This window comes from Lactobacillus kefiranofaciens (genome assembly GCF_014656585.1).
GTDB lineage: Bacteria > Bacillota > Bacilli > Lactobacillales > Lactobacillaceae > Lactobacillus > Lactobacillus kefiranofaciens.
Map to the genome: position 1 here is coordinate 2,018,503 of NZ_CP061341.1, position 57,671 is coordinate 2,076,173.

General features: G+C 36.9%; 47 protein-coding genes, 6 pseudogenes and 1 other annotated feature (2 of these 54 only partly in view). Of the genes and pseudogenes, 20 read left to right on the forward strand and 33 right to left on the reverse strand.

Features of this window, described 5'->3' with window-relative positions:
* The 8 genes from dltD to ICI50_RS09970 all read right to left on the reverse strand — a co-directional run.
* On the reverse strand, positions 1–1,081 hold the 5' portion of the coding sequence (gene dltD / locus ICI50_RS09935) for a D-alanyl-lipoteichoic acid biosynthesis protein DltD (protein ID WP_013855041.1). Its footprint begins 206 nt before the window's first position; 1,081 of the gene's 1,287 nt are visible here — the first part of the coding sequence; the start codon lies at positions 1,079–1,081; its stop codon lies off the left edge, out of view.
* Positions 1,074–1,313, reverse strand: coding sequence for a D-alanine--poly(phosphoribitol) ligase subunit DltC (dltC, locus tag ICI50_RS09940; protein ID WP_054640447.1), 240 nt, complete (start codon positions 1,311–1,313; stop codon positions 1,074–1,076). The genes dltD and dltC overlap by 8 nt, the downstream gene beginning before the upstream one ends.
* 55 nt (positions 1,314–1,368) lie before the next feature.
* Positions 1,369–2,607 (reverse strand): D-alanyl-lipoteichoic acid biosynthesis protein DltB, encoded by a 1,239-nt coding sequence (dltB, locus tag ICI50_RS09945; protein ID WP_188891632.1) that lies wholly within the window; start codon positions 2,605–2,607, stop codon positions 1,369–1,371.
* On the reverse strand, positions 2,607–4,121 hold the full coding sequence (gene dltA / locus ICI50_RS09950) for a D-alanine--poly(phosphoribitol) ligase subunit DltA (protein ID WP_188891634.1): 1,515 nt from the start codon (positions 4,119–4,121) through the stop codon (positions 2,607–2,609). Before dltA ends, dltB begins: the two co-directional genes overlap by 1 nt.
* 15 nt (positions 4,122–4,136) lie before the next feature.
* A complete protein-coding gene (locus ICI50_RS09955) occupies positions 4,137–4,289 on the reverse strand; it encodes a teichoic acid D-Ala incorporation-associated protein DltX (protein ID WP_013855037.1) in 153 nt (50 codons plus the stop codon).
* A gap of 140 nt (positions 4,290–4,429) precedes the next feature.
* Positions 4,430–4,645: a hypothetical protein gene (locus tag ICI50_RS09960; RefSeq protein ID WP_188892129.1), complete on the reverse strand. Its 216-nt coding sequence runs from the start codon at positions 4,643–4,645 to the stop codon at positions 4,430–4,432.
* A 112-nt stretch (positions 4,646–4,757) separates the two neighbouring features.
* Positions 4,758–6,029 (reverse strand): RNA-guided endonuclease InsQ/TnpB family protein, encoded by a 1,272-nt coding sequence (locus ICI50_RS09965; protein ID WP_188891636.1) that lies wholly within the window; start codon positions 6,027–6,029, stop codon positions 4,758–4,760.
* Between the two features lie 347 nt (positions 6,030–6,376).
* A complete protein-coding gene (locus tag ICI50_RS09970; protein WP_013855035.1) occupies positions 6,377–7,513 on the reverse strand; it encodes a YncE family protein in 1,137 nt (378 codons plus the stop codon).
* A gap of 606 nt (positions 7,514–8,119) precedes the next feature.
* On the opposite strand from ICI50_RS09970, the gene cbpB reads away from it, so the two are divergent.
* From cbpB to ICI50_RS09990, 4 genes are all read left to right on the forward strand, one after another.
* The gene (gene cbpB / locus ICI50_RS09975; RefSeq protein ID WP_188891638.1) at positions 8,120–8,590 is read left to right on the forward strand and encodes a cyclic-di-AMP-binding protein CbpB; all 471 of its coding nucleotides are present in this window, start codon (positions 8,120–8,122) and stop codon (positions 8,588–8,590) included.
* Between the two features lie 131 nt (positions 8,591–8,721).
* Positions 8,722–10,584: a heavy metal translocating P-type ATPase gene (locus ICI50_RS09980; protein WP_424991498.1), complete on the forward strand. Its 1,863-nt coding sequence runs from the start codon at positions 8,722–8,724 to the stop codon at positions 10,582–10,584.
* 102 nt (positions 10,585–10,686) lie between these two features.
* Positions 10,687–11,103, forward strand: a complete 417-nt coding sequence (locus ICI50_RS09985) for a hypothetical protein (RefSeq protein ID WP_025084188.1) — start codon at positions 10,687–10,689, stop codon at positions 11,101–11,103.
* A 73-nt stretch (positions 11,104–11,176) separates the two neighbouring features.
* Positions 11,177–11,233: a sequence feature (sodium ion sensor (DUF1646 type); this cis-regulatory element may regulate processes involved in with the transportation of sodium ions), on the forward strand.
* Positions 11,234–11,271: 38 nt separating this feature from the next.
* Positions 11,272–12,441 (forward strand): cation:proton antiporter, encoded by a 1,170-nt coding sequence (locus ICI50_RS09990; protein ID WP_056940769.1) that lies wholly within the window; start codon positions 11,272–11,274, stop codon positions 12,439–12,441.
* 133 nt (positions 12,442–12,574) lie between these two features.
* Here the strand turns inward: ICI50_RS09990 and ICI50_RS09995 are convergent, their stop codons facing one another.
* Positions 12,575–14,149, reverse strand: a complete 1,575-nt coding sequence (locus ICI50_RS09995; protein WP_056940770.1) for an ATP-binding cassette domain-containing protein — start codon at positions 14,147–14,149, stop codon at positions 12,575–12,577.
* 92 nt (positions 14,150–14,241) lie between these two features.
* Between ICI50_RS09995 and ICI50_RS10895 the strand changes: the two genes are divergently transcribed.
* Genes ICI50_RS10895 through ICI50_RS10005 form a run of 3 tightly spaced genes read left to right on the forward strand, consistent with a single transcriptional unit; the run spans position 14,242 to position 15,375 of the window.
* Entirely contained in the window at positions 14,242–14,472 is a 231-nt protein-coding gene (locus ICI50_RS10895; protein ID WP_236694765.1) for a helix-turn-helix domain-containing protein, read from the forward strand.
* Positions 14,473–14,504: 32 nt separating this feature from the next.
* Positions 14,505–15,101, forward strand: coding sequence for an Rgg family transcriptional regulator (locus ICI50_RS10000; protein WP_236694766.1), 597 nt, complete (start codon positions 14,505–14,507; stop codon positions 15,099–15,101).
* The gene (locus ICI50_RS10005; protein WP_013855026.1) at positions 15,094–15,375 is read left to right on the forward strand and encodes a hypothetical protein; all 282 of its coding nucleotides are present in this window, start codon (positions 15,094–15,096) and stop codon (positions 15,373–15,375) included. The genes ICI50_RS10000 and ICI50_RS10005 overlap by 8 nt, the downstream gene beginning before the upstream one ends.
* Positions 15,376–16,082: 707 nt before the next feature.
* Here the strand turns inward: ICI50_RS10005 and ICI50_RS10010 are convergent.
* A complete protein-coding gene (locus tag ICI50_RS10010) occupies positions 16,083–17,354 on the reverse strand; it encodes an MFS transporter (protein ID WP_056940771.1) in 1,272 nt (423 codons plus the stop codon).
* Positions 17,355–17,462: 108 nt separating this feature from the next.
* Here ICI50_RS10010 and ICI50_RS10015 point away from each other — a divergent pair, with 108 nt between their 5' ends.
* Positions 17,463–18,350 (forward strand): helix-turn-helix domain-containing protein, encoded by an 888-nt coding sequence (locus tag ICI50_RS10015; protein WP_054640589.1) that lies wholly within the window; start codon positions 17,463–17,465, stop codon positions 18,348–18,350.
* A 96-nt stretch (positions 18,351–18,446) separates the two neighbouring features.
* Here ICI50_RS10015 and ICI50_RS10020 read toward each other — a convergent pair.
* Positions 18,447–18,800 (reverse strand): annotated as a pseudogene (locus ICI50_RS10020) (hypothetical protein).
* Positions 18,801–19,062: 262 nt separating this feature from the next.
* On the reverse strand, positions 19,063–19,713 hold the full coding sequence (locus ICI50_RS10025; protein WP_013855022.1) for a type II CAAX endopeptidase family protein: 651 nt from the start codon (positions 19,711–19,713) through the stop codon (positions 19,063–19,065).
* Between the two features lie 88 nt (positions 19,714–19,801).
* Between ICI50_RS10025 and ICI50_RS10030 the strand changes: the two genes are divergently transcribed.
* Both ICI50_RS10030 and ICI50_RS10035 read left to right on the forward strand, forming a co-directional pair.
* Positions 19,802–20,905 (forward strand): YdcF family protein, encoded by a 1,104-nt coding sequence (locus tag ICI50_RS10030; protein WP_188891639.1) that lies wholly within the window; start codon positions 19,802–19,804, stop codon positions 20,903–20,905.
* A 15-nt stretch (positions 20,906–20,920) separates the two neighbouring features.
* On the forward strand, positions 20,921–23,260 hold the full coding sequence (locus ICI50_RS10035; protein ID WP_056941116.1) for an ABC transporter ATP-binding protein/permease: 2,340 nt from the start codon (positions 20,921–20,923) through the stop codon (positions 23,258–23,260).
* Between the two features lie 37 nt (positions 23,261–23,297).
* Here ICI50_RS10035 and ICI50_RS10040 read toward each other — a convergent pair whose 3' ends face one another.
* The 3 genes and pseudogenes from ICI50_RS10040 to ICI50_RS10050 all read right to left on the reverse strand — a co-directional run bounded on the left by ICI50_RS10040 (position 23,298) and on the right by ICI50_RS10050 (position 26,415).
* On the reverse strand, positions 23,298–23,903 hold the full coding sequence (locus ICI50_RS10040) for an ECF transporter S component (RefSeq protein WP_188891641.1): 606 nt from the start codon (positions 23,901–23,903) through the stop codon (positions 23,298–23,300).
* A 169-nt stretch (positions 23,904–24,072) separates the two neighbouring features.
* The gene (locus tag ICI50_RS10045; protein ID WP_013855019.1) at positions 24,073–24,900 is read right to left on the reverse strand and encodes an aldo/keto reductase; all 828 of its coding nucleotides are present in this window, start codon (positions 24,898–24,900) and stop codon (positions 24,073–24,075) included.
* A gap of 122 nt (positions 24,901–25,022) precedes the next feature.
* Positions 25,023–26,415, reverse strand: a pseudogene (locus ICI50_RS10050) (ISLre2 family transposase).
* Between the two features lie 178 nt (positions 26,416–26,593).
* On the opposite strand from ICI50_RS10050, the gene ICI50_RS10055 reads away from it, so the two are divergent.
* Positions 26,594–26,806 (forward strand): hypothetical protein, encoded by a 213-nt coding sequence (locus tag ICI50_RS10055; RefSeq protein WP_054640709.1) that lies wholly within the window; start codon positions 26,594–26,596, stop codon positions 26,804–26,806.
* Between the two features lie 120 nt (positions 26,807–26,926).
* Here the strand turns inward: ICI50_RS10055 and ICI50_RS10060 are convergent, their stop codons facing one another.
* Complete coding sequence (locus tag ICI50_RS10060; RefSeq protein WP_244040352.1) at positions 26,927–27,331, reverse strand: HIRAN domain-containing protein; 405 nt, start codon at positions 27,329–27,331, stop codon at positions 26,927–26,929.
* A gap of 15 nt (positions 27,332–27,346) precedes the next feature.
* Positions 27,347–28,273, reverse strand: a pseudogene (locus tag ICI50_RS10065) (ABC transporter substrate-binding protein); the annotation flags it as partial.
* Between the two features lie 112 nt (positions 28,274–28,385).
* Between ICI50_RS10065 and ICI50_RS10070 the strand changes: the two are divergent.
* Both ICI50_RS10070 and ICI50_RS10075 read left to right on the forward strand, forming a co-directional pair.
* Positions 28,386–29,021: an NAD(P)H-binding protein gene (locus ICI50_RS10070; protein ID WP_188891645.1), complete on the forward strand. Its 636-nt coding sequence runs from the start codon at positions 28,386–28,388 to the stop codon at positions 29,019–29,021.
* Positions 29,022–29,332: 311 nt separating this feature from the next.
* Entirely contained in the window at positions 29,333–29,653 is a 321-nt protein-coding gene (locus ICI50_RS10075) for a hypothetical protein (protein WP_056941200.1), read from the forward strand.
* An 87-nt stretch (positions 29,654–29,740) separates the two neighbouring features.
* On the opposite strand, the gene ICI50_RS10080 is transcribed toward ICI50_RS10075, so the two are convergent.
* The 13 genes and pseudogenes from ICI50_RS10080 to ICI50_RS10140 form a co-directional block, all read right to left on the reverse strand.
* Positions 29,741–30,043 (reverse strand): helix-turn-helix domain-containing protein, encoded by a 303-nt coding sequence (locus ICI50_RS10080; RefSeq protein WP_341783215.1) that lies wholly within the window; start codon positions 30,041–30,043, stop codon positions 29,741–29,743.
* Positions 30,044–30,256: 213 nt separating this feature from the next.
* Positions 30,257–30,445, reverse strand: coding sequence for a hypothetical protein (locus tag ICI50_RS10085; RefSeq protein ID WP_082599038.1), 189 nt, complete (start codon positions 30,443–30,445; stop codon positions 30,257–30,259).
* Positions 30,446–30,758: 313 nt separating this feature from the next.
* Positions 30,759–31,711 (reverse strand): annotated as a pseudogene (locus tag ICI50_RS10090) (DUF3644 domain-containing protein).
* On the reverse strand, positions 31,659–32,612 hold the full coding sequence (locus tag ICI50_RS10095) for a restriction endonuclease (RefSeq protein ID WP_188891647.1): 954 nt from the start codon (positions 32,610–32,612) through the stop codon (positions 31,659–31,661). Before ICI50_RS10095 ends, ICI50_RS10090 begins: the two are co-directional and overlap by 53 nt.
* Positions 32,609–34,909, reverse strand: a complete 2,301-nt coding sequence (locus ICI50_RS10100) for a hypothetical protein (protein WP_188891649.1) — start codon at positions 34,907–34,909, stop codon at positions 32,609–32,611. Before ICI50_RS10100 ends, ICI50_RS10095 begins: the two co-directional genes overlap by 4 nt.
* Positions 34,910–34,970: 61 nt before the next feature.
* The gene (locus tag ICI50_RS10105) at positions 34,971–36,452 is read right to left on the reverse strand and encodes a restriction endonuclease subunit S (RefSeq protein WP_188891651.1); all 1,482 of its coding nucleotides are present in this window, start codon (positions 36,450–36,452) and stop codon (positions 34,971–34,973) included.
* A complete protein-coding gene (locus ICI50_RS10110; protein ID WP_188892123.1) occupies positions 36,439–37,893 on the reverse strand; it encodes a class I SAM-dependent DNA methyltransferase in 1,455 nt (484 codons plus the stop codon). Before ICI50_RS10110 ends, ICI50_RS10105 begins: the two co-directional genes overlap by 14 nt.
* Positions 37,894–37,913: 20 nt before the next feature.
* Entirely contained in the window at positions 37,914–41,126 is a 3,213-nt protein-coding gene (gene hsdR / locus ICI50_RS10115) for a type I restriction-modification system endonuclease (RefSeq protein ID WP_188891653.1), read from the reverse strand.
* Positions 41,127–41,256: 130 nt separating this feature from the next.
* Positions 41,257–42,708: a TcaA 3rd/4th domain-containing protein gene (locus ICI50_RS10120; RefSeq protein WP_188891655.1), complete on the reverse strand. Its 1,452-nt coding sequence runs from the start codon at positions 42,706–42,708 to the stop codon at positions 41,257–41,259.
* Positions 42,709–42,958: 250 nt separating this feature from the next.
* Positions 42,959–43,114 (reverse strand): hypothetical protein, encoded by a 156-nt coding sequence (locus ICI50_RS10125; RefSeq protein WP_158306208.1) that lies wholly within the window; start codon positions 43,112–43,114, stop codon positions 42,959–42,961.
* Between the two features lie 19 nt (positions 43,115–43,133).
* The gene (locus tag ICI50_RS10130; RefSeq protein WP_188891656.1) at positions 43,134–43,838 is read right to left on the reverse strand and encodes an MgtC/SapB family protein; all 705 of its coding nucleotides are present in this window, start codon (positions 43,836–43,838) and stop codon (positions 43,134–43,136) included.
* 58 nt (positions 43,839–43,896) lie between these two features.
* Positions 43,897–44,667 carry a PTS system mannose/fructose/sorbose family transporter subunit IID gene (locus ICI50_RS10135; RefSeq protein ID WP_188891658.1) on the reverse strand — a complete coding sequence of 257 codons (771 nt, stop codon included), beginning with the start codon at positions 44,665–44,667 and terminating at the stop codon, positions 43,897–43,899.
* Positions 44,664–45,416: pseudogene (locus ICI50_RS10140) on the reverse strand (PTS mannose/fructose/sorbose/N-acetylgalactosamine transporter subunit IIC); the annotation flags it as partial. The pseudogene ICI50_RS10140 and the gene ICI50_RS10135, both read right to left, overlap by 4 nt.
* A gap of 220 nt (positions 45,417–45,636) precedes the next feature.
* On the opposite strand from ICI50_RS10140, the gene ICI50_RS10145 reads away from it, so the two are divergent.
* The 5 genes from ICI50_RS10145 (at position 45,637) to ICI50_RS10165 (ending at position 51,874) form a co-directional block, all read left to right on the forward strand.
* Positions 45,637–46,722 (forward strand): BMP family lipoprotein, encoded by a 1,086-nt coding sequence (locus ICI50_RS10145; RefSeq protein WP_188891660.1) that lies wholly within the window; start codon positions 45,637–45,639, stop codon positions 46,720–46,722.
* A gap of 68 nt (positions 46,723–46,790) precedes the next feature.
* Entirely contained in the window at positions 46,791–48,335 is a 1,545-nt protein-coding gene (locus ICI50_RS10150; RefSeq protein WP_056941193.1) for an ABC transporter ATP-binding protein, read from the forward strand.
* A complete protein-coding gene (locus ICI50_RS10155; protein WP_056941192.1) occupies positions 48,316–49,464 on the forward strand; it encodes an ABC transporter permease in 1,149 nt (382 codons plus the stop codon). The genes ICI50_RS10150 and ICI50_RS10155 overlap by 20 nt, the downstream gene beginning before the upstream one ends.
* Positions 49,465–49,469: 5 nt before the next feature.
* A complete protein-coding gene (locus ICI50_RS10160; RefSeq protein ID WP_054640535.1) occupies positions 49,470–50,426 on the forward strand; it encodes an ABC transporter permease in 957 nt (318 codons plus the stop codon).
* A gap of 176 nt (positions 50,427–50,602) precedes the next feature.
* Positions 50,603–51,874, forward strand: coding sequence for an RNA-guided endonuclease InsQ/TnpB family protein (locus ICI50_RS10165; RefSeq protein WP_188891662.1), 1,272 nt, complete (start codon positions 50,603–50,605; stop codon positions 51,872–51,874).
* 216 nt (positions 51,875–52,090) lie between these two features.
* Here ICI50_RS10165 and ICI50_RS10170 read toward each other — a convergent pair whose 3' ends face one another.
* Positions 52,091–52,930 carry a MurR/RpiR family transcriptional regulator gene (locus tag ICI50_RS10170; protein WP_188891664.1) on the reverse strand — a complete coding sequence of 280 codons (840 nt, stop codon included), beginning with the start codon at positions 52,928–52,930 and terminating at the stop codon, positions 52,091–52,093.
* Positions 52,931–53,158: 228 nt separating this feature from the next.
* On the opposite strand from ICI50_RS10170, the gene ICI50_RS10175 reads away from it, so the two are divergent.
* Positions 53,159–53,791: a ribose-5-phosphate isomerase A gene (locus ICI50_RS10175; protein WP_049776046.1), complete on the forward strand. Its 633-nt coding sequence runs from the start codon at positions 53,159–53,161 to the stop codon at positions 53,789–53,791.
* Positions 53,784–54,775: pseudogene (locus tag ICI50_RS10180) on the forward strand (Gfo/Idh/MocA family protein). Before ICI50_RS10175 ends, ICI50_RS10180 begins: the two are co-directional and overlap by 8 nt.
* 150 nt (positions 54,776–54,925) lie before the next feature.
* Here the strand turns inward: ICI50_RS10180 and purD are convergent.
* Together purD and purH are read right to left on the reverse strand one after the other, a co-directional pair.
* Complete coding sequence (gene purD / locus ICI50_RS10185) at positions 54,926–56,182, reverse strand: phosphoribosylamine--glycine ligase (protein WP_013854997.1); 1,257 nt, start codon at positions 56,180–56,182, stop codon at positions 54,926–54,928.
* Between the two features lie 12 nt (positions 56,183–56,194).
* Positions 56,195–57,671, reverse strand: the 3' portion of a protein-coding gene (gene purH / locus ICI50_RS10190; RefSeq protein ID WP_244040315.1) for a bifunctional phosphoribosylaminoimidazolecarboxamide formyltransferase/IMP cyclohydrolase. It continues 65 nt past the right edge of the window; 1,477 of the gene's 1,542 nt are visible here — the last part of the coding sequence; its start codon lies beyond the right edge, outside the window; the stop codon is at positions 56,195–56,197.

A 57,671-nucleotide genomic window follows, 5' to 3' on the forward strand; every position in this document is an offset into this window, starting at 1 on the left:
TGCCACGTCTTGAGAGATCGGCAATATTTTCGAAGCCTTGACTAGTTAATTGGTGCTCCATCTTGGCAACCGATTCTTGGTACATCTTGCTTGATAAACCAGTGTACTTCATCCACTTGCCATTAATTGGTGGAATAATGAACAACACGTTAGTATGCTGCTTAGCAAATTGTTCCAGCATCAATTGGAAGTCACCGTATTCAACGGAATGAACATAGTCAAAGTTGCGTTGACTGCCCTTTAGACGTTTCAATACCTTCTTAGACAAACGAGTTCTATAGAAAGTATTATCAATACCCAAATTATTAGAATTGGTATGCATCTCAGCTTGTTCCTTAGCGACTCTATTCAAAGCCTTAACAGAATAAGCACTTGGTAATATTTTGGCTCTTTGATGGATCTTATTGACCCGATCACGCAATTGGAATGAACTAAAGAAGTTATCCTCATTACGCAGCATTTGCCGACGATTTTCCAAATAGAACTTTTGGAAAGTAGTCAACTTCTTGCCCTCAGCAATTTGCTTGAAGCTGTTCTTGATCTCGCCTTTAACATCTGGCATTTCCAAGAAACGCTTAGCAGCATAACGATCAGCTACATTATTCTTGGCACTAAGCAAGAAATTACATGCTTGCAGTGGAGAATAATACAGTGCAAAAGCATTCGGGTCTTGGCCTCTCTTGGTAAACCATTGTGGTGAAATGATCACAACGGCTTTTTTATTCCTAAGCTGCTTAACTGTGCCTTGCATCCCCAAGAACTGCGCCAATGATTGACTACCTGGACCACCCAATAAGAATGGGCGGTAGTTTCGTTGATACTTCTCCGCAATGATGCTTGGGTGCAGTGGGTCAAATCTAGATAATTCACTTGAACCATAAAATGGCACATACCCTTCATCAAAAGCCTCTTGCTTCATCGTACTGCCCTTAAAAACAGTCGTATTCTGTGAAGCAGCTGCTTCATAGATCGTTTGCTTAGAAAAAGTTTTCTCCCAAGGAATCAGAAATACAACTAATAAAAGGATAAAAGCGCAAAGAACTGGGCCAAAGATTTGCCACAGCCGGCGTTTATTACTCATTTTCTAAGCTTTCCACCTTTGCCACAATCTTGTTAGGAGTGTCCCATTCAGCACGGTTGAATTCTGAAATAGGAACATCAATATCAAACTTTTCTTGTAAGCTCAAAAGCATTTGTACGCTTGCCATTGAGTCCATCAAACCATTTTCAAAGATGTTTTCATCCATTTGGTCTGATAAGTCTTCACCAGTTAAATCGTTTAAAATGTCTAATACGCCTTGTTTAGTGTCCATAATTACTACCTCTATTTTTAACTAATACTAAAAATTCTCATCACTATTATATAGCTTATTTCCAGCCAAACCATAGTTGACTAAGAAATCCTGAGAAAATCAGGAAACTGAAGCAAACTACGTTGAAAGTTAAGAAAATGGCGAGCCACTTAGTAAACTTGTTATGCGGAATCTGCTTCCTATGCTTTCTCTTAAATCTGAGCCACATGTCGTTGATACAGATTGCTGAAGCATGGAAAATACCATACACAATGTAGTACCAAGTAAGGCCATGCCAGAAGCCCATGATTAAGAAAAGCAAGAAGTAAGAAACTTGTGATAATCTAATGCGGTTTTTGAAAAGCTTCTTCTTCATTGCAAAGAAGGTAAATCGCATATAGATGTAATCACGGAACCAGAATGACAACGTCATGTGCCAACGGTTCCAGAAGTCCTTAATGTTCTTAGAAATAAATGGCATGTTGAAGTTCATTGGAGTATGGATACCCATGAAGTATGAGATTGATACAGCAAATAATGAGTACCCGGCAAAGTCGAAGAACAAGTACATGCTGTAGCAATACATGTAGGCTAATACCCACCATGATAACTTCAAGCCGCCATTGGCATTACCAACAGCTAACGCTGCGGCACTGATCTTCGGTAGCCAATAAGTACCAAAGAACCAGCCAATTACGAATTTATATAAGAATCCTTGGAACAAATATCTAACTGCATATTGCAAGTCAGTAATATAAGCATCCCTAGTAGGAACCTTATCATAGTCTTTCTTAAATCTGCGATACCGATCAATAGGGCCTGATGAAATAGTAGGGAAGAACAGCAAGAACCTAGCATAAGTTATAGGATCTACCTGCTTAATTGCCCCATCACGCATTTCCATAATTACCTGAACGGTCTTGAAGGTTACATAAGAAATACCTAGGAACCCAATTACAAAGCCAATGGAATTATCTGGAAAAGCGGTCAAATACTTAACTGCAACTAACGGAATAATTGCCAAAATTACAGCTAAGCAGAAGACCCAGGTCTTGTTCTTGCCATGATGACGATAATATTGATAGCCAAAGGTCAGCGCAAACTCGTAAACTAGCCAGATTAACAGGTTAACCCCTTGCTGCCAATGGCTGCCATCAAAGATTAAAAACAAGAAGACCAGTGAAAATACTGCTTCATAAGTCTTTAGACGATGACCAAAGTAAAGACCAACAATAATTGGAACTAACGCGATCATCAAGTAAATAAAGTATTGCGGATTCGAGTAAGGCTGTAAGTTAATGAAGTTAAAATTCACTACTTATTAACCTCCTTAATAACCGCCTTGATATCCACCTTGCCGTTTTGAGAAATTGGCAACTTGTCTTGGTAAACAAAACGCTGCGGAATCATGTATGGCATCACGTTCTTAGCTAGATCTTCACGAATTGCTTTAGTCAAAGCAGCTTCGGAGTGTTGACGCGCTACGTCATGTTTCAATTCGATCTCTGCTACGATCTGCTTAACGGTATGGTCTTTATTATACTTAGGAGCTGCAACGCCATAACGCACATACTCATTCTTAGACAAGTAGAAGTTAATCTCCTCAAGTTCGATTCTATAGCCATTGAATTTAATCTGGAAGTCAATTCTACCGCGATAAAAGAGCATATCGCCATCGAAGAAGCCGGCATCCCCACTGCGGTAGCTGCTTTGCGCTTCACCATCTTGGTGGAAGAAAGCAGCTTCGGTTTTTTCAGGATTATTCATGTAGCCCTTAGAAACGCTAGGACCACTAATAATAATCTCGCCTTCACCAGGCTTATCGCCCTTAGAAGTATCAATGGTGACCTTAGTGTCTTCCTTAACCTTGCCAATTGGCAAACGATCATACTTCTTAAGCACTTCATCAGTAATCTCAACTTGCGTTACGGCTACTGTTGTTTCAGTAGGACCGTAAGTGTTGAAAATATGACTATCTGGGAACTTCTTCTTAAGCATGTTAACTTCGCTATGTGGCAACTCTTCACCACAGAACAAGAAGTAACTTAAGTCTGGGTGATGCTTGCTATCAAAGGTTCTATCTAAGAAGCACATCTGTGCAAATGATGGTGTAGATACCCAAACGTTAAATTGCATCTTAGGCAAAGTCTGGAATAATTGACCAAAGTTTTGCGTAACATCATGTGGCAAAATAACCAGTTTACCAGCAGAAACAAGTGCCGGATAAAGACTCATGACTGACAAGTCAAATGAGTAAGGTGCTTGAGCCAAGAAACTTGGATTCTTTGGTAAGTTGAAATCTGACAATTCCCAATTTACGAAACTGAGCAAGTTATCATGGCTAATCTGTACGCCCTTAGGCTTGCCAGTAGTCCCTGAAGTAAAGATAATGTAGTAATTATCATCGCCTTCAACGAATTCTTCTTCGTTAACTTGATAATCACCGTCTTCAACTTCACTAGCCTTCAATACCTTAACACCTGATAAGTCAACATCTGGCAATGGATCAATTTCTAAAACTATTGGTGACTTAGAAACGTCTTGAATCATCGTTAAACGTTCCACGTTAGAGTAACTAGCAATTGGAATATAAGCATGTCCTGACTTTACGCAACCCAAAAAACTTGCGACCATTTCAAAAGTCTGACCGCCCCAAATCATAATTGGAGCCTTAGCCGGAATATCCATGCTAGCAATCTTATGAGCCCAGGCATTAGAGCGACGCTTGAGTTCACCATATGTATTAGTCTTACCAAGATAGTCATAAACAACACGATCTGGTTCTCTATCAGCTATCTCGTCAATTTTCTTAATAACATCTTGAATCATTATGACAGCACCACCTTAAAATTCATTGTAAATGAAGTGAACAGAGTTAAGTCCACTGTATTCATACAAATAAATTAATGCCATCAGGATTCCGAAATAAATAATTGTCTTCAAAACAAACATGCCAATGCGTTTGCCTCGAGAGTCAATTTTCGTATTCTTATTCATCATTTCTCCCTCAAGTAATATTATTGTAATATTTTCTTACTTGGACTTATATTACTACAAAAAATACTGTTTAAAACAGTACTAACTTATATTTTAACAAATTTAAACTTTTTCTTAATGAATGCTACTCTTTTATTGCATTATTGCGCTTTTTTACAATCACGATAAGCAAAATATAATGGAATGTCAATAATAATTGCTACAAAAATCAGGGCAAAGATCAGCAAGCGCATTACATTTTGGGGCTTTTTCCAACGATCAGTCTTAGCCGTCGTCAATGACTTACCACCCATCAAATAGATGGGTGGTCTCTTTATTAGAGCTTTTCTGCGAACAGCCTGACTTTTGCTCTTCATTCAAAAATGTCTGCTCAAATATGCTTAAGCTTTGTGGCTTTTTAATTCCCACCAGAGCATAGCGGTCGGCCTATCTTAGCAAGGCTTGGCCCAAGCCTTATCTGTTATTTTCTTAATTTATTGCCCTAGCCAAGATATTCTTGGCGGCATTTTCGTCTCGATCATGATCTGTTTGACAGTAGGGACAAGTCCAGTTTCTGACTGCTAGCCAGTCTCTAGTTTTCATGTGCGCAAACTGCGGATTCTTTCTGCCGCATGCCGAACAGATGCGGCTAGTGTACTGCGGCGCCACTACAATTAATTTCTTGCCATACCACTTGCATTTATACGCTAGCAATCTTCTGAACATTGCCCAAGAAGCATTGGCGATATTGTGCGCCAATTTGTGATTGCCCATGAGATTCTTGACTTTCAAATCCTCAATGGCAATCACATCGTAGCTTTTAACCAGTTCAGTGGTCACTTTCTGCAAGTAATCATATCTGATGTTTCTGATCTTCAGCTGGTACTTGCTTTTGGTCTTTCTCAGCTTCTGCCAATTAGAATAATCATACTTATCAATCTTAGTTTCATGCTCATGATTAAATCTAGCCACTCGCTTCTCAATCGCTGTGCGGTTACGGTCGCAATGACTTTGACGCCTGATCATTTCTTTTTCCAGCTCAAAGGTGTCAGGCACGTTAAAGCGGCGGCCATCACTGGTAACCAGCCATTCTTTGCCTAGCCCAACGTCAATACCGACCTTTTTGCCTGTCTTATTAGACTTAGCGCTGTATTGAGCCAACTGTCGCTTGTTTTTCACCACAGAAAAGCTGATATAGTAGCAGTTTAAGTCCTGCCGGTAGGAAATGACGGCTTTTTGGATGCTAACGTTTTTCAAAGTATTCAAAGAACTAGTTCTCAGCGTAATACCGTTATGCTTGCCGATTCTTAAATGATGAGGGCTAAGCACTTTAATCTGCGCTTGAGCGCCAGCTTTGGTTTGATATTTAACGTTTTTAATCGTTGCTGTCTGTAAATAATATTTACGGCTTTTAAACCTAGGCTTGCCTTGCTTGACCTGCTTTTTAGTTAAAAAGGCCCACATCGCATCGCTAAAGCGCTCGACCGCGAACTGCAAAGAAGTGCTGTTGATTTTCTTAAGCCAGGCATGCTCTTTGCGCATTAAAGGCAGCCAGCTCTTTAAGATTCCAATCTTGGGAAACTTAAGCTGAGGATTGGCCTCATAGCGTGCTTCAAAGGTGGCCACGAACTGATTCCAGACAAAACGATTAGCCCCAAACAGCTGCCAAATCCAGGCGATTTCTTCGCCCTCTGGATAAATCCGATATTGTCTAGTGCCAAGCTGAATTTCTTGTTCGGCCAGCTTGGTTTTAAAAGCCATAAATTTCATCTCCTTTTTTTGAAAATAACGACATTATTTGTATATTTAATTTTACCATTGAAAGAATAAATTTAGGCAAAAAAGAAAGCAGGAGAAAGACCAAATTCATCCCCTCATCAATAGATGGGGAGGTATTCTTTGTTCTTTCTCCTCACTGTTTGTTCTTATTGCATAAAAAAGCTGCGAACAGTACAATGACGATTACCTCTGCTAGACAAAACCATAAATTCGTCATCTTATAAATATATAAGTAGGTTGAAGCGGGGAATAAGCAAAACCAAGCCGCAAAGCGTAAAAGAAAAACTTCTTTTTGATAATAATCGATATTCATAAAATTCCTTCCATAACTAGTTGCCAAATAAGGCATTGATATTCATTGAGAGGATACGGTCCATTACTACAATATGAGGTTTAGCATAAATGCGAGATGCAGATTCAAAGACGCAGAGCAGCTGACCTTTATATGCTGTAATCTGCTCTAGATATGGCGGCATGTCGATCACTAATTCCGCGTTCTTTTCATCCAAAGCATTCAATGCCGAAGTTGGAAAAACATAGAGCTTAGAATCCCCACTACCGTAAGACTGGCTCAAAAAGATCTTATCCTGATAAATGGCGATTCCCTGAATCTGTTTGTCCATTGAGGTCTCACCAGTTGGATCTGACCACTGTAGCGTACCCGTTACGGATTTAACTTCATTATTAGTAATGGAGTCTTTATTCTTCCCACTGCGAGCAATTGTATAAGCTGCAACCTTACCGCGACCATACATGTTAAAAAAGCCGACAAATAATTGTCCATCATAGTAAGTGACAGTGGAGGCCTTTTCTACAGCAGAAATGGCAATTTGGTGATTATATTTAATTGGTAAGTGCTTAGCTTCATCGTACTGCTGCAATTTCTTAAGCGAAAAAGACGCTAAAGCAGATGACTTGCCCAATGAACCAGTTACCCAGATATTTTTAGCAACCGGATCATAGGCAATCCCACCTAAATGGGGCCTGCCCGCTACTTGAATTGTTTTAATATACTTGCCCGTTTTTTTGTTCAAGACATAAATCACGGAGGCATGTTGATGATCACCGTCATATGCCGTCAGCAAAATATACTTATCCGCAACCGCTATTCCTTGCGGAGTCATAGCCGTTGCCGTATTATATTTTTTTGCTTTAAAATCATAACTCTTAGTAGAGATTAGCCCTGGAATAACAGCATCCTTACCATCCCAAGTTCTAGGCGGTACATAATTGCTTACCTTATTAATGAAAGAATATTTCCCGCGCAATGCTTTTTGATAGTTAGCCAAATTATGCCAAGCAGCGCTAGTGTTAGTCCTGTCCTTAGCTGTAACCAGCTTAGGTCTTTCTTTGAGCATTTGCCTTTGTTCTAGCCACTGAAAGCCATAATAGCCGCCTACTCCAAGTCCGGTTAAAACAAGGAACATCAAAAACAAATGGAAGATAAATCTGCCTATTTTTTTCATGATCACTGCTCCTTTCTCTGTGGCAAATACTTATTGGGTACGGTTAACATTATAGCTAAAAATCCTCTTCTTTTCGTCAATCAGGCATCTAATTTGGCTGACTTAAGAAAAATATGTATTTTTCAAAAATAAAGTGTAGATCGTCACACTTTTTTCATAATTTAAGGTTATACTATGCAATGTAGTAAGCAAGAAAACGAAAATCTTACTACTACAACTCAACTTTTTTGTTTTTCATTCATACTCCTCCAAGTAAATAATGAAAATAAAAAGAATTGGCTTACTCCAATTAGTCAATTTCATATCTATCCCTTTCGGCTCACGTGTGTTGCGTGAGCTTTTCTTATACTCTGAAAAATCCCTTTAACTCTTCTCAAACAAATCTTTACCTTTTCATAAGAATTTGAACATTTTTAATTCACAATTGCTCTGTATTATATAAATCGTAGCGAGGCGGTAGAAACTTGCTACATACTCCCACTTTTTTATTTCATTCATTCTTACTCCTCCAAAGTAGATGAAACTAATAAGGTTCGCAAAAACTTGCGAGCCTTTTCCTTTTCTCCTCTTTTTCCTGTATATTGTAGGTAGAAAAGAGGCGCTTTCATGTTTTCCCCATCAATTAAGCATTTAATTCAAGAAAAATCAGGTTCGTTTTTAATTCCGGCTAGCCGAATTGCTTTTGTCGAAGAGGATAATCCACTTTATCACGCATTTTTGATTTTAACTAAGGTGAAGTATTCTAAGATTCCTGTGTTAGACAAGGACAGAAAAGTGGTCGGCTTGCTCAGTCTAGCCATGATTACGGATAAGATGCTCACGAATGAATCGATCACGACTGAACCGCTTGACAATTTAAAAGTTAAAGATGTCATGTGGACTAAGTTCGATAAAATAAATTTTGTGCAGACGACTCTGGAAACGCAGCTGCATTTATTGATCAACAACGCCTTTTTGCCAGTAATTGATGACCGCGGCGTTTTTCAAGGATTGCTGACTAGACGTGAATGGATCAAGGCCTTTAACTATGTCGTGCATACTTATGACAAGCACTATAAAGCTCAAAGAATAAAATAACCAACTTGCAGCCATAAGGCTGCTTTTTTTCTTATATAAGTTTAGCAAAGCAAAAGCGTGTCCAGACCAATAAAGAATGTTAGAATGTAGCGGTAGACAAATATAGATTGTATTTTTGGGAGGCAATCATTATGGAGAATATGAAGCGTCAATGGAAATTTATTGTCGTTTTGATTGCTGGTGCCTTTGGTTTGTTTAGTCAATTTGCACTGCACTCAAAGAGCCTCTTCTCAATCGGAAATCTTCAATTTCCAGTTCATGCCATCATTATCGATATCATTGGTATCTTGATGGCAATTTCTTTGTTAATGGAGATTTTTCACGATTGGAAGACTGGCCGTTACGGCGTAGATATCCTGGCTGTTATCGCTGTTGTTTCTACCATCTTAATCGGCGATGTCTGGGCTGAATGGATGATCTTAGTCATGATGACCGGTGGTGAAACGCTGGAAGATTACGCCACAGGCCAAGCCAATAAGGAATTACGGGCATTACTTGATAAAACGCCACGAATCGCTAACAAGTTAGTTGATGGCAAGATCACCGAAGTCAAGGTTGATGCCTTGCAAGTTGGCGATCACGTTTTAATTAAACCAGGCCAACAGGTTCCAGTTGACGGTAAAATCGTTAAGGGAACTTCTAGTTTTGACCAATCATCATTAACCGGTGAATCGGTTCCTGTATCAAAGAACCCAGGCGATGACTTAATGTCTGGATCAGTAAACGGCGATGTAGCGGTTGAAATGGAAGTAACTAAGGCAGCTAAGGACTCAGAATATCAGTCAATCGTTGCTTTAGTTAAATCAGCACAAGCTCAGCCAGCTAAGTTCGTTAAGATGGCCGACCGTTACGCTATTCCGTTCACCATTATTTCCTTAATCATTGGTGGTGCTGCTTGGATCGTTTCTGGAGACGCTACACGTTTTGCGGAAGTTATGGTAGTCGCTTCTCCATGTCCATTGTTGATTGCGGCTCCTGTTGCCTTGATATCAGGAATGAGTTCAATGTCAGCTCACCACATCATTGTTAAGTCTGGGCCAACGCTTGAAAAATTAGCTAAAGCTAAAACTTTTGCCTTCGATAAAACTGGTACTTTAACTGAAAATCAATTGATCGTTGACCAAATCGTAACGGCTGATGACTCAATCGACCAAAAAGAGTTGCAAAGCTTAGCTGCTAGCGTTGAACAGCAATCAAGCCACGTTATCGCTAGTTCTTTAGTTAAGGCCACTGATAAAAACTTAATTCATGCCGTTACCAACTTAAAGGAAACCACCGCTCAAGGGGTTGAAGGCGACGTTGACGGCAAGCACGTTAAGGTTGGTAAATTATCCTTTGTTGATCCAGGCCATGAAAAATTAGATATTACCTCAACTGCCATTTATATCTCAGTTGACGGTAAGTTTGCCGGTTACATTACCTTGAAAGACAAGATGCGTCCAGAAAGTCCTAAGACCATTGAACGTCTGCTTCGTCAAGGTGCTGAAGACATCATGATGCTAACGGGTGACCACAAGCAAGTCGCCAAAAAAGTTGCTAAAGAAGCTGGCATTACTGATGTGCGTTCCGAACTTTTACCATCACAAAAGATTCAAGCTATTAAAGACGTACCAAAGAACTTGCGTCCTGTTGTCATGACTGGTGATGGCGTTAACGACGCTCCAAGTTTGACTGCAGCTGACGTTGGTATCGCTATGGGTGCTAAAGGTGCCACTGCTGCTAGTGAAAGTGCTGACGCAGTTATTATGGTTAACGATATTTCTAAGGTTAACGACGCAGTAGCCATTTCTAAACACACCATGAAGGTTGCTAATATTGATGTTTTAACTGCTATTGGTGTTGTCATTATCATCGAATTAATTGCCTTCACTGGTGTTATCCCTGCCTTTTGGGGTGCCATCTTGCAGGAAGTTGTCGACATGATTACGATCAGCTTAGGTCTTCTTGCTAAGACTAAGCCAAGTGACAAGCAATTTGGGTTAGAAGAAAAGTAGATATTTAGATATAATATGCAGCTTCAGAATCAATTTGATTTTGGAGCTTTTTTTCTACTTTTTTATTATCATAGTGAAAGTTAAGAAAGAGACATTCTAAAAATGAAAAGCAAACATAAAATAGCATTAACCATAATTCTAATATTTCTTACTCCATTCATCCTTCTTTGTTTGCTTAACTCCGGCTATGAGTTATATGTGAATCATCAAGAAAATATTGCATACGCTAAAATGCAAAAAGCTGTAGATAAATACGGCTACAACGCTATCAACCTTGAACCTGTAAAAGCTCAGGTTAAGTTTTTCCATATTTATAAATTCAAAAGTTCGTTTTCCAATCAAAAAACTCTAAATAAGAATAGACAACTTTTTACTAAAGCTGGACATAAGATTGGTAAACATGACGATTTAGAGACTCCTTACAAATATTCAATTAGTGCTATTAAATCAAACTGGAAATGGAAAGTTTACATTAGAGAAATACCGTTCGGTAAAGAAAAGAGCTATCTAATAGATTAATCTAAATTATCGAGTAATTTGCATCAGATTTAAAAAAATATTAAAATTAACTCAACTGAATACATTATTTAGTGGTTGGGTTTTTATTACAATAAAAGCTTTCAAGATTTGCTTCTTTGGGTCAAGAAGCGACTTGAAAGTTTTTTCTTTTTCACGGAAGGGATAAATATGCATTTTCTAGGGGAATTAATTTTAATCCTATTAACTACTTTGCTATTAGGGCAACTTTTCGCCCGTCTTAACATGCCAGCAGTTATTGGGCAATTATTATCAGGAATTTTACTTGGACCAGCTATCTTAAACTGGGTTACACCGAATAATATCGTCAGTCTATTCTCCGAATTCGGCGTCATTCTATTAATGTTCTTAGCAGGTCTGGAAAGTGATTTAGACTTACTAAAGAAATACTTTAAATTAAGCTTTACAGTTGCCAGCGTCGGCGTTATTTTGCCGGTTATCTTTATGGGAGCTGCCAGCTACTTCTTTGGCATGAAGCCGCTCGAAGCACTCTTCATCGGGATCGTCTTTGCCGCTACTAGTGTTTCGATTTCCGTAGTTGTTTTGCAAGAAGCACACCAGTTGCATACGCGTGCCGGCACCGCTATCTTGGGCGCTGCTGTAGTTGATGATATCCTAGCGGTGGTAGTTTTAAGTTTATTCACTACCTTCAGTCACGAAGGCGGTAAAAGCGGCTTAACTAATAATTTTTTCGTCAATATTTTAATCGAGATTATTTACTTTGTAGCGGTCTGGATCATCTTTAAATTCATTGCGCCTTACTTTATGAAGATTTCTGAAAAAATCAGCGTTGATTATTCAGTCGTAATTGGATCACTAGTCTTAGCCCTAACCATGGCTTGGGCTGCTGACTTCGTTGGCCTGTCTGCCGTTGTAGGTGCGTTCTTTGGCGGCTTAGCAATTAGACAGACGCCGCAATACAAGGAAGTCCACTCCTCCGTTTCGGCAATCGGTTATTTGGTTTTCATCCCTGTATTCTTCGCTGATATCGGTCTATCAATGACCTTTGCCAGCTTCTTCAAGGATCTTTGGTTCATCATTGCGATGACTATTTTGGCCGTTTTGTCCAAGTTCTGGGCTGGTAAATATTCTAGTGAAGTCTTCGGCTTTACTAAAAATGAAGGCAATATCGTCGGTGCAGGGATGGTCTCGCGTGGTGAAGTTGCGTTGATTGTAGCCCAGATTGGGATTACGCATCACCTCTTCCCTGAGGATATCTATTCCAGCCTGATTTTGGTAATCATTGTAACGACGGTACTTTCACCATTTATTTTAAATTACTTTATTAAAAAGCAAAAAGATAGTAAGGAATTTATGTAAAAGAAAATCCTCGACAATGTGTCGGGGATTTTTTTGTGTTCGCTTGTGAACGTATATTTGAATTTGTCATTGCACTTATTGCATTAGTTGCGGAGTTGATCAAATTCTAGCAAGTTTAGACAGCTGCAACAATTTATTTAACTGAAAGTTGTTCTAAATCTATCACATGATCATACTTCTGCAATTCTTCAAGCTCATAATGGTGAATTACTTCCAAAAAGGTCAAATCAGATTTTAACAAATAATCGTGAATCTGATCTGAAGTCTTTTTATCGAGGGATGCGTTAATTTCATCAAGTAGAAGCACTGGACGAGCCATCAAAATAGCACGAGCTAATTCAATTCTGGCAAGTTGCCCGCCTGATAATTGGTCAGCATTATCGCCCAATGAGTAATCCCAACCCTTTTCTTTCACGATAGTATCTAAGCCTAACTTAAGGCAAACTTCTTTAACCATTTCCCGGGGAATATCTGTGCCAAGAGTTAAATTGAACCACAAATTATCTGCAAAAATCACCGGACTTTGGCTAGCATAAGAAAAAATATTAGCAAATGAACCAGCCTTAACTCGTTTATTATCCAAGATAATTTCTTTAGCTTGACCAAATTTACCTGTCATCAAAAACTGCAGCAGTGTCGATTTACCAGCACCAGATGGGCCAATAATTGCCACTTTTTGTCCCTTTTTAATTTCTAAGTTAAGGTGACGAGCTAACTGTTGATTTTGTCTAGTTAAAGTTAAATCATCTACGTTTAGTTTATCAAAGTCAGTCTTAGTAGACGTTTCACTTTCTTTACCTTGAGCAATATATTTCTCAGCCTTAGCAACAATCTTCTTAGTAGTTGATAACTTATTACGATCTGCTAAAATCGTCAAAATTGGGTTAACAAAAGAGTTAGACAGTTGCACGATTGCAAATAATGCGCCTAACGTAGTTTGCCCGTTGATTACCATGTAAATCCCTACTAAAAATGGCACTGTGAAAGTAAACAGATTAGCAATCAGACTGACCCAGGAAACGGTATCTAAATTCAAAAGATTCATCTTGCGTAACGCCATTTCCAGTTGATTAACAAAGACCCTATTCTTTTTAACGGCGTTATCCTGCTTACCATATAACTTAAGCGTTGAACTGCCAGCTAAAAAATTCTTGATATGGCTAACGTACTTGTCATTAGCATCAGTCCAATTTTCAGAAGCTACTTGAATTTTCTTTTGAAAAAGGTTAGATGCAATCATAGGTAAACATGATCCCACTAGAAAAAGCAGAGTTACTAACCAGTTGACGGACAATGCATATCCTAGTGCCAAAACAATCATGTAAGCTTGCATCATAATCTCAATTTCTGCATCAAAACGATTAGTTTCTAGCAATTTAAAATCTGTAGTTAAATAGCCTAAGCTAGCAGTATTTTCATCACTTGATTGCTTGAGCATTCCCTTTAAAATGCCAACTCGCAAAGTAGTATTTGTTTCTTGGATCGCACTTGTTTTTAAGCGGTTAAAAATTAGCGAAGCTATAAATGTGATTATCAAACCACTAATGGCAATTAGCAGGAATACTGGTAAATCACTAAATCTTTTTTGCGTACCAATATTCGTTAAGGTTTGCACCATGTAGGCCACAACAATCTGTTGCATGCTTGCAATTAAACCAAAGATAATCATGCTGATGAATTTAGAATGTGAAGAGTATTTGTTAATCATTTTTTATCCTCCGTAACTTGAATTGCTCTTAGTATCGCAGGATAATGAGCTTAAATGTCAAAATTTTGCAGATCTGCAAATTGAGGTGTGCTATGTTTAAATACGGTTCAGTGTACAAAGAATTACGCAAAGAACAGGAAGTTACCCAAACGCAAGCTTGCCAAGGAATTTGTTCAATTTCCAAGCTCTCTCGCTGGGAAAACAATCAGGTAGAGGTAGAATTTAGTACGGCAATTGCATTACTTAGGCGCATTAATATTACGCTAGATGAATTCACTACTCGTGCAGAGATTGCAACAGAATCTGAATTACCAAAAAAATAGTCATTGCTATTAGAGATGAAAATGTACCTTTATTGCGTAAATATGCACAAAAACATTTAGCAAAATATCATACCAGCAAGAATTTCCTAGAGCTAGAAAACATCCTGGTAGTATGTAATCAATTACTACTAATCGAAGGTAAAAACTATCTAAGTCCAGCAGATATTCAGAGAATTGGTTCTTATTTACTGCATAATACAGTGTGGTCTAAATACAACCTCAATTTATTTGCTAGTTCACCCTTTTTACTAAATTCTGAGCTTGGTTTTAAGATTGCCATGCGGATTGTTCATAATTTTGATCAAATTAGTGATCTAAGCGATAACCTGACCATTTTCATGGGTGGACTATCAGACACCGTAATTGCATTTATTCTCAAGAAAAAGCTGGATTACGCGCAAAAGCTTTTAAATGAACTCAAAAAGATTAATTTACCTTTTTACTTCATGTTCTTCAATATCGCATTAACTCTTTTACAAAAGATAATTGATTATTGTCATACGGGTGACGAACAGCCGGTCTTAGCAATCTTTGATAATTTGATACAATTGAACTGCTCAAAACAGGCGCAAAAATTATTAGAAGCCTTTAAGGATGTTAAAAAAGTTTGGGAGGACGAGAATGTCTAGTTCTGAGAAAATATACTTAGCTAAAAGGATCTCGGCTATTGTTGCAATTATTACCTGGGTAATAGCCCTTGTTTTGACAGCAATAACAATTTATAACTGGATACAAGCTCCACATATGCCTGTTATTCACGACCACTTCTTTGCATTAATAGGTTTCATCCCTATAGTCAGTGGCTTTCATCCTGGTATTTGGTGTTTTGATATTGCAGTCCTAGCTTCCATTGTTTGGCTGTTTTTGCATTCGTTTTATAGCAAAGAAAATCGTTGCCACTAATGTGAGAACGATTTTTTCATGTTCGCTATAGCTTGTTTCTAAAATTAAGTATCCTAGTCATTAAAAATTCTTTCAGTTAATTCTGATTAGAATTAAGGCATGAAGAAAAAAGAAGAGCAAAAAAATAGCCACTCAGCCGCCAAGCTCATTGTGGTTATTTTTTGGTTTAAAAAATAAATTATAACTGCTTTAGCTCTGGCAAGCTTGCAGTTATTTAGTATATCTTAAAAATATATTGGATAGCATCGCTGATGCTACTCTACACTAAGGGGTTGGCTCATTTGCCAGCCTCTTTTTCATTTCTTATTATAGCAAGTTTACGAACCCGCTACAATTAATTATAATGTCCAAAACAAAAAGCAAGAAAAGACTAAATTGAGCCCTTTCTTGCTCTCATAATATGAAGTAATTAGAAATTATATTACTAACTATGAAGAATATTAATCTTCGCTAACCCAGCCGTCTGATTCAAGCATTTCTTCAACACTGTTAATTGACAAATTCTTAACTGCAAAATGTAATTGGTTTTCGTTCATAGTGTTTACAATAGTTTCTAACATTTTAATTACCCCACATTTATTTAACTCGTAATTCTCTTTACACATATATAATAACACTTGTTATTATAATTACAAGTATTTTGTTAAGTAATGCAAAAAAGGCTCCACCTGGAGCCTTTTAACATGGAGTTAAACACCATTTTACAACTACTTAGTAACCACTGCCGTAGCGTTAACCGTCTTTTTCTCTCTAGTCTTCGCACCCATCTTAATTGCCACAAAGAAGATGATCACTTCAACCGCAATCAAAGCAAATAATGCATACTTAACGCTGGCAAAGCCAGAAATTGAGGTCAAAACCGTAGTAAAAATTGGTGCTACAGCCATCAAGATAGTGTTCAATAGCCCAACTGATGATGCTAAAATCTTATGTTCAATCGTGTTAACTAACCATTGCTGCATCTTGATTGACGCGATACTTGCAGTAGCTGCCAAGAAAAAGTAAGCAACTAAAATAGCATACATATTAGCAAAAACAGCAGCGATAATTGTCGCAAAACTCAAAATAATGGCAATAATCGTCATTGTAAATACTGAAGCTTTTTTAAATAATTGTGGTCCAAACATACTGCCTAAGATAGCGCCACAGCTTACAACCACGCCCATTACCGCAATGGTAAAGCTGTAGCTGGTAATAACCATCGTCGCCTTGTTTCCCGCAATTACAATTGGAATTAATGAACCAAGCGCGGTCAACATCCCATTAACTAAAGCGATAACGAAAATCACAGTCAATAAACCTTGAGCCTTCTTCATTTGCTTGTATGAAGATTTCATGGTAGCGAAAAACTTTTGATCATTAACTTCTTGCGCTTCAAGTGGCTTCTGATCTTTTCTATGCTTTAAGCCGACGCTTAAGAATAAAAGACCTGCAACTAAGAATGTCAAAGCATTGATAAAAGCTAAGTTAGCAAATGACAAGAACAGCAATAATCCAGAACCGACAAATTGAGCCACAGTATTGATTACTTCATTCATGCCGTTAGAAAAGCCTTCAGCTTCACCAAACTCTTTTTTACCGACAATATCAACGATCAACGGAGCGGTCAAACCACCTGAGTATGAACCGAAAGTATCAGACAAAAAGTTAATAATCACAACTGCGATAACCAAATTCCATTGCGAAACGTTGCTAATGAAAAGTAAGCCTACAATGCCGTAAAGAATGAATCTAACTACCGCCATTAAAAAGATATTTTGAAATTTCCTTTTAGTTTTATCAGCTAAGTAACCAGCAAAGATATCAAATAATCTCGGAATAGATTCTGAAATAGCAATTAGCGATAGAGCTAATGAGTAATTATGCAGTTTACTTGCGTAAGTCATAAATGCTAAGTAAAAAAGAATGTCACCAGCGGTAGATAAGAAACTAGCAATTGAAAATCTTCTGTAGTCTTTGTTTTTCAAAAATACATTCATAATGTTTAAACCCTTTTTCTTTGTCTCGTTTGTTGTTGCAATTATAATAAAGTGAAAATGAGATTAATTTGAAAAAGTGGCGTATTTGACATTTTCGAGGTAAAAAACATGACAATCGGTGAATTACTTAAGGATGAAAGACTAGCAAAAGCCAAGACCCAAAAGGAATGGGTTGGCGATATTATTAGCACCTCCTACTACGCTAAGGTAGAAAAGAACAAGCATCGAATTACTGCAGAAGACTTATTGGCACTCTTGCGTCGTAATCACATTGATAGTAGTGACTTTTTTCAGCGTCTAGAAAACAATCAAGATTTAATCCATGAACAAGAACAAACTTGGAGCCACATGGCAACAGATGCTGTCTATCACCATGACATCCCTACGCTAAAAAATATCGTCCAATCAATTAAAGACAGTGAATTACCTCAAGATAAAAAAGAAGAAGATGCACTAGAAGTTGAGGGAATGATCGAAACTCTTCGCATAGATTATGAAAAAGATTACCAGCCTAATTTAGAATTGCAGCAGAAGTTAAAGGAGAGAATTTTTAGCATCCCTAACTTCACAAAACTAAAATTACAACTCTATTGCGACTTTATGGGATTTTACGACTTGGATGCCAACAAACAGATTATTAAACAAATAATCAAAGAAACAGCCAACACGACTGATAACCAAATCATGTTAGCCGTTAGCGCGATTATTAATAATTTTATCAGTGCTTCAATGTCTGCAAACCATTATGATGGTTTAGATTATTACATTTCCATAGTTGAAAAGATGCCGCAAATTCCCGAGTTATATCTAATTAAAAGCAGTATCGCCGTTCACAAGTATTTGATAGAATATCATTTTGAAAAAGATGAAAAATACATTGATTATTGCCAGAAAATCGCCGAGAGCTATCAGCTTACAGGGATGAAAGATTTTGGCAAAAATGTGGCAGCTTTTATTGAACAAGAGAAGAAAAAGGCAGATATATCAAAGAAATAATATGAATAAGAAAAGACTGTGTAGTTTCATGCACAGCCTTTTTACAATATTCATTATGTAAGAATTGTTAATTGAATTTAAATTGATCTAGAAGAATTAGTCCTTGACAACGTCTTTAACGTTCAACCATTGGCTCTTGTTGATCTTAACGATCTTCTTGCCGTTGGTCTTCTTAACTGCCTTAGCAGTGAAGGTTGAACCCATTGAAACTTTCTTGTTGGTCTTCTTGCCGTTAGCGTTTAAAACGCTAACTTTTTAGTTCTTAGTGTCCTTAACAGTAACAAAGATCTTGTCGCCCTTTTTGATTGAAGGGTTAGTAGGAGCAACTTCTGAAACACCAAGCTTTGGAGCATTGAAACTGGCAGCTTGAGCAACTGAGCTGACACCTAACAAACTCATTGAAGCAACTGCAACTGAAACAACTTTAACTAATTTCTTTGAATCAAACATAATGAATACCTCGTTTTTTCTATATCGCTTTAATTGATTGGAACTTTTTGTTCCCTCATTCCTTACATCTTTATTGTATAACATATGTTATTATTTGCAAGGAAAAATTGAAACTTTTTTAAAAAGAATTCAAATGGCTCAAAGCCTTGCTATGATAACAAGTATGACGATTTTTAAGCAAAAATTATTTAAAAAATAAAAAACATTTTTTTGTAATTTAAATAAAAAAAGAACAGATCTCAATCCGTTCTTTCCTCATACTCTAGATAAATCCTAATGCGTTATAGCACATATGCACTAGCATTGAGTAACGCAAATCTTTAGTCGTCGTGTAAATCCAAGCAAGTACAATACCCAGCACCCAATAAATAAAGATATACTTACTAAGCATTGGATCATGCATGTATCCAAATACGAAGCCACTTGCTAAGATACCTAGCCATTTATTTGTCTTAGTCTCTTTAGTAAAGAAAATATTGAAGAACATACCTCTAAAGATAACTTCTTCACAAAACGGTGCAATAAACACCACCATGATTTTAAATAAATCGCCAGTTGATTGCTCAATCCTATCCAATCCCTGCTGGTTTTCTGAGATTCCGCCAGCAATATGCAACATCACAGCTGCTCCTAAGACCATCAAAATAAAGCCTAATATAGCAATTCCAATTCTACGCATATCCCAGTGCGGTTCTCGATTAAAGCCCCAATCGTTAGCTTCCTTTAACTGTTTTTTATATAGATAGAAGATTAAAAATAAAACAATTACCGTAACCAGCGCAGTCACGATTACCCTACTATGTCCTAGCTCTACTTTTCGCGGATAAAAATAAAGTATTTGCAATACCATATATAAAGCAAATGCTAAAATTATTCCTGCAATATTTCCCAGGTAATGCCAAAATTTGCTCATTTTTTCATTTACACCTTGATTCTTTCAACTTTTACTTATTGTTTCCATTATAATGGAAATAATACAAAATGACTAAGGAGGAGTCATCATGTGGAATGAGATCATCGCTTTTTTAGGAAGGCGTGGAGAATTTTTCTACGTTTCGGTTTTCATGTTGCTAATGTTCTTCATCTTTTTAACATCATGGCTAATCGAACCACGTCGATTAATTAATGGCGTATTCTTTACTATCTTTTGGGTCTCAGTAGTTATCTGGAGCACAATCATGGTTCATAAGAGCACCAGTCATGGCTTGCAGCGAGCATACGACTTATTAATAATGGTTGTTTTCTTTGCAACGATTGTACTACTGACCTTTGCTTGGCTATTTTTGTTCTGGAACGCCTACTTCGTTTGGAAATACGAGAGCCATACATTGCCTAACTTGTTAACCCTTATCTCAGGAGTATTAGCCTTAATTCTCAGCCTAATGTTCCTGCTCGGACCAGGCAAATACTTACCACATTGGCTCAGTGCGCTGCTTGCTTCGATTCCAGCGATTGCAATTTATCTTGGCTTAGTCTTGTACAATTTCTTAGTTAACCTAATCTTGTATCAAATTTATCCACGGCGTTATAAACAAGATTATCTCATCGTCTTAGGTGCTGGGTTAATTAACGGCGACCAAGTTTCTAAACTACTGGCTGCCCGGATCAACCGGGCAATTCAATATTCCAACCGTCAATATCAAAAAGGCAGACAGCGGCCGATCATTATCATGTCAGGCAGTCAAGGCCCCGATGAAAAAATCCCCGAAGCAGTTGCCATGGCAAAATTCGCCCAACATCGCGGTGTTTCTCCTGCCCGCATTTTAATTGAAGATAAGTCAAAAAACACCTATGAAAACATGCTCTTTTCAAAACAAATCGCGCTTAAGGACTGTGGCAATACCAAATTTAGATCCACTTTCTTTAGCAACAACTACCATATTTTTAGAGCGGCTTTGTTAGCTAAGGAAGTTGGCCTTAAAGCCAACGGTGTCGGTGCCTTCACGCGTTTTTACTACTTGCCTAATGCCGTAATTCGCGAATTCGCTGGTGTGTTTGTCATGCATAAACGCCGCCATTTCGTTATCATGGGATTATTAGTTTTATTCTTTATCCTGCAAGCTATCTTAGCTGCATTTGGCTGGGTAAGGTTTAACGTTATCTAACAAGAGAGGTGGCCTATGCTTAAACTAAAACATATTTTCAAATCCTACAAGGTGGGCGATAATGTTACACACGCCTTAGACGACGTAACGATCGCGTTTCGTGATCAGGAATTCGTTGCTATCTTAGGACCGAGTGGTTCTGGTAAAACAACTATGTTAAATGTCATCGGCGGTTTAGATCGTTATGACAAGGGTGATCTAGTTATTAACGGCAAGTCGACCAAGAACTTCAAGGAAGTTGATTGGGATGCTTACCGCAACAATAGCGTCGGTTTTATTTTTCAAAATTATAACCTGATCCCGCACCTATCGATTATTGCCAATGTCGAATTAGGGATGAACCTATCGGGCGTACCTAAGAAAGAACGTCACAATAAGGCTATCGCAGCTCTAACGCAAGTCGGCTTAAAAGAGCATATCAACAAGCGTCCTAACCAACTATCAGGTGGTCAAATGCAACGGGTAGCGATCGCCCGTGCCATTGCTAACGACCCTGACATTCTGCTCTGCGACGAACCGACTGGTGCCCTTGATACTGAAACCTCAGTGCAGATTATGGAATTAATCAAAAAGCTGTCTAAAGACCGTTTGATTATCATGGTTACGCATAATCCGGAATTAGCCGAGAAATACACTACGCGGATCGTTAACTTTCAAGATGGTAAGATTCGTCATGATTCTGCTCCATTTGAACCGGAAAAAGAAGATGACAACTTCAACTTAAAACGGACTAAGATGTCCTACTGGAACGCAATTAAGTTAAGTTTCACCAATATTATGACGAAGAAAGGGCGAACTATTTTAACCGCCTTTGCTTCTAGTATTGGTATTATCTCAATTGCTGTAGTACTCGCAATCTCCAACGGTTTTCAAAAGCAAATCAACACCACGATGAGCAAGGCGCTTGCCAAGTACCCCATCTCAATTACGCAGACCGCAACCGATATGACGGCGATGGACGAACGCAAGGAATCGGACAAGAACGTCAAGAATCGTGGCTATGTAACAGCGAAGAAGGATGAAGCTGAACAAGCACAACATACCAACAAAATTACGCAAAAATATGTTGACTACATTAAAAAGATTAACCCCAATTATGCTAACAACATTTCTTACCAAGGCAGCGTTAATTTGAATTTGTTGTCACTAGTAAAGGGCAAAGCTGAACGGGTGCAATTTTCTAACAACGATCCCGATCAATCAGCTTCCATGACGCAAATGCGTGCGCAAGCGATGAGTTCGATGGGAATTGGCTCTTCTGTTTTTCCAACTACTTTGAATAAAAATAAGGGTTCTTTCTTAAAGCAAAATTACCAAATGCTATCAGGTTCTTGGCCGACTAAGGCAACCGATTTAGTTTTAGTAACTGACAATAAAAATACGGTTAACATCAATGCTTTAAAGAATTTAGGCTTTGACATTGATGACAAAGCTCAAGTTAAATTTAATAAATTGGTTGGTAAAGAGTTCAGAGTAGTCGCTAATAATGACTACTATCAAGAATTGCCAACTGGCATGTTTGTTCCTAAAAAGATTAACAAGGCAATGTATAACGGTGCCAAAACTAAATTGAAACTAGTTGGCGTGATCCGTCCTAAGAATGAAGATTCAATGGCCTTGCTTTCAACCGGAATTGCTTACAGCGACAAGCTTTCACAACAGATTATTAAAGATAATAAAAATTCTGCTATCGTGAAAGCACAAAAGAAGAGCAATCATAGCGTCTTAACCAATCAAAAGTTAAATGCTAATGAGAAGAAGGCAACAATGCAAGCACTTGGCGGTACTGGCATTCCTTCCGGCATTATGATTTACCCTAACAGCTTCGATGATAAGGACAAGGTTCTAGATTACCTCGATAAATGGAACAAGGGCAAAAAGAAGGCCGACAAGATTGTCTACACTGATATGTCGAGTGCTGTAACCACAATGACTGGCGGATTGCTTAGCGGAATTACGACTATTCTGGTAGCCTTTGCCGCTATCTCACTGATCACTTCCATGATCATGATCGGCATTTTGACCTACACCTCTGTCTTGGAAAGAACCAAGGAAATCGGTGTCTTGAAGGCTTTGGGTGCACGCAAGAAAGACATTACCCGCGTATTCGATGCGGAAACTTTTATCCTAGGTATTTTCTCCGGGATATTAGGTGTCTTTATTGCTTATCTATTAACTTTCCCAATCAACAGTATCATTTACAAGTTAACCGATTTAGCAAACGTAGCTCAGCTTGATCCAATGGCTGCGATCATTCTAATTATTATTTCTACAATTTTAACTTTATTAGGTGGACATATTCCTGCACGCATGGCAGCTAAGAAAGATGCTGCTATCGCGCTTAGAAGTGAATAGGATATACAAAAAAGCTTGGAGAAATCCAAGCTTTTTTCTACGCTCTTTTCATGACTAAATTAAGTGGCGTTACAATCACTGGCACAACGATTGCCGTAAAGATTGCTTCTATTAACCCATTTACGCCTAGTGCCGTAACCAAAATCAAGATTAGTGGTGAATTTGCTGCATCATTGCCCAGATAATACACCAGTGTTGCGGGATCATGCATGAAAAATAAACTCGTCAGCAAGATTACCATCACCGTATTAGTCAAAGACGTTACTGCTCCACTAATAACATAGCCATATTTATCATATTTTGTTTTCTTAAATTGCTTGGCAATCAAGCCTGGGAAAAAGCCCGCTAAAATACTAGGCACTAATGAAATGGCAGGATTTTGAAATAGCATCAAGCTAACCATATCACCTGGCTGAGTGTAAGCCACAAACAATCTAGTAATTCCCCAGAACAGTCCAAACAGAAAACCAGCTTTAGGTCCCATCAAAACTGCATAAATCGCAATAGTTAACGGAATGGTGGTGACAGCTGGCAGAGTAGGAATGATTCTCACATAGCCAATATTGGACATGAACGTTTGCATCAGCAAAACAGCCACAAATACGGCGGTGATCGTCATTCGTTTTGTTTCTTCTCGTCTCATTTTTATCCCCAATTCATCAAAAAATTTACTTTTTAAATTAAACCATATTTGCTAATTTTTCTCACTAAAAAAGAGCTGTTTCACATGAAACAGTTCTCTTTTGCACATATGCACAGAGTTATCCACAAGATATTGTGCTTGCTGTGATTTTAAATACTATATCTTGATACTAAATAACCGCTAATGGAGTTTTTTCCGTAGGTATTGGAAAGTCACTATTAATTAAGCGCAATTCATCATCAGTTAGTTTAATATCCTGAGCAGCAATATTTTCTTTCATATGCTTAATGCTACTGGATTTAGGAATCGTTAAAACATTTCCATTACGCATCGTCCAAGCCAGCATAATCTGGTGCGGTGTCACATGATGATCACGAGCCACAATTTTCAAATTTTGCGTAATCCGGATTGTATCACCCTTACCAGAATTAAATGGAGAATAGCCAATAAAGCTAACGCCATGCTTTTCTTGCCAGTCCTGCAAGTTAAATTCGGTGCCACGTTCCTTGATATTGTACAAATCTTCATTGGCAAAACATTCCTTGCCGCCAGGCACTGTGAATAGTTCTTTCATATCACTAGTATCAAAGTTAGAAACACCCCAATGACGAATTAGGCCCTCTTTTTGCAGTGCCTCTAAACCACGGATAGTATCAGATAAACGATGACTTCCCCGCCAATGCAGCAAATACAGATCTAAATAATCCGTATCCATTCTCTTCAAACTAGCTGCTAAACTTTGACGTTCCAATTCTGGCGTTGCATGGTAAGGATAGAATTTTGAAATTAAGAATAATTTATTTCGATCATATCCCTTAATCGCTTCACCAATTAACTTTTCACTCTTACCATCACCATACATCTCAGCAGTATCAATAATATTCAGGCCATGATCCAAGCCATAGCGAATTGCAGCAATTTCATCCTTTTTCTTCTTATGGTTTTCACCTAATCCCCAGGTACCAATACCTAAACCAGTTAACTTTTCAAAATCCATCCGGGTTCACTTCCTTTATTCAAATTTTAACATAATTAGGGATTTTTCTTTTTACCAATTGACAAAAGTAAGTGTCAATATTTTTGCGGTAGGCTATTAACCATTAGTCTAACCTTAATTTCTTAAATATTTATTTGATTTATTTTTCTGCTAAAATCGTTTAAATAGCTATGTCCTGCTGTTAAGCTTTCAATGGTGCCGTGATGAATGCCCAGATGAGCTTCATGCGTCTTTCTTAGGCTGGCACGAACTGCGCCTTTCAATTCTTTTTGATCACCAATATCGAGCTGCCCACCTGCAAATTCACTGCTAAGCCAGTATTCCAGCTCTTTGTTTTTAATGCAAGTCAGCACACGCAAAATACCCTCAGCGCCATTCTCTGACCAGTATTTTCCTTGTCCTTTAACGCGATAAGTATACTTGCGGTGATTGCTTTCACAGCAACCAATTGCCTTAATTACGGACAAATGACGCATCTTAAACGGCTTAATATCCACCCAGCGACGATGAAGATAGCTGCGCAGGCGCCTTAAATTCTCATGATTTTCTGGCGTATTCAGCTCATCAATCAGATTGCTTTCAATCGTGTCTAAAATCACGTCAGTCAAGTGGCGATCATACTTGAACTCAACTGCACTGATCAATTTGCTTGGCATAGCCGGCATAAAGCCTAAACGGTCCTTGATCTTTTTGTTCAAGTGAAAGACATCCAAGAAGGGTTCGTGCTGCCGGCAATAGCCAACTATTTCATCAAAGTCTTTCTTGGCATAGCCAGCACCGCCATCGGCATTACTGATGATTAAAGTATTGCTTAAGTCATAGGGATTGGCTAAATAAGCTTTAATTTCTGGTAAAGCATCCAAGCGGCTTAAAGAAACAAACTCTTTTCCTGCGCGTTTTGCTTAAATTAATAATATCCTCGCAGACCTGATAGCGATGAAATTCCAGTCGCTTCTTGGTGCCCTTGATCACAACGCCATCGCCTTCAAGATAAAGCACTGGCACCTTTTTCTTTTGGGTAATGCCATCGTATCTTTCCTCAGACTGCTGCTGTGCTTTAATCTGTTTGCCTGCTTGCACAATCAGCTTGCCAACTTGACTATGGCTAATCTTGAAACAGGAGAGAGTATTAACAGCTAAAGCAGTATTGCGGTAAGTGGCCACGGCGCTAACCTGCAAAATATCCTTCACTGCCAAAACACTGTAACGCTTATATTTGTCATAGCCCATCAGCTTATCCAGTGGATATTTAGCCTTTTTGCCAGGACAAGCATATCTTCTGCGCCAATAGCTAATCTCACCAAAGGCAGTCACAACTGAGCGCTTATTTTTCTTTTCAATCTGATAGCCTTGCTTTTTAGTTTCTTCAACTAAGCCGGCATCAACTTCTTCTAGTGCTAATTTCATTAATTCTCTAATCAAACCAAAGAAGTAGCACATTAATGCCTTTTCACGGGCAATAACATTATTTTCAGACTTAATAATTTTCACGATATCAGCTATAATAGATTCCATAAAAGACCAGCTTCTAATGTGTTTTTTGTTCTTAACATCAGACTACTGGTCTTTTTGTTTGAGCTCAAGTCCAAATTCAAAGGACTTGAGCTTTTTTAATTAATTATTCAACTTACCGCAAAAAATTATACACTTAGCCAAGTTACTCGCAACTTCGACTAATAGAAAGGAAGATTTCATGAAATATCTATCAAGAAATCAAGCAGAACAATGGCTGAATCAACATACGCTTTATGGTAAAAAGAGAAAGATGTTTACCAACAAATTTATGAAGAGATTAAGCAAATCATATCGCTTAGTTCCTGATAAAAATACTTTGTTTGGCAAGAAGTATAGTTTATTGGAATTAAAAGAATATGCACACGATGTAAATCCTCGTTCATTTGCTTAATATCAAAAATATAAAACAAAAACTACTGATAATTTTCGTCAAAAACGTTGATCTATCAGTAGTTTTTATTTTTTATGCACGCATATAAACCTTTACAACCAGATATAAACTCTTACCATCCTAGTGAAAAGTTTTAGTTTTACCAAACAATAAATTTCCTTCATCCATCAAACGACTCAAGATGAGATTATTGTTTCTTGGCAAATAACCCAGCTTCAATCCACCTGTAGTATATACGCTAATCGCATGTTCATCATATTGGTTATTGGGCTCACGTATCAAAACTAATGGATCATCTTCATGGAGTTTTGGCACCACGTGATCTGCTAAATTAAGATATTGACTACCAGCCAATTCACAACCATACAGAAAAACATCCCGTGCATTGCTAGAATTGCTGTATTGCAGACGTTTGAGCTCATCTACTTGCGTTTGCAGTTTTTCTACTTGATCAAGTAAATCTTCGAAAATATCTTGTGGTGGAATGTGAATAGTTTCATCAGAATCATGAAATTGCATGATCATTAGTCCTTTCTAATTTTACTTAGCATACCCTACCTTGTACCAAAGACTATTAGCAGCAGATGGTTTAAGTGAGTAGTTCACAATCTTTTTATTAACTGCTTGAATTGAATATGAATTAGTCAAGGGTACAATGTAAGCTTCATCATTCATATATTGTTGCCATTTATGGAAGACAGCTACCCGGTACTTATGATTAAATACCTTAGGTGAATCAATCTCATCAAGTAACTTATTATTTTCCTTAGTTACGAATCTTGAATCATTCATTGGGTTAGTCTCACTGTAAAGTCCTCTTGGTGAAGGTTCACTAGACAATGACCAAGATGCCATAAACATATCAATATTCTTATCGTCATGATCCAATTTATCGTAGAAAGAATTAAATTCCATCAATCTGTTGCCAGTCAAGCTAACATTCAAACCGATTTTATGCCATTGTTGAATGTAATTTTGTACGATTGGCTCTTGAACAGCTAAACTACTCATTGCAGCTAATTTAATTTTAAGTGGCTTACCATTAGGTTGAACTCTCCATTTACCCTTCTTCTTGTAGCCGGCTTTATCCAATAATTGATTTGCTTTCTTTAAATTATAAGGGAAGCCTTTAGCATTTTTCACAGCTTGCCATTGAGAATTAACTACGTCAGCAATATCAAACTTGTGACTCTTAATAGATTGTGAAGCTGAATTAGTTGAAACCACTTGGGCGACAATCTTGTTTAGCTTAGGTGTGCCTCTCCAATAATATTTGTTAGGTACCCAAGTTACTGATTGACCTCTAACCGCCTTACTTACCTTATATGGTCCAAAGAACATTGGATTCTTTCTGATTTTATCGGATGAAACCAACTTCTTGAATGGAATATCTTTTAAATAATGATATGGAGTTGCTGTTTCAAGGAAATAATCGTTACCTGATTGGAGCATCCCTAGCTTCATTTGAGAGTCGAATCTATTGTAATCGATTACAATAGATGCTACCGTAAATTTTAACGTAATTAAATAGTCTAAAAAGCAAAATTTATTAAAACAATAATTAGAAAGAAGAAGAATTATGAGTAAAGTTTTCGTATTTGGTGGCTCCGGCAGAGTCGGCAAAGATTTAATTAAAGATCTAGTAGTTAAAGGCTATGATGTAGTAGCTGGTGCCCGGCATCCTGAAAGAATTGTAAAAATGGATCACGTTACTCCAGTAAAAGTAGACTTACACGGTAGCGTTGATGACCTTATGGATAAAATTACGGGCTGTGATATTATCTACTTCACTGCTGGCAGCCGCGGTCAAGATTTGATTCAAACCGATGCTATGGGAGCGATCAAGACAATGATCGCTGCAGAAAAAGTTGGCATTAAGCGCTACGTTATGTTGAGCTCAATGTTAAGCTTAAATATTAACAAATGGAAGACTATCCCAGAACTAGAGGATTATCTTGCTGCTAGATTCTTTGCGGACAAGTTTTTAATGGATTCAACTGAACTTGAATATACAATTATCCAACCAACTAACTTAGTTGAAGAAAAAGGCACTGGTAAGATTTCACTTAATAACTCTGAATCTCAATCAAATCCAATTCCAGATGTTGCGCAAGTACTGACAGATGTTTTGAAGTTCCCAGCTACCAAATATAAGGTAATTGAGATGACTGGCGGAGACACTCCAATTGACAAGGCTTTAGAGCAAGTTAAATAAGAGTGAATTAAATATATTTATCCCGTTGATGACTTATCTATCTGATGAGCTGTCAATGGAATTTTTTGTATGGAAAAAGCTCACGTTTCTGTTAGGGATGTGAGCTTGTAGAATAATTAACTTTTCATTTGATTAATTGTAATAAGTTTTAACTTTATATTTAATATTTGTGTCCTTATACTACTTAATCTTTTTTAACTTAATTAACTATTAATCATTAATAAAAGCACTTTCATTTTTATTTTATATTGTATATTCGATTAAAAAAAGATAGAATGAAAATGTTCGTTTTAAAACTTGGAGGGATAAAAATGATTGTAAATTTAAAAAATCCTGCTACAAATCAGGTTAAACAATGCAAAGCAGGTTTTTCATGGACTATGTTTTTCTTTGGCTTCTGGGTACCTTTATTTAGAGGTGACTGGAAATGGTTAATTATCATGTTATTACTTGACTTAATTGGTATCTTCACCTTTGGCGTTGTTACTACAGTTGCTAATATTGTGATGAGTTTCTTGTATAACAAACTTTATATTCAAGATTTGATTGCTAATGGTTTCAAACCAAGTGATCAGGCTTCAGTAAATATATTGCAGCAAAAAGGTATCGCTTTTAACGGTATGGCTGCTTAAAAAAGAACTTTATGTAATATATTCAGTTGATAAACTGAAATACTACATAAAGTTTTTTATTTTACCTTATATACAAATTCTAACAAATCATACTAAAACTAATTTAATTTGTCTATGTGCAGAATTAGCAATTTCATTTAACAATCCTATAGAAACATTCATACTCCCAGATTCGATTCTACTAATCGTAGATTGAGGCTTTCCAACATATCTAGCAAATTCTTTTTCAAGTTTTGGATTTTGTTTAATTTTCTTGTCAATGTATTTGTCAAGAAAACTAATTTTTTTCACCCCGTATTTTTCTTCATATAGTTTTCTACGCTTCAAGGCTTTCTCTAGCTCTTTTTGAGGCATTTTCTCTGATTTTTTCTTAAAACTATGAGTAACTATATAACATCCATTCTAACTATGAAAATTGGTGCTCTAACAATATTACTAGAAAATTTGGATCTAATTTCTAATGGTTTCAGAGAATTTAATCATTTGCCTTATTGGTAAATCATCCAAAAATTACTCTTTTATACTTCCTTTATACTTTTCTTCAACAAAAAACGTTATCCAATAGGATAACATCGTTACTGTATTCAATTTCTCTGCTTTCAGCTAACTTAGTAGCTTCTTCTGCAGTATTGTCTTAACTTTCAAGCCTTTGATCGTAACATCGCTGGCTTTCACATAAGCACCACTTCCAACATAGTAGTAAAGTTCACGTGAAGTTTCTGTTAATTTGCCAGCATACTTAATCTTTTGATTACGAGTTACAGTAGCCTTGCCACCACGATATGACTTCAAACGTCAATGTTCATTAAGTTAAGATATTGACAAACTATTCAACCGTTTTTACGACCGTTTTGCGTGGGATTAATTATAAACATCTGCTTTTTATTATTTAAAGTAATTTACATTTATGCTTTTCCAGGATCTTATTCAATACAGTTAATTCGGGCAAGTTTTACATTATTTCTCATAGAATCTCTAGCTATTTAATTATTTTTCTAATAGTGTATAATAAACATAGAAGAGATAACTTGTGAAGGAATAACGCTGGGTCCCAAAATGGGGTAGGTGCTTATGCACTGAGCATTCCTATGTGCTTGGGGTTATCTTATTTTTTTACGCTCTTTTTTAGACTCTCAACAAAATGTTGAGGGCCTTTTCTTATTTCTCTAACAATGAATTCCACGAATTGTTGGAAATACGTAAAACTATGTTGATTTCCAATGATATGTTCATATGCAAATTTTGGAATCTGTTTAACAGAATAAAATTCTATTATCATGTTCAAAACATATTGATTAAATCCATGTTTATAACCCATCTGTATTCCTCTTTTATTAAGACTCTCATTTACAGCAGTAATTACATTATTATAGGAATATTTATGCGTGTCAGATGGATCCTTAACATCCTTAACTATCGCTACAGGATTATCAGAACTTTTTTCTATTTTCACTGTAAAATCTGCATCTTTTTTCTTCTTTGTAATATAAAGATGTTGAGCTATATTAATAGCGAACTTATCAGAATCATATTCTTTATTCAGTACATCAATCTCATTAGACTGTTGAATAAACTTTTGAGCTATTTCAGGCGGATATTTAATTTTTATTTCTTCATTAGTAAGGGGCTCATATCTGGCTGAAATAGTAAGAAAGTCTTGCAATATATATTCAGTAATGTCACGATTTTGAAAACGTACCATCTCATTTGTATAATTTAAAACACAAGCCTGAAAAAGAGGCGCATACTTCACTTCATATTCTTCAGTAATAAAATGCGTACTAATATTTCTTAACTCAATTATTTTTTCAAGATTAAGTCTAATACGAGTGTGTTTATCTGGATAAATTTTTTCAAACATTCTGATAAACTAATCGTTCGGTCAGGCTTATCTTTACAGTAAATAGATTCGCCTTTATCAATTAAAGTAGCTTTTAAAAGAAGTTCCCAAGCATTACAAATAAAGAAACTAAAGCCTTCAACTCTGTATTTAATTGTAGGCTTATTATAAATTTCTAGCCCCATCAAAAAAGTCATCATCAATATCATATAGTTCATAAGTCTGTTGAACCTGAACACCAACCTTGTATTGCACCATCAAATTGGTTAACATCTCGCCGTCAACAAGAGCGATATTCAATTGCTTGGCTGCTTCCTTTGCACCACTAGTAAATGAAGAAGTAGTGATAAACACACCACGATCTGCTCGCTTACGTCTTAATGCACCAGAAAAGCTATCGATTTCTGGACTACCAATTACATTATTTTCTGCATACCGCTTAACTTGAACATAAATAGTCTGCAATCCTAATGGATCTTGATTAATAATGCCATCGATTCCACCATCATTAGACTTTTGAGTTACCAATGACTGACCGTCAGTACCTTTGTACCCCATCTGGTTCAAGAGTTGAACCATCATGTGTTCAAATTTGTATGGATCTGTACTGCGCAATTTTGCAAGTAATTGTTCAGTTAAATCACTAGCTTGTTTATCAAACCAATTAGAGATTTGCTTCTCTGTAATTTCAAAAGTTTGATCTTCTGAAATATCTTCGTCAGTATTATTTTTCTCTTGCAGTTTTCGTTGATGTTCAATGTAAGCTGGTTGAGAGTGTACCAGTTCACGGGTGATGTTGAGGCCGTACTGATTACTTACTTTTCTACCTAAATCAGTAATCTGATACATTCCTCGTTTAGGTGAACTTAATAAACCTGATATTTTTAAATCACTTAATGCCCAATTAATTCTGTCAGGTGCAACTAAATCATGCCATCTCGATGTATATCTTAGAGTAGCTAGCTCTTCTGGCAATTTTACTTCTTCTAGCACACCTTGTATTAGTTCTTGTCTTTTCCAAATTTCTTTTTGGTTAGCAACTTGTAGTAATGGTCCTAAAAAACCATCCCAAGTTGGCATCCCGTTATCGCTGTGTTTTAAAGTTTTGTAATCGATCATTGGTCTTCATTCTTATTATGATTGGCTAAATAGTAATCTATTATATTTATCGACAACATAGTACATCTAAATGCAAACTCTAGCTCAGTTTTTTCTAAGAATCGTCTTCCATGAATAAGTTCATTTCTTATATTTAAGAAATTACTATCATACATTACTAAATAAACAAATATAAAGCCCTGAGCACTAATTAAATCTTTTTTATCTTCATAAATATAACAAATTATTTTCATTAATAATGAACTAGGATCATTATATTTAACCCCTGTATCATTAAAAGAATTATTTTTAAATGGTGATATTATACATCGAGCTGCAATATGCCGAATCTTATCCTCTAATACTGGAAACAATTGTGTAACTATTCCTAAATTTATTTCTTCATCATAAGGACTTAATAAATATTTATTTGATATCAAAATATTTTTATACATTGCTTTTTTATCCAATATAAAAATATTATTCATATAAAGATAATATGAGTCTAGGATTCTAGGTAATATATCCTCTGCACTAAAACTGTTGAAAAATAGTCCCTGATATCTCGTTTGTAAGTAACGGATATACTTTATAAAAAGCATTTCAACTTTATGATGCTTTAATTCTACCGACGATTTGATTTGAGGAAATACTCTCTCAATTTCTACTTTTTTAAATATAGAAAGAAGTGGAGTTTCATCTATAAGTTGCATTTCTCTAACAAATTTTTCCTCACTCAAAGGTAATAATTGAGCTGCTAGTTTTATTGGATTCTTTTCATATTCCTCTTGAAATCCTTTTACGACTTTATTAGGAAGAGAAAATTCGAGCGACTTTTCTATCATAGAACCATTTGACTTCTTAAAGAAGTAATTTTCCCACAGTTGTTGAATTTTAATAATTTCAAAATTTAGTTTTGATTTGTCTAATTTATTATTATTAAAGCACTTACTTAAAAATTTAGCATAATCTATAAATAAATCTGGTAAATCTTTAACATTAACTTTTCCATGCAATAGTTGCATAAATTTTTTGCTAATTTTATCTAATTCCGAATTTTTTATAAAATTATACAAATTATCTTGATTTAAATATCTGGTGAAATCCACTGTATTTTCAATTATTTCTAAACTTACTAATCGCCTTTTATCTGATTCTTCTATCCAGATTTGATTATGCTTGGATATTGGTAATTGAAGAAATTTAAGCTTCTTTTCAATTAAAATATCTGTTTGCATTCCTATCCAATTAATAATTTTTCTATAATTCGAATTTTTTATATCCGATGATACACAATGATCTTTAAATAAACAGCCTAAAAAATACATGGATGATGAAGAAACTATTTCTTTAGCTGCTAAGTTTTGATCGATAGCTTTTACCAATAATTGCAAATGACATTTTATTACTTTTATACTTGGAATATATTTTTTATTTTTTTTGCGTCGAATATTTACTCTATTTTTGAAATAATAAACAGTTTCTATAACAAAATTAGACACTGTATTATCTTGTCCAAAATAATCTTTCATATATTTTAAGACATCTGTACTCCATTTCCCTATATTTGGATAATCAGACCCATTAGAAAAATGTATTGCTGGTAATAATTTTGTCCCATCGTATTTTGTATCCACCATATTAATGAGTAAATTCTCCTGCCACGGTAAATTATTACTCGACGGAAGATACTGAAAGCTAAAAGCATTATAACTAAAAAGATTATTATTGTATTGGCCTAATAACTTTCCATTATATTCTTGTTTTATTTTCCTTATATTTAAAGTAAAAACTTTTTTTAATTCACCAATATGACATAATTTAATTGTATTTAAATATCTTTTTATTATTACTTGGTTTCTTTGAATTGCTTCAAAGCTATATACCTGAAATAAATTAGTATTTATAAAAAAATTCCAATAAAAATCAAAAGATACATTATTATCTTTATTGAATAATTGTGTAATATACCTATCCAAAAGAATTAACTTAAGTGAATCATCAGATATTTGTTCAGAAACTTCTTTCCAGGAAATTTCATTATTACAAAAGCATGCAATATACCACATTTGTTTAATATATTTATTAGAAAAATGTAATGAATCAATATCAACTTTTTCATTTTTTATTACTTGGTAAAAGATATCTATTGGTTCTGGGATTCTTAATATACGTTTAAAATCATACCAATCTTTCCAATTTTTAAACTTAAATTCTCTTTCAATATAGTCAATTAACCATTGCCAATTCAATGATCCGTTGACTATGCCTAAAATATATCTTTCTCTTATTTTTTTATCTAACAACAAATCTTTCATATATATTCCACCACTCGAATATTCACTTTTTTTAGATATAAAGTAGCAAAAATATTACTCATTATTGAGAGAAAATTTGCAATATCTTTCCTACTACTCTTTTCTGTTCGCTTACCGGCGGTAACGGTATAATTGTTTTCCTTAATTTAATTAAAGCTAATTTAGGCTGTGCAACTTTACTTAACATTTCCTTATGCTGCTCTTTGATAAAATCACTTGACAGCATTTCAATAAAAAACTTTTTATTCATTTCCTGTGCGGCGAAAAACTCTAATTTAGCCGCATTTTCTGTCAATAATGCTCCATCTAATTTTTTTGGAATACTCCCAACTTTTCCTATAGTACCAGCAATACTAAAATAAACATCCTTAGAAGAAATTGTATATCTACTAATTTCATTAAATATATCTTTGGAAGCATATTTCAATGTATCAGTATTTACAGATTGATCCTGCATATCTGCAACTCGAATATAAGGCTTATAAGATACTTGATCTTCTAATTTTCGACCTTTAGGTACTCTTTTACCACCTTTTATTTCACAAATCTCTCCTAACCTTACCCATTCCCAACTATCAGGAATGTCGAATGGCTTTTCTCCATCCGTGATTGGTGGCAATGACTTCGTCTTCTTGATCTTCTTTTCCTTGATCAGCTCTTGCTTCTCCGCCTTAATCTTCTCAAGCAACACACTCGCTGGCTCATCATTTGGATCTTGCTTAACCAATTTTCCACGCATTGCCAAATCCAGCACCTTAGACTTCAGCAAAGTCTGAAGTTTTGCGTATTGTTGTGTAGATGTTTCGACTTTGCGAAGCAAAGCGAATAGCTGCGCTATTTTAGCAGCGATTCGACTTTGCTCTGATAGTGGTGGTAATGGAACCTTGAGTTGACTAATAAGTTTCTTATTTAATGTCTTTCCTTTTATCGCTGGCGTAAAATATCCGGAATTACTAATTATCGGTAATAAATAATACAGGTAATCTCTTGTTATATTTTTATTATTCATTATTGGATAAACAGAGATTATAGCTTCATTATGAACTGCTGGGACTTTTAAGATCGCTACTTTTCCAATTGATAATTTAAAACTCATTAACAAAGTACCTACTGATTCAATTTGATTTTTGAAACTATCTTTCAAAGCAATAGGAGTTATCTTTTCTTTAGTACTTTCTAAGTATTTTTCTTCACCTATATCACTAATTGATACCCACGGAATAGAACCTTTCTCCCAATATTTACTGTTCCCTCTACGTGGTGTTTTCCCAAGAGAAAAATCAATTACATCCCCTAATCTAACCCATTCCCAGCTATCAGGAATATCAAAAGGCTTTTCATCATCTGTAATCGGAGGAAGTGGCTTCGTCTTCTTAATCTTCTTTTCCTTAATCAGCTCAGCTTTTTCGGCCTTAATCTTCTCCAAAAGCACACTAGCCGGTTCATCATTTGGATCCTGCGGTACCAACTTCCCACGCATCGCTAAATCCAAGATCTTTTCTCTTAAAGCTTGAGCATCAAAATCTAAACTATTCGTCTTCACTATCGTCAATTCCTTCTAATGCCTTATTCAACTCTGCAATTGCTTCACTAATTGCCTTAGACTTTTCATTCATATCACTAAGAATTTCCTTCAATGACTTAGTTTCATGTTCTTCTTCATCACTCATCCATGAAATGTCTAAGCTAGTATTAGGGCGCTTCTTAATTTCATCAATCGTAAACTTGCGCCAACGACCATTAGAATTCTTTTCTTTATCCCAAGTCTCCTTGCGCTTAGAACGATCATCAACGCAGAACAACTTTTCAAATTCCGCAAAGTCTTTATCATTCAACGGATTACGCTTACCAAATGACCGCATCTGGTGACGCATATCATAAATCCAAGTTTCCTTAGTATTATCCTTATCTTCTTCTCCGCGAGTGAAGAACAAAACATTAGTCTGCACACCTTGAGCATAGAAAATACCAGTAGGCAATCTCAAGATAGTATGCAAATTGCACTTGTTAAGCAAATCTTTTCTGATTTCTTCACCAACACCATCAGCAAATAAGACATTATCAGGAACAACTACAGCAGCTCTAGCCTTACCATCCCTCTTCAATGAGTTATAGATAATTTGCAAGAAATTAAGTTGCTTGTTGGAAGTCTCGTATGTTAAGTCATCACGAGTAACACGTTCGCCACCCTTTTTAGTACCAAATGGTGGGTTGGTTAAGACAACATCGAAGTTCTTCATCCACTTACCATTAGCTGAAAGTGAATCACCTTGCTCAAGTCGACCATCCATGCCATGTAAGTATTCATTCATAATGGCTAAGCGGTGCGTATTTGGAACCAATTCCATTCCAGAAAAAGCTTCCTTAACTTGGAAAGCATATTGCTCCTCTGATAATTCGGAATAATCATCAGTCTGATCCTTTAAATATTGATCAGCCGCAACCATGAAACCAAAAGTACCAGCTGCCGGGTCATTACAACGATCACCGATCTTAGGCTCTGTCATCTTAACCATCATGTTGATCAAGACACGAGGAGTAAAGTATTGACCAGCACCTGATTTAACTTCGTTGGCGTTTTTCTCCATCAAGCCTTCATAAAGATCACCAAGGCCTTCTTCACGAGCTGACCACCAATCAAGATCGTTAATATCTTTGATGATCTTTTCGAGGTTAGCTGGTTCATCAATCGCAGTAGAAGCATTAGCATAGATTGCATTAATGCGCTCACTCTTAACTACTTCTGGATTACCTAAATCAAGAAGCAGTTGACGATAGAAATTCTTTAATTCTAATCCTTCCTTATTAACTAGATTATCCCAACGATATTTTTCAGGAATATCTTTTTCTTCGTCTTGTTCCTTACTCATCTTCAAGAACAAGATATAAGTCAATTCCGTAATGTAGTCTTGATAACTTACACCATCGTCGCGTAATACATTACATTCATTCCAAAGCTTTTGAACTATTTCTTGATTGGTCATACTCACTTATAAAAAACTCCTTAAACATATAAATTTTCATTCAATACATAAATAATCTGATCAGCATATTTAGGAAAAATCTTCTTAATTTGCTTATATCCACCCTGACGCTTGAAGTAAAAGTTATCATCAAAAGCATGCTCAGCATCTGGACCTAATACAGTAGAAGAAAGCAATTGATTTTCAATTCTCTTCAACCATTTCTTCTGCATAATGTTCCAGTCCGCCATGCCATAAACCTTCTGCATCGCATTATGAATTCTCACATCATGGTCAACCAGTTTCGATCCTGATGCAGCTTGTCTAATAAAGCTAATAATATCTGCTGTTGTCTGCTCATGTTTAGTTGTTTTCCAAGCAGATTGCAGATCATTTTCCTTAAATCCATTCTGCTCTAACTTTAACTTGATATCTTTCAACTCATCAAAAGTTAAATCCTTCGGTCTAGTAGCCACGATTTGCAAAGCAGGAATAACATTTACATTTTCTTTGACAAACTTATTAAAGCTATCAATATAATCTTCCGGCTTGTTGTTACCTTGACCATAACCTCGTGTAGTTCCAATAACTTCATCCTGCTCATTAGAGATAAACTGCTTTTTCGCTGGATGCACCTGATCAAGTTGTTCAAACTTCGGCCATTGCTTCATAAAGTCGGCTTTACTCATCTTGCTTAACTTACCAGCCCATTCATCAACCGATGGTATTTCAGCTAAACGTTCAAACTTATTTCGTCCTTGATCATTAAGACGTTTGATTTTTCGTTCAACAGCACCGGCCATGTCAACCTGATACTGATGACTATCTTCAGCAATTTCAAAATAGTCTTCCTTATGATGCAAGAAATAATTTACATTATGGCCAGGATTTTGAACGACTGGCTTCATATTAGTTACCTTGTTCATTGCATCATAAATACCAACTGCATCAAAAATTCTAAATTTATCCTTATGGATCTCTGGACACAATCTAGTTGCACGTCCTAGCATCTGTTCATACAGAATTCTAGACTGTACCCTTCTTAAGAAGACAATATTAGTAATTGCAGGTACATCAACACCAGTAGTCAAAAGATCAACTGTGACAACAATATTAGGATAATCTTCATTTTTAAAGTTTCTAATTTCTTGGTTAGGATGACGAATAGAACCCGTGATTTTTTCAATCGCATCATCATCCACTGGACGACCATCATCTTTAAAGGCCTTCTTCAACAAATCAACCACCATATCAGCATGTTCATCTGTTGCCGCAAAAATAAGAGTTTTACCTCCATCCCTATCCGTAGGATCTAGATAATTTCTAACTAGTTCATCACAAACTACCTTGTTAAAACTAGGCGTAATTACTCTATGATTAAAGTCTTTGATATCGAAATTCATATTATCTGGCAATTTTTCTTTATCGATGGTCTTTTCATCCTGATTAAAGACATCAACTTCTGCACCTTTTTTAAAATGAATTCCTTCTTTAGCTAATTTAGTTTGAATAATAACTGGTGCATCATGGTCAACCAAGTAGCCATCAAGGACAGCTTGTTGATAGCTATAAGAATATACTGGATTACCAAAGATTTCAGTTGTCTGTAATGCTGGTGTAGCAGTCATTCCGATTGCAGTAGCGTCAAAATAATCAACTACTCGACGGTACTGACTAACATATTCTTCTTGATCATAATTTTCATATTCTTGATCGCTTAGCCCTCTATCTTCTGCATAACCGCGGTGAGCTTCATCAACAATAATGAAATCATATTGACCAACTGAAGGCTTTTCAGAATTATCATCATTAAAGAATAATCTTTTAATCATTCCCTGAACAGTCGCAATTTGAATCTTAGTAGAAGCATCAGGCACTTTATCAGATAATTCTTTTAATCCATAAATAGAAGAAATCGACATTGTACCTATCTTATTATCTTTAATTGCATTAGCAGTTTGGCGACCGAGTGAATTTCGATCAACTAAATAAAGGATTCTTCTAGCTCTTTTATGCTTTAGCAAACGATACATTAACGAAATAGCGGTTCTAGTTTTACCAGTACCTGTAGCCATCGCAAGCAAGATACGTTTTTTTCCATCTTTAATTGCATTTTCTAAAGACTGAATCGCATCAAGTTGATATGGACGAGCTGCAAATTGCGGATAATCTTCATCATCTGCCAAATCTTTATTTGCTTCATCCTTATTCTTAGCAGTTAACTTTAATGCCAAATCCTCCGGAGTATGAAATTCTTCCAAAGCATATGCATTTTCTTTTGGATTACGTGCATCCCAGAACCAAATACCTGATTTTTCCTTATATTGTTCTAAATATGGACGACCATTTGCAGCATAAATAAAAGGAACCTTGTAATCACCCATCTCTTGCCCTATTAAATGGTAATCTGATCTAAATGGAACTTCCTTAGCATATTCTTTAGGCTGGGCCATTTGTCCTGCAATATCTTGATCCCATCTCTTTGCTTCAACAATGCCATAAAAATCTAACCCCTTAAAAAGTGCATAGTCAGCTCTTTGACCATTAGGAAATACCCATTCTGCAATCGCCATACTATGACCTTTCTGTGGTTCAGTTTGATGCTTCCAATTATTTAGTCTTGGTGTATCTGCTTCCCAACCTGCATTACGTAATTGGCTATCAATTAATTGTCTAGTTTCTTCCTCATTTAACGGATGCTTTTTAGCAAATTGAACATTTACCTTGCGTCTTCTTGTTCTTTCTTCCGCTGAAATAGTAATTTGTGGCCGGTTTTCTTGCAGCTGCTTAATTTTTTCTTCTAAAGCTTTAATCTTATCTGCTTGACTCTTTAATATATTTCTTTGATCAACTGGTGTAACATATTCAGGAACATCATTTAAAGAAAAACTTTCTAAGAACCATTTCCAAACTAAATAAGCCTTTTGATCAATTTTTAAAGCTTCACCTTTGGTTGCGATAAATTGATTATCATGAGTAGCTCCATTCCGCTTACGTCTGATCTCATCTAATGCTAATAAAACTGCATCAGGATAGCCATTTCCGGAGTAACGCATCTTATCGATTCGTGCTTTTTGGTTCAACTCCCAATCGCCTAAACCATCTAAATGCATAATTTCTCTTGTTAATTGTTCACCAAAAGTACCAAAAACAGTTAAACTGCTTCTTGGATCTGAAAAAATCAAACTCTCAGCACTAGAAGCCAATTTAGCATATTCATGATAATTTTTATCTGAAGTATTAAAATTAGACATTCCAATCATCCTTACGTTAAAAATGCATACATATATGTTCATTTTACTCTGAATTAATTATTAAGAACAAGTTCAAAAGCACGTAACAAAAAACTTGATGCCAAATTGACATCAAGTTTTCAATTATCTTTTACTTTGAACTGACAATGCGTCCACCGCCAATTGTTTTTATCTTAAGGCCTTTAGAAATAGACCTAGCAGAAGCTTTTCTAAACTTCATAACTTGAACTCTCTTATAACGTTTACCATTTTTATTAAAAGCAAAATTGAATTCTACAGAATAACGAATATCATTCAGTGACTTATTGTTAACAGTAATATTGGCATGATACTTAGTAAGGTTAGGACTATTACGCCAATTACTTACTAAAGTTCTCAATTCCAAATAACTCTTATTCTTACTGCCACCAATAAAATCTTTAGAGTTAGGATAGTTAAAATTATTTTCCAATAATTTACCAACATTTTTAGATTGCTGCCAATCTAATTTAAGTACAGCTACATTTTTGCTATCTTTGATAACTGCAGGTACATCCTTAACTTGCTTAGTTTTAACAAGTTTACCCTTCTGCTTTTTAGCTACATACATAGAAAACGGCTTGGTTAATGGTACATCTTCAAGAACAAGATTTCCTTTTTTATCTAACTTACCAATATTATGGTTATTTAGATAAAGCTTACCGTTCGGCATCCCTTGAACCTTAATCGTCTTAGCATTAAGGTTCACTTCAGCCGTTTGATCTTTCCAAACATTAACTGTTTTCTTAAACTTAGCTGTTTGACCTAAATAAGAAGATTTTGCTTCTATATTATATGCACCAGGGAAAACCTTTTGCTTTTTAACAAACTTCATGCCATTAACTGTAACAGTAGTATGGTGATAATCATTAACTACATTCAATTCATAGGTCGGCAATTGAACTACATACCGAGGGAAAAACAAGAAATAATGTCCCTGCTTAATTAGTTTAATTGGTAAGTTATTCTTACCCATCAAACTCTTTTTCAATTTCTTATATGCGGCAGGATTATTCTTATAGTATTCCTTTAATGGCGTTAAATTTTTAGCGGTAAGTGGAACTTTCCCGTTAGTTACTACGTTGTTAACCTGGCCATTCTTTAATCCAGTCTCTATTCGACCGATCTGAGCTTTACAACTATAGTAATTCGTACCAACCATTACCAAGATTGCTATTACAGCGACTACTATTTCTATTAAAATCGACCATTTAAAATGGAATTTTTTCTTTTTAGATTTAGGTAAAGGCGTTGGCTTTTTCTTAGGAGGAAGAGGACTCGGAATTATCTCATTTTTTTCTATTTTTTGTTTTTTATCTTCATTCGACTTAGAAACAGCCTTCTCTGGTTGCTTCTTTTTTTCAGGTTTAGCATCAGATTCTTTCTTTTCAGATTGAATCTTTTCTTCATCCTTTTTAGTCGATTCATTATTTTTTAATCCTAACAGCCCTACATTCACTGTCACCATTGTTTCATCATTATTAACTAAATTGAAATGACAAAATGGACAATACTTCTCTTCAGGGTCTACTTCTTTACCACAATTAGGACAAATTTTCTTCATTTTATTTTATACTTAATCACTAAAATATTTATTATAACTACATTTATTATATCCTAATAACAATATTTGAGACCGTAAAATAGTTTGTGTAAGGATGAATTATTCCTTAATTTAATTTCCTAAAACATTAGAAAAAGGAGTTCCTTTCTCGTATGATTGGTTTGAACAAAAAACACATACAGAAAGAAGAACTCCTTCATGAATGATTTTACCAAAAATATAACTCAAGCTCTATTCAATCAAGATAAAATTAATGATTTGCTTCGTCATAGTTGCGTAATTCTCTTACCAACTCATTGGCGTTATAAGAAAGAATAGTCAAATTTTGCTGTAATTTTGGCAACAAAAAAAGCCGTGTCACCAGTTGCGTTTTGGGAGTTAATCCTAATTGCTGCTGTTGTGACATGACTTTCTTCCCTTCTAAGTTAAATACTGACCATTTGAATCTTCATAATATTTTTGTTTAATGAGATATCCTCAATTATATCAGCATAGTTCAAAGAATGGGGAGTTTCGATATCGTAAATATTGGTATAGATTGAATTTTCGCCGTGTTGCTTCACCATAAAATTGACATTGGTCACGGTAATGTGATTTTGTTCAAAGTATTTTTGAATGAATTCCTTCGTTTCTATTTTATGTTTATATTGGATTTCTAGTTTTTTCATCGGATGCACTTGAATCAGGCGTTTTGAAAAAGCTAATACTAAAATGACAATGATCGCTCCCGCGATTCCAATTTCATAATTACCCATACCTAAAGCCAATCCTATTCCAGCGATTGCCCATAAGCTTGCCGCTGTCGTTAATACCAACACTATTCGATGCTGAACGAGAATTGTTCCGGCACCCAGGAATCCAATTCCTGACACTACTTGAGCAATCAGCCTTGCTTCGTCAGCTCTAATTATTCCAGCAGCCTTCGGCTCAGCTAATGCTAATTGAATGGCATCATAGCCAATCTTTTTTTGTAGTAGTGCAATCAAACATGCACCTACACAGACTAAAATATGTGTCTTTATTCCGGCTGGCCGGTTCTTATGCTCACGATCGTAGCCAATAATAGCCGCGACGATCACAGATAACACCAACCGAATTACTATCTCCGACAGTGTTACCGCGCTATTCATTTTACACAACCCCTACTAAGCCAAGGACAATTGACAAGACCAAGACTCCCAGCAAGATTCAGTTAACATTGACCTTCTTGGCTAATAACCAATAACAAGCTAATGTAACTGCCAATGGTACTAAGCCTTTCCATAATTGATCAAGATAAGTTTGCAATTGAATTGGCTTACCGCCATCAATTGGAATGCTTAGTTTTGATTCAAATTTTACCATCGTAGCTGTCATACAGCCGATCATTAGCAGACCTAGGGTTGAAGCTGTTTTATTCAACATCTTCATCCTGCCGCTCTTATACATATCTTGAATGAATGTATCACCGACAGTGAAGCCCATATATGTTAAATAGTAACGAGTTAAAATTGATGGAATGTTGTAAATAAGCAAGAACAAGATTGGTCCCATAATTGTGCCTTGGCTTGCTAAACTAATACCAATTCCGGCAGCAATAACTCTTAACACGCCCCAGAAGATGGAGTCGCCGATGCCTGATAACGGTCCCATTAATGAAGTCTTAATGGCTACCGTTGATTCAGGATCGAAGTTAGGATCTTTAGCCGTCTTCTTTTCCATCGAAGCAACCAATCCCATTACGAAAGTACCAACGTTTTGCGTAATGTTGTACCAAGTAGTATGCCGCATCATGGCCTTACGGTGACCTTCCGGATCATCCTTATAATATTCATCTAAGGCTGGCATGATGGAATACATGAAGCCAGGAGCATGAGCCTTAGTAGCACCAGCTCGACTGGCAAAAACTGTAAAGGAGCGCCAGAAAATACGATTAATTACTTTTTTGTCTTCTGGCGAGACATTCTTAGTGATTTTCATGAGAAAAAGTCCTCCTCTTCTTGTTCAGCTGACGTCGTGCTGGTTGAGCTATTAGCTACTTTAACTCCAGCAGTTTCTAATTCTTTTTGTTTATTTTCAAGTTCCATTACTTGCTTATCGCGAATCCATTGCAAGACTACGATAATAATTCCGATGGCTGCAACAGCTACAGATGGCAAATTCATGTAAGCTGCCAAAATGAAGCCTAAGAAGTAGTAAGGCGATAATTGTTTACTCCATAACATCCGCATCAAGATGGCAAAACCAACAGCTGGCAATAATCCACCAGTAGCTGATAATCCGGCCATTAAGTTAGCTGGAATTTGACCAACTAAATGTTGAACTGGCTTAGCACCAGCCAATACTGCGAAGAAGGTTACAAGTGAGTAAGTGAAATAGTTGGCAAACCACATGCCATAGTGCAATCTAGTTAACATCTTCGGATCATTCTTATCTGCAGCTTTATCAACTAACGGAGCGAAGACGTTCATTACAACGTTCTTCAAGAACATTGAGATGAAGGCGCCGAAGACGCCAATTGGAACAGCTAAGGCCAAGGCCGCCTTCGTATTAACCCCCAAAGTGATGGCGAAAGTAGTAGCTAAAACTGTCGCCGTTACCGGTTCTGAGGAAAGCGCCCCACCAATATCGACAGCTCCCATGAAGATTGCTTCTAGAGCCGCACCGATTAAAATACCGGTTTGAATGCCGCCGAACATTAATTCAGCAACCATTCCCACAACTAATGGAGCAATCGAAAGCTTAACAGCAGGTCATAGCTATTTGGATGATTTCGGCAGAAAATTAAGTCAAATAAATATTTAAGAAATTAAGGTCAGACTAATGGTTAATAGCCTACCGCAAAAATATTGACACTTACAATTTACAAAATAATATTGACATAACACGTACATTAATCTATTATTTTAATCAAATCATTCTTAATTATTAATCAATTTGGAGGTAAAAATGAACTCAAAGTTCAGAAAGATTTTATCACTTGGTGCTGTTGTTGTAGCTGCAGGTCTAGCTTTAACTGCTTGTTCAGGCAAGAAGCAAGGTGCTTCTACTAATAAAAACACAAAGCATGGTATTGCATTGATCACTGATCAAAATGGCGTTGATGATCACTCCTTTAACCAAGCTGCCTGGGCTGGCTTCAAGGCTTATGGTAAAGAACACGGCTTAAAGCAAGGCAAAGGCGGTTATCAATATTTCCAATCTAGTGGTCCATCCGACTTTGTCCCTAACTTCGATCAATCTTCAAAGGCAGGCTATCAAACTATCTTTGGCGTTGGCTTTGAATTGCAACAGGCTGTTGCTCAAGCCGCTAAGAAGAATCCAAAGAAGAATTTCGTCATTATCGATAGTATCGTTAACGGGCAAAAGAACGTTGCTTCCGTTACCTTCAAGAGTAATGAAGCTTCCTATCTTGGCGGTTTAGCCGCAGCTTACACTACTAAAACCAATAAAGTTGGCTTCATCGGTGGCGCTAAATCAGCCATCATCGATTTATTCGAAGCTGGTTTTAAACAAGGTGTTGCGGATGGTGCTAAGGCATTGCACAAGAAGATTAGCGTTCAAACCCAATACATTGGCAACTTCACTGCAACCGACAAGGCGAAGTCTATCGCTCAATCAATGTATGCTAACAAGGTCGACATTATCTATCAAGCAGCCGGCAATGCCGGTAACGGTGTCTTCCAAGAAACTAAGGATTACAACCAAACCTTACCAGCTAACAAGAAGGTTTGGGTAATCGGTGTTGACGTTAATCAAGCAAGTCTTGGTAATTACACCGCCAAAGGTGGCACTAAAGCCAACTTCACTTTGACTTCTGTCTTAAAAGGCTTGAACGTTGCTACTAAGAGCATCGCTGATGATGCTTACAAAGGCAAATTCCCTGGCGGCAAGCACCTCGTTTATGGTTTAAAGAACGATGGGGTTTCCATCACTAAGGGCCAACTTAGCGCCAAGGCATGGCAAGCCGTACAAAAAACTCGTACGCAAATCATCGACGGCAAGATTACGGTTGCTACTAAACCAGGTAAATAAGTTCTAATTTTAACAGTCAAAAGCTCTTCGTCTTGGCGGAGAGTTTTTCAATTAGGAAGCTAATATTTATGGAACAAAAAACAATTATCGAAATGAATCATATCGTCAAAGACTTTAATGGTTTCAAAGCCAATAACGATATCAATCTCAAGTTGGCCCAAGGTGAAATTCTCGCCCTCCTTGGCGAAAATGGTGCAGGCAAATCAACCCTGATGAGTATTCTATCCGGTTTGCTTGAGCCTACCTCCGGAGAAATCAAGGTGAACGGTAAACCAGTTAAAATAGCTAATCCTACTGTCGCTAAGGAATTAGGCATTGGGATGGTCCACCAGCATTTCATGCTCGCCCACTCTTTTACTGTTTTGGAAAATATTATTCTTGGCCATGAAACCACTAAAGGTCCAATGCTTGATATTAAAAAAGCGCGTGAAAAAGTATTAGCTCTATCACAACGCTACCATCTAACAATCAATCCTGATGAAAAGGTCGCCAATATCACAGTGGCTCAACAACAAAGGGTAGAAATTCTTAAAGTGCTCTACCGCGGTGCTAATATTTTAATTTTCGATGAACCCACTGCTGTTTTAACTCCACAGGAAATCACAGAATTCATGCATATCCTAAAGGGACTAGCTCATGAAGGAAAATCGATTATTCTAATCACTCACAAACTAGAAGAAATTAAACAAGTTGCTGACGAAGTAACGATCATTCGAGCGGGAAAAGATGTTGGGACCTATCAGGTTAGAGAAATTAGTGACCAACGCATGGCCGAATTAATGGTAGGTCACGCTGTGCAGATGAAGTTGACCAAAAAAGCGGAACATTTAGGTTCAAATGTCCTTCAGGTTAAGGACCTGCAAGTTAAAGAAAGTCGCGGCAATTTAGCCGTTAAAGGCTTATCCTTCTCGATTCGCGCAGGCGAAATTCTTGGGATTGCCGGAATCGACGGCAACGGACAAGATGAACTAGCCGAGGCGATCACCGGTTTGCGTCACGTTGATCAAGGTTCTGTGATTATCAAAGGTCAAGATATGACTAACAAACCTACCCGCAGGATTACTGAGCAAGGTGTCGCTAGCATCCCCGCTGATCGACAAAAATATGGCCTTATCTTGCAAATGTCAGTCGCTGACAATTTAGTTCTGCAAAGCTACTACCACCAGCCTTTTTCTCATCACGGGATTATCAACTTCGCTGCTATCAAAAAACATGCTCAAGCCGCAATTAAAAAGTTCGATATCCGTACTCCTAACAGCAATTTAGTAGCCGGCGAACTCTCAGGTGGTAACCAACAAAAAGTGATTATCGCACGTGAACTTGAACGCAATAGCGATTTAATCATTGCCTTCCAGCCAACTCGTGGTCTTGATGTGGGCGCGATTGAATACATTCACAAGCAATTATTAAAAGAACGTGCGGCTGGAAAAGCCATCTTGCTCGTTTCTTATGAATTAAGTGAGATTATGCAGTTATCTGATCGCATTCTAGTTTTGCATAATGGACAAAAATCCGGTGTTGTTAAGCCACACGAGACCAATGAAACTGAATTAGGTCTACTAATGACCGGCGTGAAGAAAGAAGGAACTAAACTTGATCAAAGTCTCAGCTAAAGCCAAACACTACTTAGTACCAATTATCTCCGTATTTGCCGGCTTTCTAGTCGGTGCAATTATTATGCTCATCTGGAGCTACAATCCAATTACCGCTTATGCTTCCATGTTTACTAGCGCATTAGGCAACATGAACGGCTTAGGTGAAACAATCCGTGAAGCTACACCGCTAATCTTTACCGCGATTGGTTTTGCCATTGCCTCTAAAGCTGGCTTTTTTAACATTGGATTGCCAGGGCAAGCTCAAGCAGGCTGGCTTACTTCGGTCTGGGTAGTTTTAGCCAATCCAAATTTACCCAAGTATATTCTATTACCATTAGCAATTATCGCAGGCGCCTTCGCCGGAGCTATCGTTGCCGGAATCGCTGGTTTCTTGCGTGCCTACTTTGGTACCAACGAAGTAATCACCACGATCATGCTTAACTATATCGTCCTCTATCTTTGCCAATACCTCATGCAACAAATAATGCCAGCTAGTTTACGTAATGACACCGATACCACTAGAAATATCCCTGCTAATGGGAGTTTGCACTTAGACTGGCTCAGTCAACTTTTCGGCAACTCCCGTATCAATGCCGGGATTTTCCTCGGGATCATCGCATTATTAATCTATTGGTTCCTAATGAAAAAGACTACTGTCGGTTTTGAGATTAAAGCAGTTGGTCTGAATCCCTTTGCTAGTCGTTATGCTGGAATGTCAGCTAAAAAAAATATTATTCTGTCTATGCTGCTTTCTGGAGCCTTTGCTGGAATTGGTGGTGTAGTTCAAGGCCTAGGCACTTATCAAAACTACTTCACCCAAACCAGCAGCATTGCTATTGGTTGGGATGGTCTTTCCGTAGCCTTATTAGGGAATAGCACTGCATGGGGAATTTTAATCGCGGCGTTGCTCTTCTCTACCCTGAAGATTGGGGGACTGGGGATGCAAACCGTAGCTGGTGTTCCTTATGAAATTGTCTCCATCGTTATTGCTGCTATTATCTTCTTCATCGCTATCAAATACGTCTTTGACCTGCTATTCAAAGTCAAGAAGACAACTACTGAGCAACATCCCCTCAAAAAAGGTGAAGAAATTGGTCCTGATAACGGTGTCGATGGCCCCAACCTTAAGTTACAAAAAAAAGGATAATCTACATGAATTTTGAATCATTACTTGCATTAATTGTTTCTTCAACTCTCGTATATTCCGCTCCACTAATTCTAACCTCATTAGGCGGCGTCTACAGCGAAAACTCCGGTATCGTCAACATCGGATTAGAAGGCATCATGACTGTTGGTGCCTTCACTTCTATTATTTTCAATCTTACCTTCGCTCATGCTTTGGGCTCTGCTACTCCTTGGATGGGTGCCTTAGTCGGAGCTATCTTCGGTTTAATCTTTTCTTTGCTCCACGCTTTTGCAACTATTAATCTTCGCGCAGACCATATTATTAGCGGTACGGTACTCAATCTGCTTACTCCACCTTTAGGTGTATTCTTGATCAAAGCAATTTATGAAAAAGGACAAACGCCTAATATTACTGCCAATTTTGGTTATACCAACATTCCCGGTTTAGCAAACATTCCAGTGATTGGCAAAATCTTCTTCACCAATACTTCGGCTCCAGCTTGGTGGGCTATCATTATCACCATTTTTCTCTGGTGGGTGCTTTATAAAACTAGGCTTGGCCTGCGTTTACGCTCTACCGGAGAGAATCCGCAAGCCGCTGACACCTTAGGAATTAATGTTTACAAAATGCGCTACATTGGTGTTCTAACTTCTGGCTTCATGGCAGGTTTAGGTGGCGCTGTATTTGCCCAATCAATTTCAGGCAACTTCTCCATTTCAACAATTGTCGGCCAAGGCTTCATGGCCTTAGCTGCAGTGATTTTTGGCAAATGGAATCCGATTGGCGCGATGCTCTCCTCACTATTCTTCGGTTTTGCCCAAAGTTTGAGTATTATCGGCAATCAATTGCCGGGTATTGCCAAGATTCCAACCGTTTATATGCAGATCGCGCCATACGTAATCACGATTGTAGTATTGGTATTATTCTTAGGTAAATCTGTTGCTCCTGCTGCCGATGGTGTTAATTATATTAAGTCTAAATAATTTATGCAATAAGAACAAACAGTGAGGAGAAAGAACAAAGAATACCTCCCCATCTATTGATGAGGGGATGAATTTGGTCTTTCTCCTGCTTTCTTTTTTGCCTAAATTTATTCTTTCAATGGTAAAATTAAATATGCAAATAATGTCGTTATTTTCAAAAAAAGGAGATGAAATTTATGGCTTTTAAAACCAAGCTGGCCGAACAAGAAATTCAGCTTGGCACTAGACAATATCGGATTTATCCAGAGGGCGAAGAAATCGCCTGGATTTGGCAGCTGTTTGGGGCTAATCGTTTTGTCTGGAATCAGTTTGTGGCCACCTTTGAAGCACGCTATGAGGCCAATCCTCAGCTTAAGTTTCCCAAGATTGGGATCTTGAAGAGTTGGCAGCCTTTAATGCGCAAAGAGCATGCCTGGCTTAAGAAAATCAACAGCACTTCTTTGCAGTTCACAGTCGAGCGCTTTAGCGATGCGATGTGGGCCTTTTTAACTAAAAAGCAGGTCAAGCAAGGCAAGCCTAGATTTAAAAGCCGTAAGTATTATTCTCAAACAGCAACGATTAAAAACGTTAAATATCAAACCAAGGCTGGCGCTCAAGCGCAGATTAAAGTGCTTAGCCCGCATCATTTAAGAATCGGCAAGCATAACGGTATTACGCTGATAACTAGTTCTTTGAATACTTTGAAAAACGTTAGAATCCAAAAAGCCGTCATTTCCTACCGGCAGGACTTAAACTGCTACTATATCAGCTTTTCTGTGGTGAAAAACAAGCGACAGTTGGCTCAATACAGCGCTAAGTCTAATAAGACAGGCAAAAAGGTCGGTATTGACGTTGGGCTAGGCAAAGAATGGCTGGTTACCAGTGATGGCCGCCGCTTTAACGTGCCTGACACCTTTGAGCTGGAAAAAGAAATGATCAGGCGTCAAAGTCATTGCGACCGTAACCGCACAGCGATTGAGAAGCGAGTGGCTAGATTTAATCATGAGCATGAAACTAAGATTGATAAGTATGATTATTCTAATTGGCAGAAGCTGAGAAAGACCAAAAGCAAGTACCAGCTGAAGATCAGAAACATCAGATATGATTACTTGCAGAAAGTGACCACTGAACTGGTTAAAAGCTACGATGTGATTGCCATTGAGGATTTGAAAGTCAAGAATCTCATGGGCAATCACAAATTGGCGCACAATATCGCCAATGCTTCTTGGGCAATGTTCAGAAGATTGCTAGCGTATAAATGCAAGTGGTATGGCAAGAAATTAATTGTAGTGGCGCCGCAGTACACTAGCCGCATCTGTTCGGCATGCGGCAGAAAGAATCCGCAGTTTGCGCACATGAAAACTAGAGACTGGCTAGCAGTCAGAAACTGGACTTGTCCCTACTGTCAAACAGATCATGATCGAGACGAAAATGCCGCCAAGAATATCTTGGCTAGGGCAATAAATTAAGAAAATAACAGATAAGGCTTGGGCCAAGCCTTGCTAAGATAGGCCGACCGCTATGTTCTGGTGGGAATTAAAAAGCCACAAAGCTTAAGCATATTTGAGCAGACATTTTTGAATGAAGAGCACAAGTCAGGCTGTTCGCAGAAAAGCTCTAATAAAGAGACCACCCATCTATTTGATGGGTGGTAGGTCATTTGCTCTTTATTATGTGGTTTGTAATTAAACCTTTTGACTAGAAATTATTTCTTCATGTTTCTTAATATGTTCTACGCGCCGATCATCTTGCGATATCAAAATTAAGAAAATAGCCTCGATCATCGTAAAGGCTGCAACTCTTGAGAAGTAATATTGCGTTTGTAAAACAGTTTGTCTAACTGCTGTTTGTAAATGATAATCCGATTCTAGTGCAATCGGCGAATCAGAGCGATTAGTAATCGTAATTATTTTCATCCCTTGTTGTTGGGCCACCTTAATTTGTTTGAGTAAAGCCGCAGATTCACCGGAATTAGAAATAACCAACAGGACATCTTCATGTCCGAGATTCATTGTTTGGGCAATTGCCGTTTCGACATTACCGCCCGAAGCCATGGCAAACAGGCCTATTTGGTTAAATTTATAAACCGCATCGGCAGCAATAGGATAGGTGTCACCTTCTGCAGAAACCTGAATCACACGACTATGAGTTAAAATATCTAACACTTTTTTTAGCTTTTGACTATCAACATTTAATAAGGTCGCTTCGATTTCTGCCACCTTATTATCATCAATTTGCTTTAATGCAGTTTGTAAGTCATCCTTAGCAATATTTTGCAAAGAATGGCTTTTTTCATTGCCTGCTACCTGAGCCAACTGAATTTTCAGATCATGAAATCCCGCTAATCCTAAGTTATGACAAAAACGTGTGACCGAAGCGCCACTTACCTTCGCTAAATTTGCTAACTCAGAAATGGTGCAATTTACTATTTGCCCTGGATTTTCAATAATTTTTTGTGCAATTTTTTGATCACTTTGCGACATGGATTGTAATTCACTATAGATCTGATTGATAATACTTGCCATATTTTAACTTCTCCCTTCCTATTACTAGAAGTATATCTTATTCGAAAAAATTTTTCATGATTTTTAGATATGCTAAATTTTTTTAATTTTGTATTGACTGTAACTTATTTTCATACTAATATAATTTATGTAAATAATTTTCAGATTAACAAACTTTATGAAAATAATTTCGAGGTGACCATTATCAATAATATTAGCAAATTAGCTATCAGCAAAATTAAAACTGGCATGACGATCAGTCTGGGCGGCGGTCATAATGTTATAAATTTAGCAGAAGAGTTACATCAAAGCTCAATTACTAACATTACCTTATGCTCACCATCTGAATTGACACGCATGAACTGTAAAATGTTGGGCATGAACGTTCATCCTCTAGATGAAATCAAACGGATTGATCTGGCATTCGATGGCTGTGACAGTGTTGACTATCAACTGAACGCACTGAAAAGCGGCGGTGGCATTCATTTATTCGAAAAGATAGCTGCTCAAATGTCAAAAGAATACATTCTGCTAGTACCCGAAAAACGAGTTCAAAAAGAACTTTCTAGTAAAGTTCCACTTTGTATCGAAGTTGCAGAACCAGCAATTAAGCAAGTTTTAAATAAATGCCCAAACTTGAAGCTGCAAGCAAATATTCGCTTAGATCAAAAAGTGGCAGCGCTAGCTAGAAGTCCTGAAGGCAATCTACTGATTGATGCCTTTGCAAAAAACTGGCGGGAAATTGATCAAATTAACCAGAAAATTTGCAACACAAATGGTGTTGTTGCTACTTCCTACTTTAAGAACTTAGCAACAAGTTTAATAACTACAAATACTCAAGATAAAGCAATTGAAATTAAGAAAGGTGATTTAAATGACTAAATATAATTGGGGCATGATTGGAACTGGCTGGATAGCTCTCATGAGATGGCTGATGCTTTGAACGCAGTTAATGGCCAAGTATATGCCGTAGCAGACGTTAATGAAGAAATGTTAAAGAAGTTTGCTAGTGAAAAGCACATCAAGAAAACTTATAGCAATCCTGATGACTTGATTGCCGATCCGAACGTCGACATTGTTTACATTGCCACCCCTCATACCTTCCACTATGACTACATCAAGAAGGCATTGAACGCCAACAAGCATGTCTTTTGTGAAAAAGCAATCACTGTCAACGCGCGACAATTCGACGAAGTCGAAAAGTTGGCTCAAGAAAAAGGATTGATTTTAACTGAAGGCTTCACCCTCTACCATATGCCAATCTATCAAAAGGTACTCAACCTAATCAAAGATAGTAAATTGGGCCAAATCAAGATGATTCAAGTCAACTTTGGCTCTTTAAAGGATTACGATCCTAAGAATCGTTTCTTCAACAAGGATTTAGCTGGTGGCGCCTTGCTCGACATCGGTGGTTATGCAACCGCCTTTGCCAGAACGTTCTTAGACGAAGCTCCAGAAAGTATTTTAACCTCAGTTAAATTCTTTGAAACTGGCGTTGATGAGCAGTCTGGAATTATTATGAATAATACCAAAGATCAAATGGTGGTCATGGCTCTGTCAATGCGGGCCAAGCAACCAAAGCGCGGCGTGGTTTCTGGAACTAAAGGCTACGTCGAAATTAATCAATATCCGCGTGCAACTGAAGCTGATATTACTTATACTGCCAGTGCCCATGAAGAAAAGCACGAAAAAATCTCTGCTGGAGACAGCGACAAGGCCTTGCAATATGAAGTTGCTGATATGCAAAGATATATTGATCAAGGCCACGATGATGGTCAACTGCAGATGTCGCATGATATTGCACATATTTTAACTAGCGTACGGACCACATGGGGGATGAAATATCCTTTTGACGACGCAAAATAAAACTCATATAAATATTTAGTTTTAGAAAAAAGCATCCCTGAATGAGAAAAATCTCATAGGGATGCTTTTATATATACAGAAATTTTTCAATACATTACTGAAAGTTGAAAGCACCAAAACTGACTAGATTTCTTAATTGAAACTCTTATTTTATACTTTCAGTGCCTTATCACCAATATCATAACGATAAAATGTATGAGGAATATTCAAACTATTTAAATACTCATAAACATTAGTTTGTGATCTTTTTAAATCTTCAGACTCACTAATCACCATCAAGATACGTCCACTGTTATTTTGTAAATTAGATAAATCACCTGATACATTTGCATAATCAATATAGACTTTATCACTTTGAGGTAATTTACCTAATTTTATCTGCATAGGATTTTTTGGATAACCTTCTGCGCAGAGAACAACACCAAGAATTGCCTGATTATTTTCTTCAATTTCTGGCATCACATCCTCATTGATAGCTGCATCAACAAGTTGAGCAAAATCTGTTTTCATTTTCGGTAAAACAACTTCGGTTTCCGGGTCACCTAGACGAACATTATATTCAATCACCTTAGGCCCTGAACTTGTCATCATCAATCCAATATAAAGCACGCCATGATAATGATATTGTCCAGCAATTAAACCTTGGATAGTTGGCTTAACAATTTTTTCAATCATCTCTTGTCGATCGTGTTTGCTAAGTTGGGGTAATGGACAATATGATCCCATGCCTCCGGTATTTGGACCCTGATCACCATTTCCAACACGTTTATGATCCTGAGCCATCGGTAAGATACGATATTGATCTTCGGATACAACTACAAACATCGAATATTCTGGCCCAACTAAACATTCTTCAAGCACAAGTCTCTTTTGGCCACCAGAAAACATTGCTCTAATTGTCTTTTGTGCTACTTCTTCATCAGACGCAATTGTGACGCCTTTTCCACCTGCTAAGCCATCTTCTTTAATAACTACCGGATAGGAAAAATTCTTTAATCCAGCAATACATTTTTGAGGACTATCAAAAGTTTCATGCATAGCAGTAGGAACTTTATATTTATCCATAAATTTCAATGCATATTCCTTAGAACCTTCAAGCTGAGCAGCACGCTGATTAGGACCGAAAATTTTCTGACCAGCTTTAGTAAACTTATCTACAATTCCAGCACATAAAACATTTTCTGGTCCAACAAAAGTCCAACTAATATGATGTTCTTGAGCAAAAGCAAGCAAGCCATCTAAATCCATTTCATTCAAATTGACATTTTTTACGCCAATAGTCTGCATCCCGCTATTACCCGGAGCACAATAAACTTCTTCAACTAGTGGACTTTCTTTGAATTTTTTTGCTACAGCAAATTCACGTCCACCTGAGCCAACGACCAGAATTGATAATTTATTTTCCATTTGAGTATCCTATTAATGTCTGAAATGTCTATAACCAGTAAAGACCATTGCAATGCCATATTTATTAGCAGATTCGATTGACTCTTGATCACGAACAGATCCACCTGGTTGAACAATCGCCTTAATCCCATGTTTACCAGCATATTCAACACAATCACCAAATGGGAAAAATGCATCAGAAGACATTACCGCTGTATTGTCTATCGCCTCACCCGCATGCTTCACCGCAATCTTAGCTGAATCAATTCGATTAGGCTGGCCAGCTCCAACACCTAAAGTTCGTTCATTATTTGCTACAACAATTGCATTTGACTTGGTATGTTTTACTGCCTTTAAAGCAAACATCATTGTCTTAAGTTGCTGCTCAGTTGGCTTAACATCAGTTACGCATTTCCAGTCTGCAACATTTTCATTTAAAACATCTTGTTCTTGCATTAACAAACCACCCATTACCGATACAGTTTCGTAACGTACTGGTTCATTTTCGTGTGAAAAATCTAGTTGCAAAAGACGAATATTCTTTTTCTTTTCTAAAACCGCAAGAGCATCATCATCAAAGCCTGGTGCGATCACAATTTCTAGAAAAATCTTATGCATCTTTTTTGCAGTTGCAAGATCAACTTGACGATTCAATGCAATTACTCCACCAAAGATAGAAATCGAATCAGCCTCATATGCTCTATCCCATGCTTCTTCAAGTGTTTTCCCTCGACCAATACCACATGGATTCATATGCTTCATAGCTACTACAGTAGGTTCAGCTTGAAACTCACGAATAGCACGTAGTGCTTCATCAGCGTCTTTGATATTGTTATAAGACAATTTCTTACCATGTAGTTGTTCAGCTTGTAAAACAGAAAACTTCTTTGGTAATGCGTCTTCATAAAGCCACGCTTTTTGGTGAGAGTTTTCACCATAACGCATCTTTTGTTTTAAGTCATACGTTAAGGTCAGTTTTTCAGGATCTTCTAATCCGGTCTGCTTAGTCAAATATTCAGCAATCAAAGCATCATAAGCTGCCGTAGTTCTAAATACTTTAGCAGCAAGTTCTGCTCTAGTTTTTAAGTTAGTATCACCATTTTCGGTAATTTCTTTAAGTACTCGATCATAATCAGCTTGATCTGTGACTACCGTTACACTAGCATAATTTTTTGAAGCTGCTCTAAGTAAACTTGGTCCACCAATATCAATGTTTTCAATAGCATCAGCTAATTCAACATTAGGCTTCTCGATAGTTTGCTTAAATGGATACAGGTTAACACAAACCAGATCAATGGTATGAATGTTGAGCTTCTCTAATGTTTTCATATGTTCAGGTTTATCTCTTTCAGCTAAAAGTCCACCATGGATGTATGGATTTAAAGTTTTAACCCGACCATCTAAAATTTCAGGAAAACCAGTTATTTCTTCAACACTAATTGTTTTAATGCCTGCTTCATCAAGCTTTTTCTTAGTACCACCAGTTGAAATAATCTCATAATGATTTTCG

Excerpts from the sequence above, each read along its gene's own strand:
- ICI50_RS10070 (WP_188891645.1), top strand. The coding sequence starts at position 28,386 with ATGAGTAAAGTTTTCGTATTTGGTGGCTCCGGCAGAGTCGGCAAAGAT.
- ICI50_RS10110 (WP_188892123.1), bottom strand. The coding sequence starts at position 37,893 with ATGACCAATCAAGAAATAGTTCAAAAGCTTTGGAATGAATGTAATGTA.
- ICI50_RS10005 (WP_013855026.1), top strand. The coding sequence starts at position 15,094 with ATGTCTAGTTCTGAGAAAATATACTTAGCTAAAAGGATCTCGGCTATT.
- purD (WP_013854997.1), bottom strand. The coding sequence starts at position 56,182 with ATGGAAAATAAATTATCAATTCTGGTCGTTGGCTCAGGTGGACGTGAA.
- ICI50_RS09965 (WP_188891636.1), bottom strand. The coding sequence starts at position 6,029 with ATGGCTTTTAAAACCAAGCTGGCCGAACAAGAAATTCAGCTTGGCACT.
- ICI50_RS10160 (WP_054640535.1), top strand. The coding sequence starts at position 49,470 with ATGAATTTTGAATCATTACTTGCATTAATTGTTTCTTCAACTCTCGTA.
- ICI50_RS10100 (WP_188891649.1), bottom strand. The coding sequence starts at position 34,909 with ATGAAAGATTTGTTGTTAGATAAAAAAATAAGAGAAAGATATATTTTA.
- ICI50_RS10120 (WP_188891655.1), bottom strand. The coding sequence starts at position 42,708 with ATGAAGAAAATTTGTCCTAATTGTGGTAAAGAAGTAGACCCTGAAGAG.
- ICI50_RS10060 (WP_244040352.1), bottom strand. The coding sequence starts at position 27,331 with ATGATCATGCAATTTCATGATTCTGATGAAACTATTCACATTCCACCA.
- ICI50_RS09970 (WP_013855035.1), bottom strand. The coding sequence starts at position 7,513 with ATGAAAAAAATAGGCAGATTTATCTTCCATTTGTTTTTGATGTTCCTT.
- ICI50_RS09985 (WP_025084188.1), top strand. The coding sequence starts at position 10,687 with ATGAAAAGCAAACATAAAATAGCATTAACCATAATTCTAATATTTCTT.
- ICI50_RS10055 (WP_054640709.1), top strand. The coding sequence starts at position 26,594 with ATGAAATATCTATCAAGAAATCAAGCAGAACAATGGCTGAATCAACAT.
- ICI50_RS09960 (WP_188892129.1), bottom strand. The coding sequence starts at position 4,645 with ATGAAGAGCAAAAGTCAGGCTGTTCGCAGAAAAGCTCTAATAAAGAGA.
- ICI50_RS09995 (WP_056940770.1), bottom strand. The coding sequence starts at position 14,149 with ATGATTAACAAATACTCTTCACATTCTAAATTCATCAGCATGATTATC.
- ICI50_RS10170 (WP_188891664.1), bottom strand. The coding sequence starts at position 52,930 with ATGGCAAGTATTATCAATCAGATCTATAGTGAATTACAATCCATGTCG.
- ICI50_RS10150 (WP_056941193.1), top strand. The coding sequence starts at position 46,791 with ATGGAACAAAAAACAATTATCGAAATGAATCATATCGTCAAAGACTTT.
- ICI50_RS10010 (WP_056940771.1), bottom strand. The coding sequence starts at position 17,354 with ATGAATGTATTTTTGAAAAACAAAGACTACAGAAGATTTTCAATTGCT.
- ICI50_RS10030 (WP_188891639.1), top strand. The coding sequence starts at position 19,802 with ATGTGGAATGAGATCATCGCTTTTTTAGGAAGGCGTGGAGAATTTTTC.
- ICI50_RS10075 (WP_056941200.1), top strand. The coding sequence starts at position 29,333 with ATGATTGTAAATTTAAAAAATCCTGCTACAAATCAGGTTAAACAATGC.
- ICI50_RS10175 (WP_049776046.1), top strand. The coding sequence starts at position 53,159 with ATGACGATCAGTCTGGGCGGCGGTCATAATGTTATAAATTTAGCAGAA.
- hsdR (WP_188891653.1), bottom strand. The coding sequence starts at position 41,126 with ATGTCTAATTTTAATACTTCAGATAAAAATTATCATGAATATGCTAAA.
- dltC (WP_054640447.1), bottom strand. The coding sequence starts at position 1,313 with ATGGACACTAAACAAGGCGTATTAGACATTTTAAACGATTTAACTGGT.
- ICI50_RS10135 (WP_188891658.1), bottom strand. The coding sequence starts at position 44,667 with ATGAAAATCACTAAGAATGTCTCGCCAGAAGACAAAAAAGTAATTAAT.
- ICI50_RS10035 (WP_056941116.1), top strand. The coding sequence starts at position 20,921 with ATGCTTAAACTAAAACATATTTTCAAATCCTACAAGGTGGGCGATAAT.
- ICI50_RS10045 (WP_013855019.1), bottom strand. The coding sequence starts at position 24,900 with ATGGATTTTGAAAAGTTAACTGGTTTAGGTATTGGTACCTGGGGATTA.
- ICI50_RS10095 (WP_188891647.1), bottom strand. The coding sequence starts at position 32,612 with ATGATCGATTACAAAACTTTAAAACACAGCGATAACGGGATGCCAACT.
- ICI50_RS10130 (WP_188891656.1), bottom strand. The coding sequence starts at position 43,838 with ATGAATAGCGCGGTAACACTGTCGGAGATAGTAATTCGGTTGGTGTTA.
- ICI50_RS10165 (WP_188891662.1), top strand. The coding sequence starts at position 50,603 with ATGGCTTTTAAAACCAAGCTGGCCGAACAAGAAATTCAGCTTGGCACT.
- ICI50_RS10125 (WP_158306208.1), bottom strand. The coding sequence starts at position 43,114 with ATGTCACAACAGCAGCAATTAGGATTAACTCCCAAAACGCAACTGGTG.
- ICI50_RS10040 (WP_188891641.1), bottom strand. The coding sequence starts at position 23,903 with ATGAGACGAGAAGAAACAAAACGAATGACGATCACCGCCGTATTTGTG.
- ICI50_RS09955 (WP_013855037.1), bottom strand. The coding sequence starts at position 4,289 with ATGAATAAGAATACGAAAATTGACTCTCGAGGCAAACGCATTGGCATG.
- dltA (WP_188891634.1), bottom strand. The coding sequence starts at position 4,121 with ATGATTCAAGATGTTATTAAGAAAATTGACGAGATAGCTGATAGAGAA.
- ICI50_RS09980 (WP_424991498.1), top strand. The coding sequence starts at position 8,722 with ATGGAGAATATGAAGCGTCAATGGAAATTTATTGTCGTTTTGATTGCT.
- ICI50_RS10025 (WP_013855022.1), bottom strand. The coding sequence starts at position 19,713 with ATGAGCAAATTTTGGCATTACCTGGGAAATATTGCAGGAATAATTTTA.
- ICI50_RS10895 (WP_236694765.1), top strand. The coding sequence starts at position 14,242 with ATGTTTAAATACGGTTCAGTGTACAAAGAATTACGCAAAGAACAGGAA.
- cbpB (WP_188891638.1), top strand. The coding sequence starts at position 8,120 with ATGTTTTCCCCATCAATTAAGCATTTAATTCAAGAAAAATCAGGTTCG.
- ICI50_RS10015 (WP_054640589.1), top strand. The coding sequence starts at position 17,463 with ATGACAATCGGTGAATTACTTAAGGATGAAAGACTAGCAAAAGCCAAG.
- ICI50_RS10145 (WP_188891660.1), top strand. The coding sequence starts at position 45,637 with ATGAACTCAAAGTTCAGAAAGATTTTATCACTTGGTGCTGTTGTTGTA.
- ICI50_RS09990 (WP_056940769.1), top strand. The coding sequence starts at position 11,272 with ATGCATTTTCTAGGGGAATTAATTTTAATCCTATTAACTACTTTGCTA.